The sequence below is a fragment of the Xanthobacter pseudotagetidis genome, from assembly GCF_043194795.2.
Taxonomy (GTDB): domain Bacteria; phylum Pseudomonadota; class Alphaproteobacteria; order Rhizobiales; family Xanthobacteraceae; genus Xanthobacter; species Xanthobacter tagetidis_A.
The window spans coordinates 57,672-111,662 of the sequence record NZ_CM195534.1 but is presented as its reverse complement, the minus strand read 5'-3'; the positions used below and the strand labels follow the sequence as shown (position 1 = coordinate 111,662).

The 53,991-nt window shown below is 70.7% G+C and carries 56 protein-coding genes (1 of these 56 cut by a window edge); 31 read left to right on the top strand and 25 right to left on the bottom strand.

Annotated elements, in window-relative coordinates; all coding sequences use genetic code 11:
* The first annotated feature begins 86 nt into the window (after positions 1-86).
* From V5F67_RS00560 to V5F67_RS00545, 4 genes are all read left to right on the top strand, one after another.
* The gene (locus tag V5F67_RS00560; protein ID WP_394020939.1) at positions 87-527 is read left to right on the top strand and encodes a MarR family winged helix-turn-helix transcriptional regulator; all 441 of its coding nucleotides are present in this window, start codon (positions 87-89) and stop codon (positions 525-527) included.
* Entirely contained in the window at positions 524-1,882 is a 1,359-nt protein-coding gene (locus V5F67_RS00555) for a multidrug effflux MFS transporter (RefSeq protein WP_394020940.1), read from the top strand. The genes V5F67_RS00560 and V5F67_RS00555 overlap by 4 nt, the downstream gene beginning before the upstream one ends.
* Before the next feature lie 216 nt (positions 1,883-2,098).
* Positions 2,099-2,530, top strand: coding sequence for a hypothetical protein (locus V5F67_RS00550; RefSeq protein WP_394020941.1), 432 nt, complete (start codon positions 2,099-2,101; stop codon positions 2,528-2,530).
* Complete coding sequence (locus tag V5F67_RS00545; protein WP_394020942.1) at positions 2,530-3,123, top strand: OmpA family protein; 594 nt, start codon at positions 2,530-2,532, stop codon at positions 3,121-3,123. The genes V5F67_RS00550 and V5F67_RS00545 overlap by 1 nt, the downstream gene beginning before the upstream one ends.
* A gap of 262 nt (positions 3,124-3,385) precedes the next feature.
* On the opposite strand, the gene V5F67_RS00540 is transcribed toward V5F67_RS00545, so the two are convergent.
* The gene (locus V5F67_RS00540) at positions 3,386-3,934 is read right to left on the bottom strand and encodes a hypothetical protein (protein WP_394020943.1); all 549 of its coding nucleotides are present in this window, start codon (positions 3,932-3,934) and stop codon (positions 3,386-3,388) included.
* A gap of 357 nt (positions 3,935-4,291) precedes the next feature.
* Here V5F67_RS00540 and V5F67_RS00535 point away from each other — a divergent pair, with 357 nt between their 5' ends.
* Positions 4,292-4,747 carry an arsenate-mycothiol transferase ArsC gene (locus V5F67_RS00535; RefSeq protein WP_394020944.1) on the top strand — a complete coding sequence of 152 codons (456 nt, stop codon included), beginning with the start codon at positions 4,292-4,294 and terminating at the stop codon, positions 4,745-4,747.
* A gap of 11 nt (positions 4,748-4,758) precedes the next feature.
* Here V5F67_RS00535 and denD read toward each other — a convergent pair whose 3' ends face one another.
* From denD to V5F67_RS00510, 5 genes are all read right to left on the bottom strand, one after another.
* Positions 4,759-5,736: a D-erythronate dehydrogenase gene (denD, locus tag V5F67_RS00530; protein ID WP_394020945.1), complete on the bottom strand. Its 978-nt coding sequence runs from the start codon at positions 5,734-5,736 to the stop codon at positions 4,759-4,761.
* Positions 5,737-5,752: 16 nt separating this feature from the next.
* Positions 5,753-6,499, bottom strand: coding sequence for an SDR family oxidoreductase (locus V5F67_RS00525; protein WP_394020946.1), 747 nt, complete (start codon positions 6,497-6,499; stop codon positions 5,753-5,755).
* A gap of 40 nt (positions 6,500-6,539) precedes the next feature.
* Entirely contained in the window at positions 6,540-7,241 is a 702-nt protein-coding gene (locus tag V5F67_RS00520) for a GNAT family N-acetyltransferase (protein WP_394020947.1), read from the bottom strand.
* On the bottom strand, positions 7,238-8,077 hold the full coding sequence (locus V5F67_RS00515; RefSeq protein WP_394020948.1) for an isocitrate lyase/PEP mutase family protein: 840 nt from the start codon (positions 8,075-8,077) through the stop codon (positions 7,238-7,240). The genes V5F67_RS00520 and V5F67_RS00515 overlap by 4 nt, the downstream gene beginning before the upstream one ends.
* A 177-nt stretch (positions 8,078-8,254) precedes the next feature.
* The gene (locus V5F67_RS00510; RefSeq protein WP_509210591.1) at positions 8,255-10,081 is read right to left on the bottom strand and encodes a dihydroxy-acid dehydratase; all 1,827 of its coding nucleotides are present in this window, start codon (positions 10,079-10,081) and stop codon (positions 8,255-8,257) included.
* Positions 10,082-10,307: 226 nt separating this feature from the next.
* On the opposite strand from V5F67_RS00510, the gene V5F67_RS00505 reads away from it, so the two are divergent.
* The 3 genes from V5F67_RS00505 to V5F67_RS00495 are packed head-to-tail and all read left to right on the top strand — an operon-like array spanning position 10,308 to position 12,226.
* Positions 10,308-11,063: an energy-coupling factor ABC transporter ATP-binding protein gene (locus tag V5F67_RS00505; protein ID WP_394020950.1), complete on the top strand. Its 756-nt coding sequence runs from the start codon at positions 10,308-10,310 to the stop codon at positions 11,061-11,063.
* Complete coding sequence (locus tag V5F67_RS00500) at positions 11,060-11,677, top strand: energy-coupling factor transporter transmembrane component T family protein (protein ID WP_394020951.1); 618 nt, start codon at positions 11,060-11,062, stop codon at positions 11,675-11,677. The genes V5F67_RS00505 and V5F67_RS00500 overlap by 4 nt, the downstream gene beginning before the upstream one ends.
* 3 nt (positions 11,678-11,680) lie before the next feature.
* A complete protein-coding gene (locus V5F67_RS00495) occupies positions 11,681-12,226 on the top strand; it encodes a biotin transporter BioY (protein ID WP_394020952.1) in 546 nt (181 codons plus the stop codon).
* Positions 12,227-12,446: 220 nt separating this feature from the next.
* Here the strand turns inward: V5F67_RS00495 and rnhA are convergent, their stop codons facing one another.
* Genes rnhA through ispH form a run of 3 tightly spaced genes read right to left on the bottom strand, consistent with a single transcriptional unit; the run spans position 12,447 to position 14,853 of the window.
* Positions 12,447-12,908 carry a ribonuclease HI gene (rnhA, locus tag V5F67_RS00490; RefSeq protein ID WP_394020953.1) on the bottom strand — a complete coding sequence of 154 codons (462 nt, stop codon included), beginning with the start codon at positions 12,906-12,908 and terminating at the stop codon, positions 12,447-12,449.
* Positions 12,909-12,921: 13 nt separating this feature from the next.
* Entirely contained in the window at positions 12,922-13,887 is a 966-nt protein-coding gene (locus tag V5F67_RS00485; RefSeq protein WP_394020954.1) for a homoserine kinase, read from the bottom strand.
* 3 nt (positions 13,888-13,890) lie between these two features.
* A complete protein-coding gene (gene ispH, locus V5F67_RS00480) occupies positions 13,891-14,853 on the bottom strand; it encodes a 4-hydroxy-3-methylbut-2-enyl diphosphate reductase (RefSeq protein ID WP_394020955.1) in 963 nt (320 codons plus the stop codon).
* Between the two features lie 297 nt (positions 14,854-15,150).
* Here ispH and V5F67_RS00475 point away from each other — a divergent pair, with 297 nt between their 5' ends.
* Entirely contained in the window at positions 15,151-15,852 is a 702-nt protein-coding gene (locus V5F67_RS00475; protein WP_394020956.1) for a DUF1013 domain-containing protein, read from the top strand.
* 109 nt (positions 15,853-15,961) lie between these two features.
* Here the strand turns inward: V5F67_RS00475 and V5F67_RS00470 are convergent, their stop codons facing one another.
* From V5F67_RS00470 to V5F67_RS00455, 4 genes are read right to left on the bottom strand one after another with little or no spacing between them, the layout of a single operon-like run.
* Positions 15,962-18,028, bottom strand: a complete 2,067-nt coding sequence (locus tag V5F67_RS00470; RefSeq protein ID WP_394020957.1) for a hypothetical protein — start codon at positions 18,026-18,028, stop codon at positions 15,962-15,964.
* 25 nt (positions 18,029-18,053) lie between these two features.
* The gene (locus V5F67_RS00465) at positions 18,054-20,876 is read right to left on the bottom strand and encodes a DUF4159 domain-containing protein (protein ID WP_394020958.1); all 2,823 of its coding nucleotides are present in this window, start codon (positions 20,874-20,876) and stop codon (positions 18,054-18,056) included.
* A gap of 55 nt (positions 20,877-20,931) precedes the next feature.
* Positions 20,932-21,864, bottom strand: coding sequence for a DUF58 domain-containing protein (locus tag V5F67_RS00460; RefSeq protein WP_394020959.1), 933 nt, complete (start codon positions 21,862-21,864; stop codon positions 20,932-20,934).
* A 13-nt stretch (positions 21,865-21,877) separates the two neighbouring features.
* The gene (locus V5F67_RS00455) at positions 21,878-22,879 is read right to left on the bottom strand and encodes an AAA family ATPase (protein WP_394020960.1); all 1,002 of its coding nucleotides are present in this window, start codon (positions 22,877-22,879) and stop codon (positions 21,878-21,880) included.
* A 193-nt stretch (positions 22,880-23,072) separates the two neighbouring features.
* Between V5F67_RS00455 and V5F67_RS00450 the strand changes: the two genes are divergently transcribed.
* Genes V5F67_RS00450 through V5F67_RS00435 form a run of 4 tightly spaced genes read left to right on the top strand, consistent with a single transcriptional unit; the run spans position 23,073 to position 25,887 of the window.
* On the top strand, positions 23,073-23,690 hold the full coding sequence (locus V5F67_RS00450; protein WP_394020961.1) for a DUF1285 domain-containing protein: 618 nt from the start codon (positions 23,073-23,075) through the stop codon (positions 23,688-23,690).
* Positions 23,691-23,696: 6 nt separating this feature from the next.
* The gene (locus tag V5F67_RS00445; RefSeq protein ID WP_394020962.1) at positions 23,697-24,425 is read left to right on the top strand and encodes a CoA pyrophosphatase; all 729 of its coding nucleotides are present in this window, start codon (positions 23,697-23,699) and stop codon (positions 24,423-24,425) included.
* The gene (locus V5F67_RS00440; protein ID WP_394020963.1) at positions 24,422-24,682 is read left to right on the top strand and encodes a DUF6111 family protein; all 261 of its coding nucleotides are present in this window, start codon (positions 24,422-24,424) and stop codon (positions 24,680-24,682) included. The genes V5F67_RS00445 and V5F67_RS00440 overlap by 4 nt, the downstream gene beginning before the upstream one ends.
* The gene (locus tag V5F67_RS00435; protein WP_394020964.1) at positions 24,679-25,887 is read left to right on the top strand and encodes a CCA tRNA nucleotidyltransferase; all 1,209 of its coding nucleotides are present in this window, start codon (positions 24,679-24,681) and stop codon (positions 25,885-25,887) included. Before V5F67_RS00440 ends, V5F67_RS00435 begins: the two co-directional genes overlap by 4 nt.
* A 54-nt stretch (positions 25,888-25,941) precedes the next feature.
* Here V5F67_RS00435 and V5F67_RS00430 read toward each other — a convergent pair whose 3' ends face one another.
* From V5F67_RS00430 to V5F67_RS00420, 3 genes are all read right to left on the bottom strand, one after another.
* Positions 25,942-26,172, bottom strand: a complete 231-nt coding sequence (locus tag V5F67_RS00430; protein ID WP_394020965.1) for a YodC family protein — start codon at positions 26,170-26,172, stop codon at positions 25,942-25,944.
* 79 nt (positions 26,173-26,251) lie between these two features.
* A complete protein-coding gene (gene hemF / locus V5F67_RS00425) occupies positions 26,252-27,181 on the bottom strand; it encodes an oxygen-dependent coproporphyrinogen oxidase (RefSeq protein ID WP_394020966.1) in 930 nt (309 codons plus the stop codon).
* Between the two features lie 33 nt (positions 27,182-27,214).
* The gene (locus V5F67_RS00420) at positions 27,215-27,688 is read right to left on the bottom strand and encodes a tRNA (cytidine(34)-2'-O)-methyltransferase (protein ID WP_394020967.1); all 474 of its coding nucleotides are present in this window, start codon (positions 27,686-27,688) and stop codon (positions 27,215-27,217) included.
* Between the two features lie 236 nt (positions 27,689-27,924).
* On the opposite strand from V5F67_RS00420, the gene petA reads away from it, so the two are divergent.
* The 6 genes from petA to V5F67_RS00390 all read left to right on the top strand — a co-directional run bounded on the left by petA (position 27,925) and on the right by V5F67_RS00390 (position 33,856).
* On the top strand, positions 27,925-28,452 hold the full coding sequence (gene petA, locus V5F67_RS00415) for a ubiquinol-cytochrome c reductase iron-sulfur subunit (protein WP_394020968.1): 528 nt from the start codon (positions 27,925-27,927) through the stop codon (positions 28,450-28,452).
* 48 nt (positions 28,453-28,500) lie between these two features.
* Positions 28,501-29,781: a cytochrome b gene (locus V5F67_RS00410; protein ID WP_394020969.1), complete on the top strand. Its 1,281-nt coding sequence runs from the start codon at positions 28,501-28,503 to the stop codon at positions 29,779-29,781.
* Between the two features lie 20 nt (positions 29,782-29,801).
* Positions 29,802-30,635 carry a cytochrome c1 gene (locus V5F67_RS00405; RefSeq protein WP_394020970.1) on the top strand — a complete coding sequence of 278 codons (834 nt, stop codon included), beginning with the start codon at positions 29,802-29,804 and terminating at the stop codon, positions 30,633-30,635.
* A gap of 224 nt (positions 30,636-30,859) precedes the next feature.
* Positions 30,860-31,396, top strand: a complete 537-nt coding sequence (locus V5F67_RS00400; RefSeq protein ID WP_394020971.1) for an adenine phosphoribosyltransferase — start codon at positions 30,860-30,862, stop codon at positions 31,394-31,396.
* Between the two features lie 285 nt (positions 31,397-31,681).
* A complete protein-coding gene (locus V5F67_RS00395; RefSeq protein WP_394020972.1) occupies positions 31,682-32,677 on the top strand; it encodes a Gfo/Idh/MocA family oxidoreductase in 996 nt (331 codons plus the stop codon).
* A gap of 27 nt (positions 32,678-32,704) precedes the next feature.
* Complete coding sequence (locus V5F67_RS00390; protein ID WP_394020973.1) at positions 32,705-33,856, top strand: DegT/DnrJ/EryC1/StrS family aminotransferase; 1,152 nt, start codon at positions 32,705-32,707, stop codon at positions 33,854-33,856.
* A 24-nt stretch (positions 33,857-33,880) separates the two neighbouring features.
* Here V5F67_RS00390 and V5F67_RS00385 read toward each other — a convergent pair whose 3' ends face one another.
* Positions 33,881-34,363 (bottom strand): thermonuclease family protein, encoded by a 483-nt coding sequence (locus V5F67_RS00385; RefSeq protein WP_394020974.1) that lies wholly within the window; start codon positions 34,361-34,363, stop codon positions 33,881-33,883.
* A gap of 215 nt (positions 34,364-34,578) precedes the next feature.
* On the opposite strand from V5F67_RS00385, the gene V5F67_RS00380 reads away from it, so the two are divergent.
* Entirely contained in the window at positions 34,579-35,628 is a 1,050-nt protein-coding gene (locus tag V5F67_RS00380; protein WP_394020975.1) for a sensor histidine kinase, read from the top strand.
* A gap of 43 nt (positions 35,629-35,671) precedes the next feature.
* Positions 35,672-36,106, top strand: coding sequence for a hypothetical protein (locus V5F67_RS00375; RefSeq protein WP_394020976.1), 435 nt, complete (start codon positions 35,672-35,674; stop codon positions 36,104-36,106).
* 70 nt (positions 36,107-36,176) lie between these two features.
* On the opposite strand, the gene cobT is transcribed toward V5F67_RS00375, so the two are convergent.
* On the bottom strand, positions 36,177-37,208 hold the full coding sequence (cobT, locus tag V5F67_RS00370) for a nicotinate-nucleotide--dimethylbenzimidazole phosphoribosyltransferase (RefSeq protein WP_394020977.1): 1,032 nt from the start codon (positions 37,206-37,208) through the stop codon (positions 36,177-36,179).
* Positions 37,209-37,439: 231 nt separating this feature from the next.
* On the opposite strand from cobT, the gene V5F67_RS00365 reads away from it, so the two are divergent.
* Positions 37,440-38,225: a phytanoyl-CoA dioxygenase family protein gene (locus V5F67_RS00365; RefSeq protein ID WP_394020978.1), complete on the top strand. Its 786-nt coding sequence runs from the start codon at positions 37,440-37,442 to the stop codon at positions 38,223-38,225.
* 37 nt (positions 38,226-38,262) lie between these two features.
* Here the strand turns inward: V5F67_RS00365 and V5F67_RS00360 are convergent, their stop codons facing one another.
* From V5F67_RS00360 to V5F67_RS00330, 7 genes are all read right to left on the bottom strand, one after another.
* Positions 38,263-39,159 carry an alpha/beta fold hydrolase gene (locus V5F67_RS00360; protein ID WP_394020979.1) on the bottom strand — a complete coding sequence of 299 codons (897 nt, stop codon included), beginning with the start codon at positions 39,157-39,159 and terminating at the stop codon, positions 38,263-38,265.
* A gap of 174 nt (positions 39,160-39,333) precedes the next feature.
* Positions 39,334-40,125, bottom strand: coding sequence for an alpha/beta fold hydrolase (locus V5F67_RS00355; RefSeq protein ID WP_394020980.1), 792 nt, complete (start codon positions 40,123-40,125; stop codon positions 39,334-39,336).
* A gap of 161 nt (positions 40,126-40,286) precedes the next feature.
* The gene (locus tag V5F67_RS00350) at positions 40,287-40,754 is read right to left on the bottom strand and encodes a cupin domain-containing protein (RefSeq protein WP_394020981.1); all 468 of its coding nucleotides are present in this window, start codon (positions 40,752-40,754) and stop codon (positions 40,287-40,289) included.
* Positions 40,755-40,789: 35 nt separating this feature from the next.
* On the bottom strand, positions 40,790-41,866 hold the full coding sequence (locus V5F67_RS00345; RefSeq protein ID WP_394020982.1) for an MBL fold metallo-hydrolase: 1,077 nt from the start codon (positions 41,864-41,866) through the stop codon (positions 40,790-40,792).
* Complete coding sequence (locus V5F67_RS00340; RefSeq protein ID WP_394020983.1) at positions 41,863-42,378, bottom strand: (2Fe-2S)-binding protein; 516 nt, start codon at positions 42,376-42,378, stop codon at positions 41,863-41,865. The genes V5F67_RS00345 and V5F67_RS00340 overlap by 4 nt, the downstream gene beginning before the upstream one ends.
* On the bottom strand, positions 42,366-43,193 hold the full coding sequence (locus V5F67_RS00335) for an FAD binding domain-containing protein (protein ID WP_394020984.1): 828 nt from the start codon (positions 43,191-43,193) through the stop codon (positions 42,366-42,368). Before V5F67_RS00335 ends, V5F67_RS00340 begins: the two co-directional genes overlap by 13 nt.
* A complete protein-coding gene (locus tag V5F67_RS00330) occupies positions 43,190-46,168 on the bottom strand; it encodes a xanthine dehydrogenase family protein molybdopterin-binding subunit (RefSeq protein ID WP_394020985.1) in 2,979 nt (992 codons plus the stop codon). The genes V5F67_RS00335 and V5F67_RS00330 overlap by 4 nt, the downstream gene beginning before the upstream one ends.
* Positions 46,169-46,363: 195 nt before the next feature.
* Here V5F67_RS00330 and V5F67_RS00325 point away from each other — a divergent pair, with 195 nt between their 5' ends.
* The 9 genes from V5F67_RS00325 to V5F67_RS00285 all read left to right on the top strand — a co-directional run.
* On the top strand, positions 46,364-46,849 hold the full coding sequence (locus tag V5F67_RS00325) for a GNAT family N-acetyltransferase (RefSeq protein WP_394020986.1): 486 nt from the start codon (positions 46,364-46,366) through the stop codon (positions 46,847-46,849).
* 3 nt (positions 46,850-46,852) lie between these two features.
* Positions 46,853-47,311 (top strand): Rrf2 family transcriptional regulator, encoded by a 459-nt coding sequence (locus V5F67_RS00320; protein ID WP_394020987.1) that lies wholly within the window; start codon positions 46,853-46,855, stop codon positions 47,309-47,311.
* Between the two features lie 150 nt (positions 47,312-47,461).
* Positions 47,462-47,983, top strand: coding sequence for an Rrf2 family transcriptional regulator (locus V5F67_RS00315; RefSeq protein ID WP_394020988.1), 522 nt, complete (start codon positions 47,462-47,464; stop codon positions 47,981-47,983).
* Positions 47,984-48,134: 151 nt separating this feature from the next.
* Positions 48,135-49,211 (top strand): ABC transporter substrate-binding protein, encoded by a 1,077-nt coding sequence (locus V5F67_RS00310; RefSeq protein ID WP_394020989.1) that lies wholly within the window; start codon positions 48,135-48,137, stop codon positions 49,209-49,211.
* A gap of 29 nt (positions 49,212-49,240) precedes the next feature.
* On the top strand, positions 49,241-50,077 hold the full coding sequence (locus tag V5F67_RS00305; RefSeq protein ID WP_394020990.1) for an ABC transporter ATP-binding protein: 837 nt from the start codon (positions 49,241-49,243) through the stop codon (positions 50,075-50,077).
* Positions 50,074-50,841: an ABC transporter permease gene (locus tag V5F67_RS00300; RefSeq protein WP_394020991.1), complete on the top strand. Its 768-nt coding sequence runs from the start codon at positions 50,074-50,076 to the stop codon at positions 50,839-50,841. Before V5F67_RS00305 ends, V5F67_RS00300 begins: the two co-directional genes overlap by 4 nt.
* A 97-nt stretch (positions 50,842-50,938) precedes the next feature.
* The gene (locus V5F67_RS00295; protein WP_394020992.1) at positions 50,939-52,420 is read left to right on the top strand and encodes a UbiD family decarboxylase; all 1,482 of its coding nucleotides are present in this window, start codon (positions 50,939-50,941) and stop codon (positions 52,418-52,420) included.
* 128 nt (positions 52,421-52,548) lie between these two features.
* Complete coding sequence (locus V5F67_RS00290; RefSeq protein WP_394020993.1) at positions 52,549-53,157, top strand: UbiX family flavin prenyltransferase; 609 nt, start codon at positions 52,549-52,551, stop codon at positions 53,155-53,157.
* A gap of 66 nt (positions 53,158-53,223) precedes the next feature.
* Positions 53,224-53,991, top strand: the 5' portion of a protein-coding gene (locus V5F67_RS00285; protein ID WP_394020994.1) for a benzoate-CoA ligase family protein. The gene runs 864 nt beyond the window's last position; 768 of the gene's 1,632 nt are visible here — the first part of the coding sequence; its start codon is at positions 53,224-53,226; its stop codon lies beyond the right edge, outside the window.

Here is a 53,991-nt window from a genome sequence, read left to right as displayed (position 1 = left end):
TTCGGCTGCGCCCGGCGGGGGTCACGTCTTTCTTGCGGTGCACGGCGAAATATTATATGGCAGTCTTATTATATGGTCGACTTTCGATGAATGAACCTCCTCTCGGCTTTCTCCTCGTGGATACGGCGCGGCTCTACCGCGCGCGCATCGACAGCGCCTTCGAGCAGTCCGGCGTCGGGCTGACCGCGGGCGAGGCGCGCACGCTCGCCTACGTCAATCTCTACCCCGCCCACCGGCAGTCGGCGCTGGCGGTGAAGATGAACGTCGAGCCCATGACCCTGGTGGGCTTCCTCGACCGGCTGGAGGCGCTTGGCATCGTCGCGCGGGAGACCGACCCCGCCGACCGCCGGGCCAAGATCGTCCGCCTCACCGAGGCCGCCGCGCCCTATCTCGAACGGATCAGCTCCGCCGCGGCCGCTGCGCGGATCGAGGCGCTGGCCGGCTTCAGCGCCAAGGAACAGGCTCTTTTCCGCACCCTTCTCGACCGCATGCGCGCCAATCTGGCGCGCTGCAAGGAGGGGGCATGAGCAAGGCCGATCCCCTCACCATGACCACGCCCGGCGCCGGAACCACGCCGCGCCCGCTCATGTCCGAGACGCGCGTCGCGGTCGTGGGCGGGCTCATGGTCACCATCGGCCCGGTGAGCCTGACCATGTACACGCCGGCCATGCCGCAGCTGGTGGCCGCGTTCGCGACCGACATCTCGATGGTGAAGCTCACCATCACCGTCTTCTTCCTGGGCTTTGCGGTGTCGCAGCTGGTCTGCGGGCCGCTCTCCGACGCCTATGGGCGCCGGCCGGTGGCGCTTTCCTTCTTCGGCATCTACCTGGTGGGCGCCTTCGTCGCCATGCTGGCCCAGGACATGAGCTGGCTGCTGGCGGGGCGGGCGCTGCAGGGGGTGGGCTGCGCCGCCGGCATCGCCATTTCCCGCGCCATCGTGCGCGACCAGTTCACCGGCCAAGCCTCGGCGCGGGTGATGAACCACATCGGCACCATGCTCGCCATCGGTCCGGCGCTCTCGCCCACCATCGGCGGGCTGCTGCTCGGGGTGTCCAGCTGGCACGTGCTGTTCGTCGCCATGTCGGTGTTCGGCGTGCTGCTCATGGGCCTCCTCGTGCTCGGCGTGCCGGAGACCAACCGCTATCCCGACCGCGCCCTCGCGGAGCCGCGCCGCATCCTCAGGAGCTATGGCGAGCTGCTGCGCAGCCGGGTGTTCCTGCGGGCGAGCCTGGTGCTCGCCTTCGCTCTCGGCGGGGTCTACACCCTGGCGACGCTGGTGCCCTTCATCCTCATCGACAGGGTGGGGCTGACCCCGCCGCAGTTCGGGCTGGCGATGATGATCCAGAGCGGCTCGTTCATCCTCGGCACGCTGGTGGCCGGCCGGCTGCTGAAGCGCACCAACGCGCTGAAGCTGGTGCCGTTCGGCCTCGTGCTCGCCATGTGCGGGGCGACCGGGCTGAGCCTCGGCCCGCAGTTCCTGCCGCTGACCACCGCCACCATCATGGTGCCGATCGGCTTCTGGACCTTCGGCATCGCCTTCATCGTGCCCGGCTGCACCACCACCGCGCTCGCCGGCTTCGCGCACATCGCCGGCGCCGCCTCGGCGCTCATGGGCTTCATGCAGATCGGCGGCGGCTCGTTCGGATCGGCGCTCTCGGTGCTGTTCCCGACGCCGCTCGCCGCCCTGGCGACGCTCCTGCCCGCCATGGCGTTCTCGGCCATGGCCACCCATTTCCTGTTGCGCCCGCCTGCCGGGACCCCGGTTCGCGCGCCCGAGCCCGCCGTGGAGGCCACCGACCTGGAGCTTGCCGCCGATCCGCTGGGCGTGATCGGCGCCGCCGGCGACGAGATCGAAGCCGACACCTACGCCAAGCGCGGCTAGGTCACGCGCCGCTCAGCTTGCGGAGCAATCCGCGCGGCGCGCGCCCCGGGTGTCCGGGCGGCGGTGCGCTGTCACCCATCTGCCTCGTATTCCGCCATCTGGCCCGCGCGCGAATTTGCCTTCCCAGGCCGTCTCGCGCCGGGAGACGGCGACCCATTGACGTTGGGGTTGGGCCGTGGCCACTCTCCCGCCCATCTGCTTGGGGGGACGAATACCATGACGTGTTGGAGACGATCCGGGCGGGCGCTCGCGCTCGTCCTGGCGATGCTTCTCGGCGCCGGTGCGGCGCGGGCGCAGACGGTCAGCTACGCCGAAGCGGCGGGTCTTCTGGCGCAGCATTGCGGCGCCGACATCATGACGCACTGCCGGGGGCTCAATCTCGGCAACGGGGCCATCCATCAGTGCCTTGCGAGCAAAGCGGCCCAGCTTTCGCCGGCCTGCGCCGCCAATCACGAGGGCGTCAAGCAGATGACCGAGGCGCGCGCCGCCGCCCAGGCCGCGGTCTTCAAGGTGTGCGACCGTGACCGCGCTGAATACTGCCCCGGCGTCGAGGCGGGCGACGGCAACATCGTCTCCTGCCTCCTGAAGGCATCCAGGGTGGTCAGCCAGTCCTGCACCGCCGCCATCGTGAATGCGGGATATCGCTGATGCGCGCGCCAGCTTCCACCCTCGCCCTCGCCGCCGCCCTCGCCGCGGCAGCCCCTGCCGGCGCGCAGCAGTTCACGCCCAATGCGGAGATCGTCCAGGGCCTTCAGGGCGCCGTCGACGATGTGCCGAACGTGAGCGCGCAGGCGCTGCGCGGCCTCGCCGAGGCGCACATGCAATATTCCGGGCCGCCGCAGGGCCGTCCGCCGCTGGCGATCCAGCTGGACCAGCTGGCCCAGATCAATGTCGAGATCGAATTCGACCTGAACTCGGCGATGGTGAAGCCGTCGTCCTACCGCACCCTCGGCGCCATCGCCGACGCGATGCACAATCCGGAGCTGCTCGGCTACAAGTTCCTGGTGGTGGGCAATACCGACACCACCGGCACCCGCGCCGGCAACATGAAGCTCTCGCAGGAGCGGGCCGACGCGGTGGCCGGCGCGCTCGCCACCACCTTCCGGGTGGACCCGCGCCGCCTTCAGGCGGTCGGCCTGGGCGAGGAGAACCTCCAGGACGCGAAGAACCCGACTGCGGCCATCAACCGCCGGGTTCAGATCTTCAATGTGGGGCGGGCTGGCGTGCTGACGCCGCAGTAGCGTCCGCCAAATCCGCGTGGCCGGCGCGGGCCGGCGCATCCATGCGCCGGATCGCGGCCGGACGGCAGAGGCGGACGCATCCGGCGTCCGCCCGTGGCCGATCTCGGGACCTGGGGATTTCGGGCCACCCGCGGCGCGTCGGCCCGGGGGGCATCGTCCGAACGCAGTCAGGTGGGGCCTTGCGTCCGGCCGATGGCCGGGCGCGGCGCCGGGACGCGGGACGTTAAGCCCGCATCCAGGCGTGCCGGTCCTGGGTGTGCGATCAGGCCTTGCCGGACTTGGCCGGAGCCTTCGCCACCGCCTTGGGCGCGGCCGGCTTCGCCGGGGTCTTGGCCTTGGCCGGAGCCTTGGGAGCGGCGGCCTTCGCCGGGGCCTTGGCGGCCGGCTTGGCGGCAGCGGTCTTCGCCGGCGCAGCCTTGGCGGCGGCAGGCTTCGCCGCGCTCTTGGCAGCCTTCGCCGGCGCGGCGGCCTTCGGGGCGGCGGCCTTGGCGGTGGTCTTGACGGCGGCTGCCTTCGGCGCCTTCTCCGTCTTGGCCGCCGGAGCCTTGGCCTTCGCCGCAGCCTTCGCCGCGGGCTTCGTCGCAGGCTTGGCGGCCGGCTTCGCGGCGGTCTTCGCTGCCGGCTTGGCGGCGGCCGTCGCGGGCGCCTTGGCCTTCGCCGGCGCCTTGGCCGCCTTCGGCTTGTCAGCCACCTGGGTGAGGCACGAGGCCGCGAGCTTCTTGATCTCCTCGTGGGAGATGCCGGCCGGGTCCTTGAGCGCCTTCGCGGCGATCTTGCTCACCTCGGCGCCGGTCGTTTCGGTCTTCGCCATACTTGCCTCCAAAATCAGCCAGCCGGCGAAGAATCAAACCACCGCAACGCGATGCCCGCCAGCATCACATAAATCTCGCGGAATAGCTTCGAAATGGTTAATGCGGTAATTAACATTATTAATCAATAATTTAACGCTATTTTGGCGGCTTCCGGAGCCGATTCCGGAAGGCGTTCCCGCCCCTGCGGGACATGAAATGGACCGCAGGATATGGCAGGGCCCGCGCCCGCAAGACGTCGCCGCGCGCCGAGGTCCGGTCGCGGCCCGCCTGTCATCTTCGCGTCGGCGGTTCGATCTAGCGTCTCGCCGTCGCGATTCGGGCGAAGGAGGGCGCCCGGCTGGCCGGCAGGAGGCTCCATGACGCTCACCGGACGTCCATCCATCCTCTTCGTGTGCCGGGACAATTCCGGCCTCAGCCTGATGGCGGAGGCGATCGCCATCGCGGCCGAGGCGCCCGTGCGCGCCTTCAGCGCAGCGGGGACCGAGACCGCGCCGGTGGACATCGCCGCCGTGGAATGCCTGCATCATGCGCGCATCCCCGCCGACGGCCTGTCGTCCAAGCCGGTGGAACTGTTCGGCCTCTCGGGCGCGCCGCGCATCGACTTCGTGGTGGCGATGGTGGACGAGGCCCACCACGCGCTTGCCCGCCTCACCTGGCACCAGGTGGCCCGCATCGAGCGCTGGACCTTCGACGACATCTCGCGCCTCGCCGACGTGAACCAGCGCCGGCTCGCCTATCGCCGGCTTCTGCCGCGCCTGAAGGCGGCGGTGCGCGCCGTGGTCGATCGCGCCGCCCTTCCCGCCGCCGCCTGAGCGGCTCGCGTTCAGTCGGTGATGCGCCCGCCCAGCTCGTCCTCGATATGGATGCGGATGATCTCCTCGAACGAGGTCTCCGCGACGAAGCCGAGCGCCGACGCGCGCCTGGCGTCGAACTTGTGCGGCCAGCCGGCGACGATGGTCTCGATCACCGGGTCGGGCACGCGCCTGATGCGCGCCACGGCCTTGTCGCCTGCCACCCTGCGCAGCGCCTCGATCTGCTCGCCGACGGTGACCGCGAGGCCGGGCATGGTGAGGTTGCGCCGCGTGCCGACCTGCCGCCCGTCGAGCGTGGCGGCATGCAGCAGGAAGCCCACCGCCGCGCGCGGCGAGGCGTGCCAGTGCATCACGTCGTCCGATACCGGCAGGATCGCCTCCTGGCCGGCGAGCGGCTCGCGGATGATGCCGGAGAAGAAGCCCGACGCCGCCTTGTTCGGCGCGCCGGGGCGCACGCAGACGGTCGGCAGGCGGATGCCGATGCCGTCGAGGAAGCCGCGCCGCGTATAGTCGGACAGCAGCAGCTCGCCGATCGCCTTCTGCGTGCCGTAGGAGGTGAGCGGCGTGTGGAAGAACTCGTCCGGGATCGCCTCCGGGAACGGCGCGCCGAACACGGCGATGGACGAGGTGAAGACGAGGCGCGGCACGTAGCCCTCGATCAGCCGCACGGCGTCGTAGAGGTGGCGCGTGCCGTCGAGATTGATGCGGCTGCCCTTCTCGAAATCGGCTTCCGCCTCGCCCGAGACGATGGCGGCGAGGTGGAAGATCACGTCCGGCATTTCCGCCACCAGCGCCGCCGCCGCGCCCGGCACCGAGATGTCGGAGACCCGGGCGTCGGTGGCGAACGGCGCCTGCGGCAGCCTCGGCGGCACCACGTCGTGGGCGGTGAGGCGGGAGATGGGCGCATCGCCGAGCCGGCCGTCGCGGGCGAGGCGCTCGATCAGCTTGCGGCCCACCATGCCGGCGCCGCCGATGACCAGGATGTGCATGCGTTCAGATCCCTTTTCAGAGCACCCAGCCGCCATCGATGATGTGCGCCTGGCCGGTGGTGAACGCGCTCTCGTCGCTGGCGAGGTAGAGCGCGAGGTTGGCGATTTCCGCGGCGGTGCCGAGCCGGCCCATGGGCTGGCGGGCGACGAAGTCCGCGCGCACCTGATCGACCGTGCGCCCGGTCTGCGCCGCCACGGCGGCGATGCGCTCGTCGAGCGAGGGCGACTGCACGGTGCCGGGGCAGATGACGTTGGCGCGGATGCTCTTGAGGATGAAGTCCGCCGCCACCGCCTTGGTGAGGCCGATCACCGCTGCCTTGGTGGTGCCGTAGGCATAGCGGTTCGGCACCCCGCGGATGGAGGAGGCGGCGGAGGAGATGTTGACGATGGAGCCGCCGCCGTTCGCCAGCATGCCGGGAAGGAAGGCCGAGATCGTGCGGTGCATGGACTTCACGTTGAGGTCGAACGAGAAGTCCCAATCCTTCTCCGTGGTCTCGAAGATGGTGCCCTGGTGGACATAGCCGGCGCAGTTGGCGAGCACGTCGAGCGGGCCGGTCTCGGCGGCGAGCGCGTTCACGGCCTCGGTGGAGAGCACGTTCAGCGCCCGCGCCTCGGCGCCCGAAAGGTCCGCCACCTTGCCGGCGTCGAGGTCGGTGGCGATCACGCGCGCGCCTTCCCGCACGAACGCCTCGGCGATGGCGCGCCCGATGCCCTGTCCCGCCGCCGTCACCAGCGCCGTCTTCCCCTCAAGCCGTCCTGCCATGGCGTTTCCCCGTCTTTTGTCGTTGCGGGCGCCGCCCCCTTCAGAGCGCGGCGCGGATGTCCTCGAGCCTGCGGCGCTGGCGGCCTTCGGCGTCGAGATTGCCGGGATCGAGGAAGGCCTCGAACGCCGCCTTCGCCTTCGGCCATTCGGTGTCCAGCATGGCGAACCAGGCGGTGTCGCGATTGCGCCCCTTGACGACCATGTGCTGGCGGAAGAGGCCCTCGAAGGTGAAGCCGAGCCGCTCCGCCGCCCGCCGGGAGGGCACGTTCAGCGCGTTGCACTTCCATTCGTAGCGGCGGTAGCCGAGGTCCTCGAAGGCATGGCGGGCCATGAGATACATGGCTTCGCTTGCTCCCGCCGTGCGCTGGAGCGGTGGCGTGTAGAGGATGTTGCCCACCTCGATCACCCGGTGCGCCGGCTCGATGCGCATGTAGGTGGCGTGGCCGACGGCGCGCCCGCCCGCCGTCTCCTCGATGGCGAACAGCAGCGGGTCGGCCTTGGTGGCGGCTTCCGCGTAATAGCGCGCGAAGGCTTCGGCATCGGCGAAGGGGGCGGGCGAGAGATAGGCCCAGAGCGCCTCCTTCTCCGGGCCATGGGACAGAGCGAAGAGCGAGGCGGCGTGACGCTCGGCCTCGAACGGCACGAGCCGCACGTGCCGGCCCTCCAGGACCGTCGGCGCGGGCCGGCGGGCGGGCGCCGTGTCGACCGGCGCGCCGAGGGGCGGGACGGATGCGCCGGTCACAGGGCGGCCCTCCGGTCGGCGTCGTCACGGAAGAAGCCGTTGATCTCGGCGAAGGGCATCGCGGCGGCGAACGGGGCGAAGCTGCCCGCCCGCATCTCCTCCGCCGCGGCCCTGACGGCGCCCCACGCGACCCGGCTCAGCGTGCTGCCGGTGCTGATCCGGCGCACGCCGAGGGCGGCGACGTCGTCCACGGTGAAGCCGAGCGCGCCGGGCATGAGCAGGTTCACCGGCACCGGCGCCACCGCCGCGACGACCGCGGATATGTCCTCGCGGGTGCGCAGGCCGGGGGCGTAGACGCAGTCCGCGCCGGCGCCGGCATAGGCGGTGAGGCGCGCGATCACCTCGGCGATGTCCGGCCGGCCGACGAGATAGCATTCGGCCCGCGCGGTGAGGACGACGTCGCCGCCGGCCGCGTCGACGGCGCGCCGGGCCGCGCGCACCCGCGCCACCGCCTCGTCGAGGGGATAAAGCGGGGCTGCCGCGTCACCCGTCGCATCCTCGATGGAAAGCCCCGCGACGCCGGTCTCCACGCACAGCCTGACGTTCTCGGCGACGCCGGCGGGATCGGCCGCATAGCCGGCCTCGAAGTCGGCGTTCACGGGCAGGTGGGTGGCGGCGACGAGCTCGGCGACATGCGCCAGCATCTCGTCGCGGGCGACGGTGCCGTCCGCCTTGCCGCGCGAGAAGGCGTAGCCGGCGCTGGTGGTGGCGAGCGCGGCGAAGCCCGCCCGCGTGAGCAGGCGGGTGGTGCCGATGTCCCAGGGATTGGGCAGCACGAAGCAGCCGTCCTCATGCAGCTTGCGGAAGGCCCGGCGCCTGTCGGCCGTCGAGGTCATGATCTTGGCTCCCATCCGCCGCTCCGGAGCATGGCGGCGGCGGGGAGACTAGAGCAGGCCCCGGCCTCGCGGAACGATCTCACGGGCATGCCTGCCGCGGGGCACGCCGGAGCCCGGCGCGCGGGCCGGTCGCACCTGGGGCTGTGCCGCTTCCGTGCCATGGGTTCCGGCGTGCGCTCAGTGGTTGTCGCGCGGAACGCCCATGGTCTGGGCCACGCGCTGGAACTTCACCGCCGGCTTCAGCACCATGCCCTCGTCGAACTGCGCCACCATGGAGCGCTGGATCTCCTGCCAGGGGGTCTGGCTCTTGGGCATGGGGAAGCCGCCATGGGCCTGGAGGTCGGCGCGCCGCTGGGCGAGCTCCTCGGGCGGAATGAGGATGTCGGCGGTGCACTTGTTGAGGTCGATGCGCACCCGGTCGCCGGTCTTCAAGAGCGCGAGGCCGCCGCCGGCTGCGGCTTCCGGCGAGGCGTTGAGGATCGAGGGCGAGCCGGACGTGCCCGACTGGCGGCCGTCGCCGATGCAGGGCAAAGCGGTGACGCCCTTCCTGATGAGGGCGGCGGGCGGCTGCATGTTCACCACCTCGGCGCCGCCGGGATAGCCGAGCGGGCCGGTGCAGCGGATGAACAGGAGCGTGTTCTCGTCGATGCCGAGCGCCGGGTCGTCGATATTGTGGTGGTAGTCCTCCGGCCCCTCGAACACCACGGCGCGGCCCTCGAACGCCTCGGGGTCCTTGGGGTTCGAGAGGTAGCGGTCGCGGAACTCCTTGGAGATCACCGAGGTCTTCATCACCGCATTGTCGAACAGGTTGCCCTTCAGCACGATGAAGCCGGCATCCGGCTTCATGGGCGCGTCATAGGCCTTGATGACGGAGCGGTCCCAGGTGAGCCTGCCCTTGCAGTTCTCGCCCATGGTGTGGCCGTTCACGGTGGGCGCGCCCTCGTGGATCTTGCCGTTCTCGATCAGCTCCGCCACCACCGCTGGCACGCCGCCCGCGCGGTGGAACTCCTCGCCCAGATATTCGCCCGCCGGCTGCATGTTCACCAGCAGCGGGATCTTGTGGCCCACCTTCTGCCAGTCGTCGACCGTGAGCGGCACGCCCACGTGGCGGGCGATGGCGTTGAGGTGGATCGGCGCGTTGGTGGAGCCGCCGATGGCGGAATTGACGCGGATGGCGTTCTCGAACGCCTCGCGGGTGAGGATGTCGGAGGGCTTCAGGTCCTCCCACACCATCTCGACGATGCGCTTGCCGGTCTCGTAGGCGATCTGGCCGCGCTCGCGATAGGGCGCCGGGATGGCGGCGCAGCCGGGCAGCGACATGCCCAGCGCCTCGGCGAGCGCGTTCATGGTGGAGGCGGTGCCCATGGTGTTGCAGTGGCCGACCGAAGGGGCGGAGGAGGCCACCACGTCCATGAAGGTGTCGTAGTCCATCTTGCCGGCGGCGTGCTCCTCGCGCGCCTTCCACACCACGGTTCCTGAGCCGGTGCGCTCACCCTTCCACCAGCCGTTCAGCATCGGCCCGCCCGAGAGCACGATGGCGGGGATGTTCACGGTGGCGGCGGCCATGATGCAGGCGGGCGTGGTCTTGTCGCAGCCGGTGGTGAGCACCACGCCGTCCAGCGGATAGCCATAGAGCACCTCTACCAGGCCGAGATAGGCGAGGTTGCGGTCGAGCGCGGCGGTGGGGCGCTTGCCGGTCTCCTGGATCGGATGCACCGGGAACTCGAACGGCACGCCGCCGGCCGCTTCGATGCCCGCGCGCACGCGCTTGGCGAGGTCGAGATGGTGGCGGTTGCACGGGGAGAGGTCCGAGCCGGTCTGGGCGATGCCGATGATCGGCTTGCCGGACTGGAGCTCCTCGCGGGTGAGGCCGAAGTTCAGGTAGCGCTCCAGATAGAGCGCGGTCATGCCTGGATTGTCGGGGTTGTCGAACCACAGCTGGCTTCTCAGCTTCAGCCCGTGCTTCTCCGGCTGGTCGCCCTGTCCCGAGCCTCGTCCCGACATGCACCCTCTCCTCGTCGCCCTGACCGGCGTTTTAATCGATTTGATTGGCGGCGATTTATGCGCCGGCCGCCCTGGAAAATCAATGGGATTTCGCGCGGGCGCCACCGTGCCAAGCCTTTGCGTTGCAGCATTCCCGCCCTGCGTGCGCCGCCGGCCGAATGCGTACCGCGCCGCCTCCGCCGGCCCCTTGCCTCGCGCGTCGAACGGTTTATTGCGGAGCAAGAGAATGATCGCCATGACCTTTCCCGTTGCATCCGCGCCAGACATGTCCGCCGCCGGCGCGCGGCTCGACGGCGTGCGCCTGTCACGTGCCGGGCGGGTGGTGTTCGAGGGGCTCGATCTGGTCCTGCCGGAGCGCCGCATCGGCCTCGTGGGCGACAACGGCTCCGGCAAGAGCACGCTGCTGCGGCTGCTGAACGGCCTGCTGCTGCCGGACGCTGGAACGGTGGAGGTCTGCGGCCTGGAGACCCGCGCCCACCGGCGCGCGCTGCCGGGGCTCGCCGGCTTCGTGTTCCAGAACGTGGATCACCAGATCATCTTCCCCACCGTCGGCGAGGAGATCGCCTTCGGCCCCCTGGAACAGGGCATGGGGAAGGCGGGCGCCCACGCCCGCGCCAACCACCTGCTCGCGGCGCACGGCTGCGCCGGCTGGGAAGGCCGCGCGGTGGAAGAGCTCTCCGAGGGGCAAAAGCAGCTCGTCTGCATCCTCGCCGCGCTCGCCGGCGGCCCACGCCTGCTGCTGCTGGACGAGCCGTTCGCGAGTCTTGATCTTCCGACCCGCCTGTTTCTATCGGAGCGGCTGGCGGGGCTCGACCTCCAGGTCGTCATGGCGACCCACGATCTGCACCTGCTGGAAGGCTTCGACCGGGTGATCTGGCTCGACCGGGGCCGGATCGCCGCCGACGGCGCGCCGGGCGCCGTTCTCGCCGCCTATGCCGATCACGCCCGCGCCAAGGCGGCGGCGCAGGGGAGCCTGCCGTGAGGGGCGGCTACCTTGCCGCCGACACGCTGCTCCACCGCCTGCCGGCGGGGGTGAAGCTGGCCGCTCTCGCGCTCGGCTCCATCGCCCTGCTGCCGCTCCACGACCCGCGCTGGCTCGCTCTCGCCTTGGTCCTGGTGCTCGCGCCCTATGCCGCGATGGGACGGCGGGGCCTCGCCCGGCTCGGCCAATGGGCGCCGCTGGTGCCGCTGCTCGTCATCATCGGCGTCATCCAGGCGCTGGCGGAGACGCCGGCCGCCGCGCTCGCCAGCGTCATGCGCATCCTCGCCATGGTGCTGATGGCGGACCTCGTGACCCTCTCCACGCGGCTGGAAGACATGATGGACGCCCTCGGCGTGGTGCTGCGCCCGCTCGGCGCGGTCGGGCTGGACCCGCGCCGGCTGGCGCTGGCGGTGGCGCTGGTGCTGCGCTTCGTGCCGGTGCTGGCGGCGAGCTGGCGCGCGCGGGAGGAGGCCTGGCGCGCCAGGAGCCCGCGGCGGCCGCGCCTTCCCGTGTTCGCCGCCTTCTTCGCCGGCGCGCTCCGGGGCGCCGACCAGGTGGCCGAGGCGCTGGACGCGCGCGGCTTCTCGTTCACCCGCAACCGCCGGAGGCCGTGAGCCATGGAGACCAGGACCCTCGTGCGCATGGCGCTCATGGCCGCGCTCATCGGCGCGCTCGGGCTCGTGCCGCCGCTGTTCCTGCCGCTGGCGGCGGGCGCGCCGATCACCGCCCAGAGCCTCGGCGTGATGCTGGCGGGCCTGCTGCTCGGCGCCCGCGCCGGGGCCGGCGCGGTGGCGCTGTTCTGCTTCGTGGTGCTGCTCGGCGCGCCGCTGCTCGCCGGCGGGCGCGGCGGGCTCGGCATCCTGTTCGGGCCGACGGCGGGCTATTTCCTCGGCTACATCGCCGGCGCCTACGTGACCGGGCTCCTGGCGCCGCGCCTGCCGTTCGGGGCGCTGGTCTCTGCGTTCCTGGCGGCGGTGATCGGCGGCATCGGCGTGGTCTATCTCGGCGGCATCCCGGTTCTGGCGGCGGTGGCCGGCATCGGCCTTGAGAAGGCGGCGCTCGCCTCCGCCGTCTTCATCCCCGGCGATCTCCTGAAGGCGATGGCCGCCGCGCTGCTGGCGACCACCGTGCTGAAGGGCTGGCGCGCGGCGCCGCCGGCGTGAGGCGGCCCGAGGGCACGGCGCCCACCGGGCTTCAGGCGCGCTTCACGCCGTCATGGCCGGGTTCGTCCCGGCCATCCACGCCGGGCCGATTTCCCCTGATCTGCGATGATGCGCCTGGCCGCGAGCCGCGGATGCCCGGGCCAAGCCCGGGCATGTCGGCGGAGGGGATCGTCGGCGGCTGGCCAGAAGGCGCCAAGGCAGTCCGGCCCGCCACCGATCCCTATTCCGGCGCGATCGCCCGGCGCAGCTTGAACGGCGCCATGCCCTCGCGCGCCAGTTCGTCGGCGCGCTCGTTCTCCGGGTGGCCGGCATGGCCCTTCACCCAGTGCCAGCGGATCTCATGGCGCTTGAGCGCGCCGTCGAGCCGCTCCCACAGGTCCTGGTTCTTCACCGGCTTCCGGTCGGCGGTGCGCCAGCCGTTGCGCTTCCAGCCGTGCATCCACTTGGTGACGCCGTTCTTCAGGTATTCGCTGTCGGTGTGAAGGTCGACCGTGCAGGCCTCCTTCAGCGCCTCCAGCGCCGAGATGGCGCCCATCAGCTCCATGCGGTTGTTGGTGGTGAGCGCCTCGCCGCCCGACAGCGCCTTCTCGTGGGCGCCGAAGCGCAGGAGCGCGCCCCAGCCGCCGGGGCCGGGATTGCCGGAGCACGCGCCGTCGGTGAAGACCTCGACTTCCTTCTTCATCTGAATACCGGGCTCACGGGGCGAGGCCATAGTCGCGGGCGCTGTCCACCGCACGGTGGAAGCGCAGCTTGCGCAGGTATTCCAGCGGGTCCTTGGGCCGCACCAGCGCGCCTTCCGGCACGTTCAGCCAGTCCACGAGGCGGGTCAGCAGGAAGCGCAGCGCCGCCCCGCGGGCAAGGCGCGGCAGCGCCGCGGCCTCTTCCGCCGTCAGCGGGCGCAGGCTCTCGTAGCCGGCGAGCAGGGCGCGCCCCTTGGTGACGTTGTAGGAGGCATCCGGCTCGAAGCACCAGGAGTTCAGGCACACCGCCACGTCGTAGGCGAGGAAGTCTGTGCAGGCGAAGTAGAAGTCGATGATGCCGGAGAGCGCGTCGTCCAGGAAGAAGGCATTGTCCGGAAACAGGTCGGCGTGGATCACGCCCGCCGGCAGGCCGGTGGGCCAGTCGCTCTCCAGGTCGCCGAGCTCCTCCTCGATGGTGGCCGAAAGGCGCGGCGCCACCTCGTCCGACCGCCCGCGCGCGCCGCGATAGAGCGGGCGCCAGCCGGAGACCGAGAGCGCGTTCGCCCGCCGCATGGGGAAATCGCGGCCGGCAAGGTGCAGCTGCGCCAGCCCGCGCCCCAGCTCGGCGCAGTGCACGGCGGTGGGCCGCCGCACCGAGACGCCCGGCAGGAAGGTGACGATGGCCGCCGGCCGCCCGGCCAGCTCGCCCAGCATCGCTCCCGAGCGCGCCGCCACCGGCAGCGGGCAGGACAGCCCGCGCTTGGCGAGATGCTGCATCAGGCCGATGAAGAACGGCAGGTCCTCGCGCGCCACGCGCTTCTCGTAGAGCGTGAGGATGTAGCTCCCGGCCGTGGTCTGGACCAGGAAGTTCGAGTTCTCGACCCCCTCGGCAATGCCGTGGAAGGAGGTGAGCGTGCCGATGTCGTAGAGGCTCAGGAACTCGGCGATCTGGCCCGCCGAGACGTCGGTGTAGACCGCCACGTCCTACTCCGCGGCGCTGGGGCGCAAGGCGCGGGGCAGCGGGAAGAACATGTCCTCCTGCGCCGAGGTCACGCTTTCCACCTCCACCGCGAAGCGCTCGGCGAAGGCGTCGATGATCTCCTCCACCAGCACCTCGGGCGCCGAGGCGCCGGCGGTGATGCCGAGGCTGGTGATGGCGCCGAACACCGACCAGTCGATGTCCGCGCCGCGCTGCACCAGGGCCGAGCGGGCGCAGCCCGCGCGCTCGGCCGCCTCGCGCAGGCGCTGGGAGTTGGAGGAATTGGGCGCGCCCACCACGATCATGGCATCCACCTTGGGCGCCACCTTCTTCACCGCCTCCTGGCGGTTGGTGGTGGCGTAGCAGATGTCCTCCTTGTGCGGCTCCGCCATGGCCGGGAAGCGCGCGCGCAGGATGGCGACGATCTCCGCCGTGTCGTCGAGGGCGAGCGTGGTCTGGGTGGCGTAGGCGAGGTTCTCGGGGTCCGCCGGCGTGATGGCGCGCGCGTCCTCGGCGGTCTCCACCAGCGTGATCGCGCCCTCGGGCAGCTGGCCCATGGTGCCGACCACCTCCGGATGGCCCCGGTGGCCGATCAGCAGGATGTGCCGGCCGCGCTTGAAGTGCACCTGCGCCTCGCGGTGCACCTTCGTCACCAGCGGACAGGTGGCGTCGATGGCGAAGAAGTTGCGGTCCGCCGCCTCGGCCGGCACCGATTTCGGCACGCCGTGGGCGGAGAAGATCACCGGCGCCTGGGTGTCCGGCACCTCGCTCAGCTCCTCGACGAAGATCGCGCCCTTCTTCCTCAGGCCCTCCACCACGTATTTGTTGTGGACGATCTCGTGCCGCACATACACCGGGGCGCCGTAGAGCTTCAGCGCCTGCTCCACCGCGTCGATGGCGCGCACGACGCCGGCGCAGAAGCCGCGCGGGGCGCACAGGAGGATGCGGAGGGGCGGCTTGGCGTCCATAGGAGGTTCCGTCGGCGGCTGGATCGGGCTCGGCCCGCGCAACGCCTCGGAGATGGGATGTTCCCGCGCGGCGTGTCAAGCGCTGCCGCGCAGCGGCTGGAGCAATTTACCATCGACAGACGTTCGCGCCGGCCCGGGATGCATAGGAATTGCAACTGGCGTGCCGTCCGCCTATGTTATGGGCATCCCGGACATCGCGATTGGTGCCGTGGTCCGCCCCAGGGGAGGGCGTGCCAGCGAGCCCGCGCATCACGAACCCGAACACCGCGCTGAGCGCAAAGACATCCGAGGGCCGACATGTCGACCAACATTCCGCTGATGCCCAAGGCCACCGCCGTCTGGCTGGTGGACAATACCGCGCTCTCCTTCGAGCAGATCGGCGACTTCTGCAAGCTCCACCCGCTGGAGGTGAAGGGCATCGCCGATGGAGAGGTGGCCCAGGGCATCAAGGGCCTCGACCCCATCTCCACCGGCCAGCTCTCGCGCGAGGAGATCGCGCTCGCCGAGAAGGACCCGAACCGCCGGCTGAAGCTGCTGGAATCGAAGGTGCGCCTGCCGGAGCAGAAGAAGCGCCGTGGCCCGCGCTACACCCCGGTCTCGCGCCGCCACGACCGGCCGAACGCCATCCTCTGGCTGCTGCGCAACCACGCCGAACTGAAGGATGCGCAGATCATCCGCCTGGTGGGCACCACCAAGGCGACGATCCAGTCCATCAAGGAGCGCACCCACTGGAACTCGGCGCAGCTCCAGCCCATGGACCCGGTGACGCTCGGCCTGTGCAGCCAGATCGACCTCGACATGGAGGTGCAGAAGGCCGCCAAGGACCGTCCCGCCGTCCCCGCCGAGGAGCGCGGCGCGACCCTGCTGCCCGCCGACGTCACCACCGCCCACGAGGAGGCGGAGGAGCCGCGCGGCAAGGGCCGCGAGTCGCTCGACCTGGAGACCGTGTTCGCCAAGCTCGGCGGCTCCAGGAAGGGCGAGGAGGAAGAGGAGGAGTGAGGCCGCGCTGCCATTGTGCCGCACTCCGAAAAAAGAAAGGCGCCCTGCGGGGCGCCTTTTTTGTTTAGGCCGCATTGTCTCTGGCGGTTGCCTGCGGCGGATGGCGTCCCTAGCGCCCCTCCCTCACCCACGTTGCGGCCAGCGCGCCGAGGATGAGCAGCAGGCCGGAGAGGCCCGCGAACAGCGGGAACAGGCCGATGCCGCGCACCACCGACACGTCGCGGGTGCGCAGGCCCATCCAGTCCTCCCCCGCAAGGCGCTCGCCCGAGGAGACGCGCACCACCCGAGGCACCGTGCCCGAGAGGTCGGCGAGCCGCCAGACACCGCCGCCGGTGGCGGCGGCGACGGGGGCCACCACGTCGCGGGTGCTGGTGACCTCGGCGAACTCCTTCGGGTTCAGCGGGCCGATATTGGCGAGCGCGGTGAAGCGCCCGTTGGCCGCGCGCCACAGGCCGAGCTCGTCGGCGGGCGTGGTGGCGCGCCACAAGCCGGGCTCGGCCTGGGCGAGGGTCAGATTGCGCACCGCGCCGGACGGCGTGGTGACGGCGGCGGCGGGCACGCTGTCGCCCATGGTCTGGCGCTCCACCACCAGGTCGCGGCCCTGGACGGTGAGCTTGAGGCGCTCCTCCTCCAGGTCCGGCTCCTTCATGAGCCAGTGGGAGAGGCGCCGCAGCAGGTCGATGTGCGGGCCGCCGCCCTCATAGCCGCGCGCCCACAGCCAGATGTGGTCGGACAGCAGCAGCGCCACGCGCCCCTCGCCCACGCGGTCGATCTGCAGCACCGACTTGTCGCCCGGCGCGCCGAGCAGGCTGGTGCCGGAGCGGGCCTTGGTGTCGATCACCCGGAAGAAGCGGCTCCAGTGGGGCGGGTCGCTCTCCGAGCCGGGCAAGGCGCGCGTCACCGGATGGCGCTTGCCGGGGTCGGTGAGGCGGGCGTGGTAAGGCTGGAGCGTCTGGTCGCCCGAGGGGATGCTGGGCAGGATCTCGTCCAGGGGCGTGTTGGCGAGCGAGCCGGTGTCGATGAAGTCGGTTCCCGCCGCCACCAGCACCGCGCCGCCGGCGCGCACGTAGCGCACGATGTTGTCGAAATAGACCTGCGGCAGCACGCCCTGCTGGGCGTAGCGGTCGAAGATGATGAGGTCGAAGTCCTTGATCTTGGTCTGGAACAGCTCGCGCGTCGGGAAGGCGATGAGCGACAGCTCGTTGATCGGCGTGCCGTCCTGCTTCTCCGGCGGGCGCAGGATGGTGAAGTGGACGAGGTCGACGTTGGCGTCGCTCTTCAAGAGGTTGCGCCAGGTGCGCTCGCCGGCGTTCGGCTCGCCCGAGACCAGCAGCACCTTGAGCTTGTCGCGCACGCCGTCGATGGAGACGGCGGTGCGGTTGTTGACCAGGGTCAGCTCGCCGTCGAGCGGGGGCACCTCGAACTCGACGATGTTGGCGCCCGCATGGGTGACCGCCACGTCGATGCTCGTGCTCTGGCCGGCGGTAACGATGGGCCGGGCGATCACCTCGCCGTCGCGCCGCACGGTGACGCCGACCCGGGCGCCGGCCGGCGCGCCTTCGTCGGTGACGCGGAAGGTGATGGACTGGTTCTGGCCGACGATGCCGAAGCGCGGCGTCTTTTCCAGCGCGATGCGCCGGTCGCGCTCGCCCGGCCGGCCCGAGATCAGCGCATGGACCGGGGCGTTGAAGCCGAGCTGCGGGGCGCTGTCCGGCACGTCGTGAACGCGCCCGTCGGTGATCAGCACGGCGCCCGCCACCCGTTCGGGCGGCACGTCCGCGAGGCCGGCGGAGAGCGCGGAGAACAGGCGCGTGCCGTCCTGGTCGCCGTCGCCGGCGTCGGCGACGATGGTGCGCACCTCCAGGCCCGGCACCCGGTCGAGGCGCTCCTTCAGCGCCGCGCGGGCGGCCTCGGTCTGGGCGGCGCGGTCGCCGAAGGACTGGCTCGCGCTCTCGTCCACCACCACCGCCACCACGGAGGTGAGCGGCTCGCGCTCCTCGCGGGTGAGGGAGGGGTTGGCGAGGGCGAGCAGGCCCACCGCCAGAGCAAGGGCACGCAGCACGCTGCCACGGGTGCGGGAGAACAGGAGCAGCCCGGCGAGCAGCGCGGCGGCGACGGCAAGGCCGATCAGCAGCGGCAGCGGCACCAGGGGGGAGAAGGCGAGGCCGTAGCTCATGGGGCGGAAACCGGGATGCGCGTGCTCATTGGCCGAGGCGCTCCAGCAAGGCGGGCACGTGCACCTGGTCGGCCTTGTAGTTGCCGGTGAGCACGTACATCACCATGTTGGCGCCGGCCCGGAACGCGAACTCGCGCTGGCGTGGCTCGCCGGGGGTCAGCGGCAGCAATGCTTCGCCGCCCTTGCCCACGGCCCAGGCGCCGGCGAGATCGTTCGAGGTGATGATGACCGGGGAGACGCCGTCTCCCGCCCGCGCCGGGCGGTCGCTCTCGTCGCCCTGGGGCAGCGCCTCCACCCAGGTGGTGCCGCCGGTGAAGCGGCCGGGGAAGTCCTTCAGCAGATAGAAGGCCTTGGTGAGCACGTGCTCGCGCGGCACCGGCGCCAGCTCGGGAATGTCCAGGCCGGACAGGATGGCGCGCAGCTTGGCCGCGGCGGGCGTCAGCGGCGAGCCGGGTCCGCCGGTGCTCTCGATGGCGTCGCGGGTGTCGAAGATCACCGTGCCGCCCTGCTTCATGTAGGCATCCACCTTGGCGAGCGTCGCCGGCGGCGGCACCGGCGCGTCGGCGAGCACCGGCCAGTAGATCAGCGGGAAAAAGGACAGCTCGTCCTTGGCGAGGTCGATGCCCATGGCCGCGCCGGGCTGGAGCGCGGTGCGCTGGCCGAGATAGGCGGACAGCCCGTCGAGCCCGGCGCGCGAGATGTCGTCCACGTCGCTCTGGCCGGTGGTGACATAGGCAAGGTGGGTCTGGCGCGTGGCGGTGACGGCGAAGGTGTCGTCCGCTTGCGCCGTCCGGGGCGCGAGCGAGGTCCCGAGCGCCGCCAGGCCGAGCAGCATCGCAAGCCCCGCGGCCGCCGCGGGCCTGCGGCCGCCCAGCCGCGACAGCCCGCCGGAGAGGTAGAGCACCGCCAGGGCATCGAGTAGCAGCAGCACCATGGCGGCGAGCAGGACCGCGCCGCGCAGGTCGCGCGGCTCGCTCTCCTTGAGCTGCTCCATGCGGCCGCCCAGCGCCGAGAGGTCGAGCGCCTTCGGCCGGTCGTCGGGCCTGAGCGCGTTCACCGCCAGCAGGCCGTCCGGAGGGCCGTAGAAGCCCGGCGGGTGCTCGGCGCTGGCGATCCCTGAGAAGTTGGCGGGGATCGCCCGCGCGGTCGGCCCCGCAGGGTGGAAGGCGCCGAACCCGTCCAGGAGCCGCGCCGGGGCGAGGGTGGACGCCTCGGTGCGCAGGCCGGCGCGGCCGATCTCGGCCGGCGCGCCGTCGGCGGCCGGGGGCGGGGTGTCGGAGAGCGCGATGACCTGGCGCAGCATGTCGACGAAGGTGCCCGAAAGCGGCAGGTTCGACCAGGAGGTGTCGGCGGTGACGTGGAACAAAGCGAGCGTGCCCTTGCCGATGCGGGTGCCGGTGACGAGCGGCGTCCCGTCCGCCAGCGTCGCCCAGGTGCGTTCGCCGAGCAGCCCGTCCGGCTCGGCCAGCACCTGGCGGCTGACGGTCACGTCGGCGGGGATCCTGAGGTCGCGGAACGGGCCCTCCTGCGTCACCGCGCCCAGCGGCTGGGGCGTGTCCCAGGAGAGCGAGCCGCCGAGCACCCGGCCGCCGCGCCGCAGCTTCACCGGCAGCAGGTCGTCCTGCGCGTTGTTGGCGAGCCGCGCCCCGGCGAAGCGCACCAGCACGCCGCCGTCCTCCACGAAGCGCGTGAGGCGGGCGCGGGTGGCGGCGGGGATGGTGCCCACGTCGGTGAGGATCAGCACCGGCAGGCGCTGGTCGAGGAAGGCGTTGATGTTGTCGGTGGCCGAGCCGGTCTCCGCCACCTTGAGGTCGGCATAGGGGCCGAGCGCGCGCGAAAGGTAATAGGTGGGCGCGAGCAAAGGCTGGCCGGTGTCGGTGGTGGTGCCGGAGACGATGCCCACCGTGCGCCGGCGCCAGCGCTTGTCCACCAGCTGCACCGCGCCGGCCGAGCGCTCGGCGACGATCTCCAGCCGGGCGACCTCGTTGCGCATCTCCACCGGCAAGGTGAAGCGCGCCTCGGTCTCGCTGGCGCCGTCGGGCAGCGTGAACGGCGCCTCGCCGAGCGACAGGCCGCGCATGTCCTTCGCCTCCACGCGTCCGGCGCGCGGCGGACCGCCGGCGGGGCGCAGCACCTTCACGGTGAGCGCGTCGGCGGCGTTCTCGGTGGCGGCGAGCGCCAGCGGCGCGGCAACGCCGCCGCTCACCACCAGCGGCGCGCGCTCCCTCAGGGGCGAGAAGACCGCGGTGAGATCGCCGTCCGCGCCGAGGTCGACGCCATCGGAGATGAAGACGAGCCCGGCCTCGCGGTCGGCGTCGAGCACCTTGCCGGCGAGCGCGAAGGCCTCGGCGCGTGACGGCGCGTAGGGCACCGGATCGAGCGAGCGCAGGCGGTCCCGGGCGGCGGCGGGGGCGAGCAGCGTCGCCTCCTTCGGCACGTCGCCCGTGGGGATGAGGGCGACGCCGCGCCCGTCACGCTCCGCGTCGTCGACGAAGGCGTCGGCGGCGTCCTTGCGCTGCGCCCAGCTCTGGGCGGCGGGCCAGCCCTGGTCGATCACCATCACCAGCGGGCCGCTGCGGGCAGGGTCGGTGGCGGGCGGGTTCCAGATCGGGCCGGCGGCGGCGAGGATCACCAGCGCCGCCAGCAGCAGCCGCAGGAGCGTGAGCCACCACGGCGTCTTGGCCGCGCTCTCCTCCTTCGGCTTGATGTCGAACAGCAGCGCGGTGGGCGGAAACGCCACCTTGTGCGGGCGCGGCGGCACCACGCGCAGCAGGTACCACAGCAGCGGCAGCCCGATGAGGGCGGCGAGCAGCAGCGGCGAGGAGAAGGCGAGCGGCAGGCCGAGCATCAGGCGCGCCCTCCGGTCACAAAGGGCGCGTCACGGCGCGCGGGGCGGGCGGAGCTCATTCGGCCGCCTCCGTCCGCGCCGCATGCGCGAAGCCGGGCGCGGCGCCCGCGCCGCCGGTGCCCATGCGCATGTGGAGCGCCAGCAGCAGGTCGCTCGCCGGCCGGTCGGTGCGGTGGACCATGAAGGTCCAGCCGGCCCGCTGGGCGGCGGCGCGGATGCGCGCGCGGTGCTCCACCAGCTTCAGGTCGTATTCGGCGCGCCAGCTCTCGGCGCGGCCCACGGTGAGGCGTCCGCCGCCTTCCGGCTCCTCGAACTCGATGCGGCCGGAAAAGGGGAAGGTCTCCTCGGACGGGTCGACGATCTGCACCACATGGCCGTGGGCGCCGGAGGCGGCGAGGTCGTGGATGCGTGCGGCGATCTCGTTCGCCGGGCTCCAGAAGTCGCCGAGCAGCACGATCTCCGACATGGGCGAGGGGCCGAAGGCAGGCGGCAGGCTCGCCGGCAATTCTGGCGCGAGGATCACCGCCTCGGCCATGCGCTCGACGATGCGGCGGTTGGCGGAGGGGCGCATCAGCTCGGGCACGCCCACCCGCTCGCCGCCCTTCACCAGCAGGTCGGCGAGGGCGAAGGCGATGACGAGCGCCCGCTCGCGCTTGGGCGGCAGCTTGTGGGTGGCGTAGCTCATGGAGGCGGAGAGGTCGGGCCAGATCCACACCGTGTGGGCGGCCTCCCACTCGCGCTCGCGCACATACAGATGGTCGTCCCGCGCCGAGCGGCGCCAGTCGACGCGGGCCGCCGGCTCGCCGTCGACGAAGCGCCGGTACTGCCAGAAGTTCTCGCCCATGCCCGAGCGCCGGCGCCCGTGCAGGCCGTGCTGCACGTTGGAGGCGATGCGGCGCGCCTCCAGCACGAGGCGGGGCATGGCCGCGACCAGCTCGGACGCGGAATGGGCGGCCTTCTCGATGGAGGAACGGGCTTGGTCCGTCACGATGCGTGCGTCCTCACCCCAGCCGCTCGGTGAGGCGCTTGACGATGCGCGCCACGCTCTCGCCCTCGGCACGGGCGGCGAAGGTGAGCGCCATGCGGTGCTTCAGGACCGGCTCGGCGAGCGCCACCACGTCGTCGAGGGAGGGCGCGAAGCGCCCGTCCAGCAGCGCGCGGGCGCGCACCGCCAGCATCAGCGCCTGCGAGGCGCGCGGGCCGGGGCCCCAGGCGATGAAGCGCTGCTCCGGCCCTTCGGCGGCGGGGCGCGCCGAGCGCACCAGGGTGAGGATCGCCTCCACCACGCTCTCGCCCACCGGCAGGCGGCGCACCAGGCGCTGGGCGGCGAGCAGGTCCTCGACGCTCATGGCGGCGCGGGGCTTCTGCTCCTCGGCGCCGGTGGTCTCGAACAGGATGCGCCGCTCGGCGTCCCGGTCGGGATAGTCGACGCCGATCTCCATCAGGAAGCGGTCGAGCTGGGCCTCGGGAAGCGGATAGGTGCCTTCCTGCTCCAGCGGGTTCTGGGTCGCGAGCACGTGGAAGGGCTTGGGAAGGTCATGGCGCTCGCCGGCCACCGTGACGTGGTATTCCTGCATCGCCTGGAGCAGCGCCGACTGGGTGCGCGGCGAGGCGCGGTTGATCTCGTCCGCCATCAGCAATTGCGCGAAGATCGGGCCGCGGATGAAGCGGAAGGCGCGCTTGCCGCCGGCGCTCTCCTCCAGCACCTCGGCGCCGAGGATGTCGGAGGGCATGAGGTCGGGGGTGAACTGCACGCGCCGGGCGTCGAGCCCGAGCACCGTGCCCATGGTCTCCACCAGCTTGGTCTTGGCGAGGCCGGGCACGCCCACCAGCAGCGCGTGGCCGCCGGCGAGGATGGTGATGAGCGCCTGCTCCACCACCGTCTCCTGGCCGAAGATGACCGAGGAGATGGCGGTCCGCGCCGCCCGCACATGGGCGCCGGCCGCTTCCGCGTTGCGGACGATCATCTGGTCGAGGTCGAAGGTCTCGCTGGCTGACGACATCTACGCTTCTCCGTCTCCCGGACAGGCTTGCCGCCAAAAGCGGCAAGAAAAGGCCCCGGAGGATGACCCCCGCCTTCGAGCCCTGCAAAGGTCGCGCCAGCCGGAATGGGAGCTTACGATAAGATGGCGCCGCGTCGAGGCCCTGCGAAGGCGGCGGCGGGACACTTTTCTCACGTCATCGCGAGGAGCGTTCATGAGTGGTTCGGACCAGGTCGCGCTTCCGCCCCGTCCTGAAGCCGAGGGCGGGCGGCTCGAGGCGCTGCTCGCTGCGGTGCACGCGGCCGGGGGCCGGGGGCCCGCTCCCGTCGAGCTGTGGAATCCCCCCGATTGCGGCGACATGGACATGCGCATCGCCGCCGACGGCACCTGGTTCTATGGCGGTACGCCGATCGGGAGGCCGGCTTTGGTGCGGCTGTTTGCCTCGGTGCTGACGCGCGAGGGCGCCCGCTTCGTGCTCAAGACCCCTGCCGAGAAGATCGGCATCACGGTGGACGACGCGCCCTTCCTCGCCGTCGACATGGCGCGGGAGGAGGGCGAAGGCGGGCCGGTCCTGGTGTTCCGTACCAATCTCGACGACCTGGTGCGCTGCGGGCCCGGCCACGATCTGCGCTTCGTCCCGGGCGCGCGGGAGGGCGAGGTCATTCCTTATGTCCATGTCCGGCGCGGCCTCGAAGCGCGGCTCACGCGGGCGCTCGCCTTCGACCTCGCCGCGCTGGGAGAGGTGCGCGATCAGGCCGGGACGCCTATGTTCGGCATCGCCTCGGCGGGCGCGTTCTACCCCATGCTGCCCGCGAGCGCGGTCGGCCTTTGAGGAATCATGAGCGAACCTTTCTTGCCTGACGACGGCCGGCCGGCGAGCGAGCCAGGTGAAGCGGCGGTCCCGGCGGCGCCCGCGCCGGCCGGCGGCGCCTTCAGCCTGGCCGATTTCCTCGCCCGGGCCGCGCGCGGGCTGCGGGCGGGCCCGCCCGACTTCTTCACGCTGGACGCCTATCCGGCGGTCAACGGCGACCATGCGCTCTCGCCGGAATGGCATGCCGAGCCGCCCAAGCGCGCGCCGCGCCATGCGGCGGTGCTGGTGCCGGTGATCGCCCGCCCCGAGCCGTCGATCCTGCTCACCCTGCGCTCGGCGCACCTGTCCACCCATGCCGGCCAGATCGCCTTTCCCGGCGGCCGCGTGGACCCGGAGGACCGGGACGAGGTGGACGCCGCCCTGCGCGAGGCGCGCGAGGAGGTGGGGCTCGACAGCGCTTTGGTGCGCCCGCTCGGTTTTCTCGACGGCTACCTCTCGCGCACCGATTTCTGGATCGTGCCGGTGGTCGGGCTGGTGGACCCGTCCTACGTCCTCGCGCTCAATCCGGACGAGGTGGACGAGGCGTTCGAGGTGCCGCTCTCCTTCCTCATGACGCCCGGCAACCACGAGCGCCAGGCCCGCGAATGGCGCGGCACGCTGCGCCATTTCTATGCCATGCCCTATGAGGGCCGCTTCATCTGGGGCGCCACCGCCGGCATGCTGCGCAACCTCTATGAGCGGGTCTACGGCCCATGATCCGGTCGGTCCTGATCGAGCTCGCGCTCTTCCTCACCCCGTTCATCCTCTATGGCGTCCTGCTTCTGGCGACCCGCGGCTCGCTGGTGCCGGAGCACTGGTCGGCGCGCACGCTGGCGCTGCTCTCGGCGGCGGCGATCGCGCTCATGGTCGTCGGGCTGTTCGTGTTCGAGCACGGCCGCAGCACCGAGCCGGGCCGGCGCTATATTCCGGCCGAGATGCGCGACGGGCAGTTCGTGCCGGGCCATTTCGAATGAGCGGGCGGCCACTCGCCGATGCCGCCTTCTGGGGCCGCGCCGGCCTCGTCGACCTCCTCGCGCTCCTGAACCGGGACGGCGAGGAGGCGCGCGTGGTCGGCGGCGCGGTGCGCAACACCTTGCTGGGGCTTGAGGTTTCCGACGTCGACATCGCCACGACCGCGCGACCGGACGTGGTGGTGGCGCGGGTCGCTGCGGCGGGGCTCAAGGCGGTTCCCACCGGGATCGAGCACGGCACCGTGACGGTGGTCGTCGCCCATCACACCTTCGAGGTCACGACCCTGCGCGAGGACACCGAGACCGATGGCCGGCGAGCGGTGGTGCGCTTCGGCCGGTCCTGGCTCCATGATGCCGAGCGGCGCGACTTCACCATCAACGCGCTCTACGCCACGGCTGCCGGGGAGGTGGTCGACCTCGTGGGCGGCCTCGCCGATCTCGCCTGCCGCCGGGTGCGCTTCATCGGCGATGCGGATGCGCGGATTCGGGAGGATTATCTGAGGGTTCTGCGGCTTTTCCGGTTCCATGCCTTCTACGGCGCCGGTGGCGTGGATGGCGCGGCGCTCGCGGCCGCCGTTCGCGGGCGGGTCGGGCTTCTGGGCCTTTCGCGCGAACGGGTGCGGGCGGAGCTGCTGAAGCTGCTGCTGGCGCCGGGGGCGGCGCCGACGCTCGCCGTCATGAGCGATTGCGGGCTGATCCAGCCGCTCCTGGCGGGCATCGCCGATGCCGGCCTCTTCGCCCGGCTCGCCGCCGCCGAGGCGCGGCACGGCGTGGCGGCCGACGCGGTGCGCCGGCTCGGTGCGCTGGCGCTGCGGGTCCCGGACGATGCCGAGCGGCTGCGGGAAAAGCTGAGGCTTTCCAACGCGGAAGCCCGCCGCCTGGCGGCCCTGGCGCCGCCCCTTTCCGGCCCCGCCGATGCAGCGGCCGTACGGCGGCTGATCTATGGGGCGGGCGCCGGTGCGGCGGTGGATCGGGCGCTCCTTGCGGAGGCGCGGCGCGGCTTCGATGCCGGGCCGGTGGTCGCGATGGCGCGCCACTGGACGCCGCCGCGCCTGCCGGTGAAGGCGGCCGACCTGACGGCCCGGGGCCTCACGGGCCGCGCGCTCGGCGCGGCGCTGGCGCGGGTGGAGGAGGCCTGGATCAGGGCCGATTTCCCGGAAAATCCCGCGCAGATCCAGGCTTTGGTCGTCCGCGCGCTCGGCGGTTGAGACGCCGCCGGAGCCAGCCGCGGCAACGGTTCCAGGTCCGCGCGGCGCGGGACGTCAGTCCTTCTCGTCCTCGTCGTCCTCTTCGTCGTCCTCGTCCTCCTCGCCGTCCGCGAAGTCGTCGAGGTCCAGCGGCTCGAGCGCGACCGAAGGCAGGGTCTGGGCGCGGAACTCGCCCACCTCGTCAGCGTACCAGAACACCTTTACCTCGTCGCCGTCGACGCCGACCACGGTCAGGGCCGGGCTTCCGGACTTCAGCTGCACGATGTCTCCCGGTCCAAACGCCATGGCTTCCTCCCCGGATCGCGCGGTGCGCGGTCCGCGAGACTTAGCCGGGCTTCGTGACGGCGGGATCACAGCGGCGCGGTCACGGCCATTTCACCACCGGCGGCATGGAGGAAAGGATGGAGTCCACGTTCCCCCCGGTCTTCAGCCCGAAGATGGTGCCGCGGTCGTAGAGCAGATTGAACTCCACGTAGCGCCCGCGGCGGACCAACTGCTCCTCGCGCTCGGCCTCGCCCCAGGGGGTCGCCATGTTGGCGCGCACGATGGCGGGGTAGATGCCGAGGAAGGCCTCGCCCACCTGCCGGGTGAAGGCGAAGTCCTCGTCCCAGCTGCCGGCGCCGGCCGAGGCGCTGTCCAGATAGTCGTAGAAGATGCCGCCGATGCCGCGCGCCTCGCCGCGGTGCTTCAGGAAGAAATACTCGTCGCACCAGGCCTTGAAGCGCGGATAGTCGGCCACCCTGTGGCCGGCGCAGGCGTCCGCCATCGCCCGGTGGAAGGCGAGCGTGTCGGGGTCCTCCTGGGTGCGGCGCTCCATCAGGGTGGGGGTGAGGTCCGCGCCGCCGCCGAACCACGCCTTGGTGGTGACGACGAAGCGGGTGTTCATGTGCACCGTCGGCACGTGCGGGTTCGCCATGTGGGCGATCAGCGAGATGCCGGAGGCCCAGAAGCGCGGGTCCTCCGCCGCGCCGGGGATCTGGCCGCGGAACTCGGGCGCGAACTCGCCGAACACGGTGGAGGTATGCACCCCCACCTTCTCGAACAGGCGCCCGCGCATGAGCGCCATGGTGCCGCCGCCGCCCGGCGCGCCGGAATGGTCGGTGCGCGCCCAGGGCTGCTTCTCGAACCGGCCGGCCGCGCCCGCATAGAGGCTGGCCGGGGCGGCATCCTCCAGCGCCTCGAAGGCGGCGATGATGCGGCCCTGCAAGGCCTCGAACCAGGCGCGCGCCAGGGCCTGGCGCGCGCCGAGCGTGGCCGCGTCCCCGGCGGGCAGCGGATCGGGTGACGTGCTCATGGGCCGGGCCTCCTTCTGGTTCCCGCCCCGCTTCTATCGGGCGGGGGCGGGGGAAGGAAAGCCGCCGGTCTGCCGCAGCGCCTCGCCGAGCCCCATGGCGGCGCTCACCGCCACGTTCAGCGCGCGCAGGCCGGGCCGCATGGGAATGGTCACGCGCGCGTCCGCCGCCTCGTGCACGGCTTCCGGCACGCCGGCCGACTCGCGGCCGAACAGCAGCGCGTCGGTGGGCGCGAACGCGAAGTCGGTATAGGCCGCCGCGCCCGTGGTGGTGAACAGGACCAGACGCCGCCCCTCGGCCCGCCGGGCGGCGTCGAACGCGTCGAAGGAGGCGTGGCGCACGAAGCCGGCGGCGTCGAGATAGTCCATGCCCGCCCGGCGGAACGCGGCCGCCGCCACGGGAAAGCCCGCCGGCTCGATGATGTGCACCGGTACGCCGAGGCAGGCGCCGGTGCGGATGGTGGTGCCGGCGTTCTGGGCGATGTCCGGGCAGTAGAGGGCGAGGATCATGGGCGCGGTTCCTCAGCGGAATGGGCAGGCTGCGACGGCGCGACGGTAGCCCGAGGTTTTCCCGGGCAGGACGGCGTGCCGCACGGCCATGATCTGGACAAGATCGGAGGAGGGTGCAATTAGAGGCGCTCGAAGGTGGCGACAGGTGTCTTCAGCCGCCTCTCATGTCTGCGCGCGCGGCCCGGCGGGCCGCGGCGGCGCGGACGGAAGCGGATTTCAGGATCGGGGAAAGCGCCGTGGCACATACGGAGACGCAGGACACGACGACGCGTCGGGATTTCCTTTACATCGCGACCGGGGCCGTTGGCGCGGTGGGCGTCGCGGGCATGGTGTGGCCCTTCGTCTCCCAGCTCCAGCCGGACGCCTCGGTGCTCGCGCTTTCCACCACCGAGGTCGACCTCTCCCCCATCGCCGAAGGCCAGATCGTCACCGTCCAGTGGCGCGGCAAGCCGATCTTCATCTCCCACCGCACGCCGGCGGAGATCAAGTCGGCGCAGGACACCCCCCTGTCGGCCCTGCCGGACCCGCAGCCCGATTCGGCGCGCGTCAAGGAGGGCAAGGACCAGTGGCTGGTGGTGATCGGCATCTGCACCCATCTCGGCTGCGTGCCGCTGGGCCACCAGGGCCAGTACAACGGCTGGTTCTGCCCCTGCCACGGCTCGGTGTACGACACCTCCGGCCGCATCCGTCAGGGGCCGGCGCCGCTCAACCTCGAGCTCCCGCCCTACGCCTTCACCACCGACACCAAGATCTTGATCGGCTGACGCCTCCCGTCGCCCGGCGCTCGCCGCATCTATAAAGGGTTGGATCCCATGGAAGGACACTCCACCTATCAGCCGAAGGGCAAGCTCGCGCAGTGGTTCGAGAGCCGCTTGCCGATCGTCGGGCTGATTCACTCTTCGGCGGTGGCCTATCCGGTGCCGAAGAACCTGAACTATCTGTGGACCTTCGGCGCGATCCTCTCCTTCATGCTGGTGGTCCAGATCGTCTCGGGCGTGGTGCTCGCCATGCACTACGTGGCCTATGCGCCGGTCGCCTTCGCCCGGGTCGAGCACATCATGCGCGACGTGAGCTATGGCTGGCTGATCCGCTACATCCACGCCAACGGCGCCTCGATGTTCTTCATCGCGGTCTACATCCACATCTTCCGCGGCATGTATTACGGCTCCTACAAGGCGCCGCGCGAGGTGCTGTGGATCCTCGGCGTCATCATCTACCTGCTGATGATGGCCACCGGCTTCATGGGCTACGTCCTGCCCTGGGGGCAGATGTCGTTCTGGGGCGCCACCGTCATCACCAACCTGTTCTCCGCCATTCCGGTGGTGGGGCCGGTGATCGTCGAGTGGCTGTGGGGCGGCTACTCGGTTGGCGATCCGACGCTCAACCGCTTCTTCTCGCTCCACTATCTGCTGCCGTTCATGATCGCCGGCGTGGTCGGCCTCCACATCTGGGCGCTGCACCATGTGGGCCAGAACAACCCCGATGGCATCGATGTGAAGAGCGTGGCCAAGGACACCGTGCCGTTCACGCCCTACGCCACCATCAAGGACATCTTCGGGATGGTGGTGTTCATCATCTTCTTCTCGTGGTTCATCTTCTACATCCCGAACTATCTCGGCCACTCGGACAACTACATCCCGGCCAACCCGCTCTCGACCCCGGCGCACATCGTTCCGGAATGGTACTACCTGCCGTTCTACGCGATCCTGCGCTCGATCCCCGACAAGCTCGGCGGCGTGCTGGCGATGTTCGCGGCCATCGCGATCCTGGCCTTCCTGCCCTGGCTCGACACCTCCAAGGTGCGCTCGGCCAAGTACCGCCCGCTGTTCCGGCAGTTCTTCTGGGTCTTCGTGATCGTCTCGGTCGGCCTCGGCTATCTCGGCTCGCAGCCGGCCGAGGGCGGGTACGTGATCGCCTCGCGCATCCTGACCGCCTACTACTTCATCCATTTCCTCATCATCCTGCCGGTGCTGGGCATCGTCGAGCGGCCGAAGCCGATGCCGGCGTCCATCGCCGACGCGGTTCTCGCAAAGGGCGCCAAGGGGGGCGCGGCCGTGGTCACGGGGGCGTCCGCTCCCGAGACCCGCGGCTGACGGGCGCGGAGAGAAAGCCAATGACCATTCGCAGCATTCTCTTCGGTGCCGCCGCGGCGGTGCTCCTCGCCTCCTCGCCCGTGCTCGCCGCCGGCGGCGAGAGCCCGCGCCCCGAGCGCATGTCCTGGTCCTTCGCCGGCCCGTTCGGCACGTACGACCAGGGCCAGCTCCAGCGAGGCTTCAAGGTGTTCAAGGAGGTGTGCGCCGCGTGCCACTCGGCGAACTTCCTCTATTTCCGCAACCTCGCCCAGGAAGGCGGACCGGGCTTCTCCGAGGCCCAGGCCAAGCAGGTGGCGAGCGAGTACCAGATCACCGACGGGCCGAACGACGCGGGCGACATGTTCCAGCGCCCCGGCCGCCTGTCGGACCACTGGCCGGCGCCGTTCCCGAACGACAACGCCGCCCGCGCCTCCAACGGCGGCGCGCTGCCGCCGGACCTCTCGGTGATCGCCAAGGCCCGCTCCTACCATGTGGGCTTCCCGGGCTTCATCACCGACGCCTTCATCCAGTACCAGGAGCACGGCGTCGACTACATCCACGCGCTGCTCACCGGCTACGTGGACCCGCCGGCGGACGCGCACGTGCAGCCGGGCCTGCACTACAACAAGTACTTCCCCGGCCACCAGATCGCCATGCCGAAGCCCATCAGCGACGGCCAGGTGGAATACACCGACGGCGCGCCGCAGACGGTGGAGCAGTATTCCGAGGACGTGTCGGCCTTCCTGATGTGGCTCGCCGAGCCGCACCTCGACGCGCGCAAGCGCATCGGCTTCCAGGTGATGATCTTCCTGATCGTCTTCGCCGGCCTGCTCTACTTCACCAAGAAGAAGGTGTGGAAGAACGTCGCCCACTGACCGGGCCGGCGCGCGGCACCTGACCGAAGGGCCCCCTTGCGGGGCCCTTTGCCGTTTCCGGGGGAAGACCGGCGGCCGCGCGCCGGCTGCCGGCGTTTCGATTTGCCGGCCGGGCCGGGCTCCCGTTCAGAGCGCGATGCGATCAAATTGAATCAATTCGATCGGCGCGTGCTCTAATCGCCGCACCACGTGCCCGCCCATCCGCGCCGAGGACCGCGCCGCCCATGACGCCAGACGACTTCGCCGCCGCCATCCGCACCATCCCGGACTATCCCAAGCCCGGCATCCTGTTCCGCGACATCACCACCCTGCTCGGCGACCCGCGCGCCTTCCGCGCGGCGGTGGACGAGCTGGTGCAGCCCTGGGCCGGCGCCAAGATCGACAAGGTGGCGGGCATCGAGGCGCGCGGCTTCATCCTCGGCGGCGCGGTGGCGCACCAGCTCTCCGCCGGCTTCGTGCCGATCCGCAAGAAGGGCAAGCTGCCGCACCAGACCGTGCGCATGGCCTATGTGCTGGAGTACGGCCAGGACGAGATGGAGATGCACGTGGACGCCGTCGCCCCCGGCGAGCGGGTGCTGCTGGTGGACGACCTCGTCGCCACCGGCGGCACGGCGGTGGGCGCCGTGAAGCTGCTGCGCGCCATGGGCGCCAGGGTGGAGGCGGCCTGCTTCATCGTCGACCTGCCGGACCTCGGCGGCGCCGACAAGATCCGGGCCATGGACGTCCCGGTGCGCACCCTGGTCGCCTTTTCGGGGCACTGACGGGGCGCGCGCCCCCGCCGGCCGCGCGCGGGCGGTAACACGGGGACGCAATTCTTGAATGGATGAGGCCCGCGGAAGGCTTGGGGCGCCTCGCTTCCGCCCCGATGGCCGTGCTAGGGAGGCGCGAGCGGCGGTTTTCCGCCGCCTGCACCGGCAGTGGGCCGCGGGCGCCGGAGCGGGGCGCCTCCCCTGCCGCCGGCGGCAACACCGTGCGCCTGGCGGCGCCTTTCAGACCCGCCGACGCGGCAAGGCTTTAAGAGGGCTGACATTTCTAAGAGGCCTGACATGGCTCACACGGCAGCGCCCGACCGGGCGCGCCCCCTTCGCGTCGGTGTCACCGGCATCGGCATCATGGGCTCCAACCACGCCCGCGTGCTCAGCGCCATCGGCGGCGCCGAACTGGTCGCGGTGGCCGACCCCGACCAGGCCCAGGCCCAGCGGGTGGCGAGCTTCCTCGGCTGCCAGGCGGTGGGGGACCATCGCGATCTCCTGGCCCTCAGCCTCGACGCGGTGATCGTCGCCGCGCCCACCCACCTGCACCACCCCATCGCCCTCGACGTCATCGGCGCCGGCTGCGCGGTGCTGGTGGAGAAGCCCATCGCCTCCACCGCCGAGGAGGGCCGCGAGATCGTCGCCGCCGCCAAGGCCAAGGGCGTGACCCTCATGGTCGGCCATGTGGAGCGCTTCAATCCCGCCGTGCGCGCGGTCAAGGACGCGATCGCCGGCGAGAACATCCTCTCGGTCGCCTTCACCCGCGTCGGCCCGTTCCCGCCGCGCATGTCCAACGTGGGCGTGGTCATCGACCTCGCGGTGCACGACATCGACCTGATCCGCTGGCTCACCGACAGCGAGATCGTCGAGGTGCAGCCGCAGACCTCCGCCGCGCTCGCCGAGCGCGAGGACATCGCGCTGCTGCAGTTCCGCACCGCCTCCGGCGTGCTCGCCCACATCAACACCAACTGGCTCACCCCCTTCAAGGCGCGCACGGTGCACGTGGCGACCGCCCGCAAGTACGTGATCGGCGACCTGCTCACGCGCCAGGTGACCGAGCATTTCGACTACCGCCCGGACGGCTCCTACTCCACCCGGCATTTGCCGGTGGCCTATGCCGAGCCGCTGCGCGCCGAGCTCGAGAACTTCCTTGCCGCCGTGCGCGCGGGCACCGCGCCCGAGGTCACCGGCGAGCAGGGCGTCGCCAGCCTCGACATCGCCATCTCCTGCCTCGCCGAGCGCGCCGAGGCGCGCGAGCGCTCCTCCCGCCGCCGCGCCGCGGCGGGCTGAGCCCATCCGTCCCCCCGAGGATCATTCATGACCGCTTCCGCGACGGCGCCCGCGCCCATCGCCTTCATCGACCTTGCCGCCCAGCGCGCGCGCATCGGCGCCCGCATCGATCAGGCGGTGCAGCGCGTGCTCGACTCCTGCCGCTTCGTCAACGGGCCGGAGGTGCTCGCGTTCGAGGAGAAGCTCGCCGCCTTCGCCGGGGCGAAGCACGCCGTCTCCTGCTCCAGCGGCACCGACGCGCTGGCGCTGATCCTCATGGCCTGGGGCGTGAAGGCGGGCGACGCGGTGTTCTGCCCCGCCTTCACCTTCTGCGCCACCGCCGAGGTGGTGCCCTATCTCGGCGCCACCCCGGTGTTCGTGGACGTGAAGGCGGACACCTTCAACATGGACCCGGACAGCCTTGAGCAGGCGATCGCGGTCGCCATCGAGCAGGGCCTGGATCCGAAGGTGGTGATCCCGGTGGACCTGTTCGGCCAGCCGGCGGACTATGACGCGCTGCTGCCGATCGCCGAGCAGCACGGCCTCAAGGTGCTGTGCGACACCGCGCAGGGCTTCGGCGGCACCTGGAACAACAAGCGCACCGGCTCCATCGGCGACGCCACCGCCACCTCGTTCTTCCCGGCCAAGCCGCTCGGCTGCTACGGCGACGGCGGCGCCATCCTCACCGACGACGCCGACCTCGTGGCGGTGCTGAAAAGCCTGCGCGAGCACGGCCAGGGCACCGACAAGTACCAGAACGTGCGCATCGGCATGACGGCGCGCCTCGACACCATCCAGGCCGCCGTGCTGCTGGAGAAGCTCGCCGTGTTCGAGGCGGAGATCGCCGCCCGCGAGCAGGTGGCGCGGCGCTACAACGCGCTCCTGAAGGACGTCTGCCAGGTGCCGGCGGTGGACCGGCGCGCCACCTCGGTGTGGGCGCAGTACACCATCCGCCTCGCCGCCGGCCGGCGCGACGGCCTCGCCGACGCGCTCAAGGCCGAGGGCATTCCCACGGCGGTCTATTACCGCCTGCCCATGCACCTGCAGCCCGCCTACAAGCATTACCCCGCCGCTGGCGCCCTCCTGCCGGTGTGCGAGGCGCTGGCGGAGGAGGTGATCTCGCTGCCCATGCACCCGGACCTCGATGAAGCGACCCAGGACCGCATCGTCGGCGCGGTGCGCCGGGCGCTCGGCGCGTAGGACGGCGTGGCGGGCCAGCGCGCCTCAGCGCCGGTGCCCGGCCCTGTAGGCCGCCGGGCGCTGGAAGGTGCCGGCCCACATTCCGCGCCGGGCGGCGCGCGCCTCCGCCTCCTTCGCGTGGTAGGCGCCAAAGGCCACCGCGAGCCCCTGGCGCACCAGCAGCGCGCCGAGATCGGCGCCCGCCACGGCGCAATGGGCCAGCGGGCGGTCGTAGTCGTCGCGCTCGGAGAAGGTGCAGGCGACCTCGCCCTTCTTCAGCGCCGCGGCGAGCGCGGCCTTCGCCTCGCGCCCGCAGGGCCAGTCCCGGCCGTCGCGGGTGCAGGTCTGGGCCAGCTCGGGCGCGTCCATGCCCTTCAGCCGCACATGCTCGCCGTTCAGCACCAGCGTGTCGCCGTCCGCCGCGCGGGCCGCGCCCGACACGTCCTCCCTGAGCAGCCACTCCGCCAGCACGGCGAGGCCCGCCAGGAGGAGGACGGCGAACACCACGTCGAGGCGGCGCAGGCGCATGGTCTGGAGCGCGCTCCCTTCGCGCGGACGGGACGGCCCCGCGCCGCCGTCATCATGAAGGCGGATTCGCCGCGCCACCGCAAACGGTGGAGGAACGCCTTGTCGCCCGGCGCCGTTAACGCATCGTTAACCCTGCGGGCGGACGGTGATCGCGGATATGCGCGCTCCCCCGCCGGCCGGCTCCGGCCCGCGCGGGCCGCGGAGGGCTCCGCCCCATGAGAGGCACGCAGCAACGCCCCGACGGCGGCCCGGCGAGAGCGCCGGGCGCGCCCACGCGCCGCTCCCCGGCTGGAACCGCGTTCCTGGCCATCGCCGGGACCTTCCTTTTTCTGACGCTGCTGATCGCCGCCGGCACGGTGCTCGGCACCGCCGGCCTCGGCGTGCTGGCGCTTGTTGCCGCCGGCATCGCGCTCGGCGCCTATGGCGCCCGCCGCCTCGGCGGCGGCGCGGCCGGGCGCCGCGAGGCGGAGCTTGCCGCAAGGCTCGCCGAGGCGGAGGCGGCATGCCGCCGCGCCGAGGCGGAAAGCGCGGCGAAATCCCGCTTCCTCGCCGAGATGAGTCACGAGCTGCGCACGCCGCTCAACACCGTCATGGGCTTTTCCGAGATGATGGCCCAGGAGGTGCTCGGCCCGCACCGCATCCCGGCCTATGGCGGCTATGCGCGCGACATCCTCGCCTCGGCGCGCCACCTGCTGGCGCTGGCCGACGACCTGCTCGACCTCGCGCGCATCGAGAGCGGCCACCGGGTGCTGCTGGAGACGGCGGTGCGGCTCGACCTCCTCGCCCGCGAGACCCTCGCCATGATGGCGCCGGAGGCGAAGCGGCGCGGCCTCGCGCTCCACGCGGAAGGGGCGCCGCTGCGTCTGTGGGCGGACGAGCGGGCGCTCCGGCAGATGCTGCTCAACCTCATGGGCAATGCGGTGAAGTTCACGCCCGCCGGCGGCGAGGTGCGCCTCTTGTGGGAGCTTCGGGACGGCGCGCCGGCGATCCGCGTCGAGGACACCGGGCGCGGGCTCGCCGAGTGCGAGCTGCCCTTGGAGGACGCGCGCCACCGCGAGAGCCGGGTGGACCTTTCCTCCGGGCGGGGCGCGGGGCTCGGGCTCGCCATCGTCGAGGGCCTCGCCGCGCTCCATGGCGGCAGCCTCGCTCTGACGCGGCGCGCCGGCGGCGGCACGCGGGCGAGCCTCGTTCTGCCGGCGGGCCGGGTGCTGGCGCCGGAGCCGCCGGCCGTTGGGTCCACGGGGCTCACAGGCGCGGCAGCTTGAGGAGCATGACCGCAAATTTCTCGAATGTTGTTCAGAGGCCGTGATGCATCAAGCGGCGTTCTTTCTATTTTTCTTATTGATTGGGCTCTTTTGGGCCGGCCCTGCAATGACACCAGGGCTGATGAATATTAATATTGCAGGTTCAATTCTTGCTGCTCGCCCAACAGTTTGTTCGACAGATTGGGGGAAATATTATATCGATGTAACAGAATTTTTCAGGTCAACGGTGAATGGAATGCATTTTTCTAATTTTATTTCAGAATTACAATATTTAAATAATCTTAATAAATCAAAATTTGATGAACAAAGTTATAATATCGGAGAAATTTATGTATTTGGAATAATAGGAGGATCTTTTTTATGCGGTATAAATATATTTAGCTTGAATTGGGACGTGGCGATCAAAGTAAAATATTTAGGGCATGACCAGATCGAATTAATTGAAGCCCGGGTTATCGACAAGACGGTGTGGCCATAATTCCGAGATCTGACCGGTGTTCCGACAGTCAAGCCGCGCCCCCGCCGTGCCTGTCCCTCCGTGCGTCGCCTCACCCCCCCGAAACCCCCGCCTCGGCGAAGGTCGCCATGCCGGAATGGCACGCCAACGCCGCCTTGATGACGCCCACCGCCAGCGCCGCGCCCGAGCCCTCGCCGAGCCGCATGCCGAGGTCGAGGATGGGCCGCAGCTTGAGCCGCTCCAGCAGCGCGCGGTGCGCCTTCTCGGCGGAGACGTGGCCGGCGATGCAATGGTCGAGGGCGGACGGGTCCATGGCGTGGAGCACGGCGGCGGCCGCCGTCACCACGTAGCCGTCGAGCACCACCGGCACCTTCTCGTGCCGCGCGGCGAGGATGGCGCCGGCGATCGCCGCCAGCTCCCGCCCGCCGAGCCGGCGCAGCACCTCCAGCGGGTCGGTAAGCTGGCCCGCGTTGAGGGCGACGGCGTCGCGCACCGCCGCGATCTTGCGCGCCATCACGGCATCGTCGGCGCCGGTGCCGGCGCCCACCCAGTCCTCGGCCGTCCCGCCATAGAGGCCATGGCAGACGGCGGCGGCCACCGTGGTGTTGCCGATGCCCATCTCGCCGAGGCACAGAAGGTCCGCCCCGCCGGAGATGGCCTGCATGCCGAAGGCGATGGTGCCGGCGCAGGTGCGCTCGTCGAAGGCCGGGCCCTCGACGATGTCGGGGGTGGGATGGTCCACCGCCAGCTCGAACACACGAAGGCCAGCCTCGAAGGTGGCGCAGATCTGGTTCACCGCCGCCTTGCCGGCGGTGAAGGTGTCCATCATCTGCCGCGTCACGGCGCTGGGGTAGGGCGAGACGCCGCGTTCGGCGACGCCGTGGGTGCCGGCGAACACCACCACCATGGGCCGCAGCACCTGCGGCATCGGCTTGCCCTGCCAGGCGGCGAGGTGGGCGGCGATCTCCTCCAGGCGCCCCAGCGCGCCCGGCGGCTTCACCAGCCCCGCCTGCCGCTCCCAGGCGGCGGCGCGCGCGCCTTCGTCCGGCCCCGGCATGGAGGCGACCAGCGCGCGGATGTCGTCGAAGGGAAGGCCGGTGGCGGGCGGCATCGATGTGGACATGAACACGGCGGCTCCAGTGGCCTGCGGGTTCTAGAGCGCATCGGTCGTGGCGGCAAACATCCGTGCCGGCGCGGCAGGCTTGGCATGCCGCGAGGAGGGCGCTAGGTTCGCCCGATGATGTTCATGTCCACCTTCTTCCCCCTCGTCTGAGCCGCCGGCGCCGGCACGGCGCATGCGCAGCCAACGGGAATGACGGCCCCGCCTCGCGGCGGCCGCAGGGAGATATGGGACATGGGAAATCTTTCCTCGGGTCTGAGCGCGGCTCAGATCGAGCATTTCATTGACCAGGGGTATGTGCGTCTCGACGGAGCCTTTGATGCCGCGCTCGCGCGGCAGGGGCGCGAGGCGCTGTGGGCGCAGATCGGCCTTACGCCGGACGCGCCCGAAGGCTGGACGCGCCCGGTGGTGCGCGTCGGCTTCATGGCAGGCGCCCCCTTCGCCGCTGCGGCGAACACCAAACGGCTGCACATCGCCTATGACGCGCTCGCGGGCGCGGGCCGGTGGGTGAAGCCGTCCGGGCTAGGGTCGTTCGCGATCCGCTTTCCCTCGCCGGACGATCCGGGTGACACCGGCTGGCACGTGGACATGAGCTTCGGCACCGAGAGCCCCGACTTCATGCAGTGGCGCGCCAACATCTTGAGCTGCGGGCGGGCGCTGCTGATGCTGTTCCTGTTCTCGGACGTGGGGCTGGACGACGCCCCCACCCGGCTGCGGGCGGGCTCTCACGCCCACATCGCCCGGCAGCTGCTGCCGTGGGGCGAGGAGGGGCTGAGCCTCGCGGAGCTTGCGGCGGACGGATTCGCCTCGAGCGCCCATTGCCCGGAGGCGCTCGCCACCGGTGCCGCGGGAACGGTCTATCTGTGCCACCCGTTCCTGGTGCACGCGGCCCAGCCGCATCGGGGAACGCGGCCGCGCTTGCTGGCCCAGCCGGCGCTCCTGCCCGCCGGGTCGTTCGACCCGGCGCTGGCGGCCTCGCCGGTCCAGCGCGCCATCCGCGGCGCCTGCGGCCTCGGCTGAGGCCGCCTGATCTGGCCCGGCTTCGCGCCGGGCCGGATCAGGCGATGATGCCCTTCTCCTTCAGGAAGGCGAGCATGATGGCGCGGGAGGTCTCGGGCTGCTCGATCTGGAGCAGGTGGCCGCCGCCCTGCACGGCGGCGTAGTCGAAGCCGTTCTCGGTGCCCAGCGCGCGGTTCGAGAAGGCGGTGGGCGGCGTGCCTTTCATGTCCGGGTCGGCGGCGATCAGCTTGGTGGGGCCACGGAACTCGGACGCCATCGGCCACAGATCGAGGGTCAGCGCCTGGAGGTAGATCGCCGCCTCCAGCTCGCGCGGCAGCACGGTGGCGAAGCCGCCCTTGCCGTCGGGCCGCAGCGTCGCGTTGGCCATGTCGACGCGCGCCTCGTCCACCCAGCGGGCCTGGGCGCGGCCCTCGCGGAAGCTGGCGATCAGCTCGTCGACGCTGGCATAGGTCTCCTGCCGCTCCATGGCCCACTGCACCAGCTTGACCTCGAACTGGCGCATGGGCTCGAACAGCTTGTGTCCCTCCGGCGGCACGCTCGGCGGGTCGAACAGCACCAAAGCGTCCCACACCCAGCCCTGCTCCACCGCATGCTTCATGGCGGCGCGCGAGGAGAAGGAGTGGAACACGCCCACCGTGGTCTTGTGCCCGTAGCGGCGCGCGATCTCGGCGCGGATCTCGCCCACGTCGAGCGCGAGGCGCCCGTAATGGTGCGCCGAGCGCCGGCCCACGGGGCTCTTTCCGTGGTTGCGCATGTCGTAGAGGAACACGTCGAAATCGGCCAGCAGGGGCTCGAAGAACACCCGGTAGCCGTCGATGGCGAAGCCGTTGCCATGGGTGATCAGCATCCGCACGCCGTCGGGGTTGCCGACGCGGCGGCCGACCACCTCGGCCCCGTCGCTCATGGTGAGGGTGAACGGCTCTTGGGTCGTCATCTGGGGCGTGTCCTTCGGGAAATTCCATGTGGCCTCGGCCGGGCGCGCCCGGCTCCCCTCCCCCTTGTGGGGAGGGGTGAGGGGGCGGGGGTCTCGCTCCCTTGAGGGCGCGCGTTGCGGCACCCCCACCCCTGCCCCTCCCCGCAAGGGGGAGGGGGTCTTGCGTGTCGTCGATCAATGCCGGGCGAGATAGTCCTTCACCGTGGCGATGAAGGCCGGCGGGTTCTCGGCCGGGGTGATGTGGCCGGCGTCCGGGATCACGGCGTGCTCGGCGCCGGGGATCTTGGCCACCGCCTCGGCGAGGATCTGCGGCGGGGCGCCCTTGTCCTTGGCGCCGCCGAGGATCAGCACCGGCACGCGGATCTCGTGGAGGCGCGGGCCATAGGAGAGCGTCTTCAGCGCCTCGCAGCAGCCCGCATGGCCGATCGTGGTGGCCTTGCGGATCATGGCGCGCACCTTGTCCAGCTCCGGCGGGTTCTTGGCCCGCGTCTCCGGCGTGAACCAGCGCTCGATCGAGGGCTCCACCACCGCCTCCATGCCGCCCTCGGCGGCGAGGTCGATGCGGTGCTGGAAGTAGGCGGCATAGTCCGGCGGCGCGTCGGGACGCGAGTCGCAGGCGATGAGCGAGATGATCCGGTCCGGATGGTTCATGGCGAGGCCGTAGCCCAGCATGCCGCCGATGGAGAGGCCCACCCAGTGGGTCTTCTCGATGCCGAGCGCATCGAGCAGGCCGATGGCGTCGGCCTCCAGCTCCGGGAAGGTGTAGGGGCCGGGCACCGCCGGGCTTTCGCCGTGGCCGCGCTGGTCGTAGCGCAGCACCCGGTAGCGGTCCTTGAGGCTCGCCGCCACGTCGTCCCACAGGTGCAGGTTGTTGGCGAGCGCATGGGAGAAGGTCACCCACGGCGCGCCCTCGGGACCGTCGATCTCGACGTTCAGCTCGGTCCCGTTCTTGGTCTTCACAAGCATTGCGGCCTCTTCATCTCGAACAATGCGTCTCGCCTGACGTCATCCTCCGGCGTGTCCGGGGATCCACCCTGAGGCCCAGCTGGCGCCTCCCGCGGTGCGCGGCGCCAACGGCCCCGTGGATGCCCCGGACAAGCCGGGGCATGACGGCTCCTGAAATCAGATCAGCTGTTGTCGCCCACATAGGTGAGGTCGTCGGAGATCTTCAGCTCGATGAGCACGTTCTCCGGGGCGCTCTCGGGGGCGAGCATGGAGCGGTGGGCGATGCCCTTGGGGATGAAGAGCATGTCGCCCTCCTTCATGATGCGGGTGCCCATCTCGGTCTCCCACTTCAGCGCGCCCTTGACGCAGAAGATGATCTCGTGGGCGTCGATGTTGCGGTGCCAGAAGCCCATGTCCTCCTTGGACCGCTTGGACAGGTCCACCTTCACCTTGTCGGAGGTGTAGAGGCGCAGCGGCGTGCCGTCCGCCTTGTTGCGGTTGGACGGCTGGAAGTGCTCGGAGAAGATGTTGAACATGCGGAAGATGTCCGCGTTCTCCAGCACGCCCTCGTTGGCGATCGGGCTGTCCTTGTGGGCGAGCACCACGTTCTTGCCGAAGATGGTGACGACCTCGCGCTTGATATCGCTCATGAAATTTTCCTCCAGAAAAGACGTTGCCCGCCGGATCAGCGGTCGAGAAGGCGGAAGCGGGTGATGCCGTCATTGCCGACGAGGCGCTCGGCCTCCCCCAGCACGACGAGATGGTTGAGATGGGCGATGGCCTCGCCCATGGCGAAGCCGAGCTGGTGCCCGTCCAGCGGGCGCGAGAACATGGCGGCGAGGCAGTCGCCGGCCGAGGCGGTGCCGCCATGGGCCCGGATCGCGTCGCGCACGGTGTCGAGGCGGGCGTGGTGGTGCTCGCGCAGCACGGCGATGCGGTCGTTCGGGCCCTGGAACGGGTCGCCGTGGGAGGGCAGCACCAGGAAGTCGGCGCCGACGCGCTCCTCCATGCGCTCCAGCGAGGCCATGAACTCGCCCAGCGGGTCGGCCTCCGGCTCCACCTGCCAGACGCTGACATTGGTGGTGATCTTCGGCAGCAGCTGGTCGCCGGAGATGTAGACCTTGCGCTTCGGGCACCAGAGGCCGGCGAGGTCCGGCGAGTGGCCGCCGCCGGTGAGCACGTGCCAGTCGTCGCCGCCGATCTGGAGCGTGCCGCGGTCGGAGATCCGCCGCGCCGCCTCCGGCAGCTGCACGCCGTCGGAATAGGGCAGCACCTCGGCGTCGAACTGCGCCACCTTCTCCGGCGCCGCGCCGTTGCGCTCGTAGAAGCGCGAGCGCGAGCGGATGTCGTCGGTGAAGCTGTCCTTCACCGCGAGGTTGGCGCACATCCATTCGAGCTGGGTCATGTGCGGGCGCACGTTCCAGCGCTCGGAGATGTAGCGGCAGTTGCCGGAGTGGTCCGGGTGGAAGTGGGTGACGATCAGGCGCGTCACGCTCTTGCCGCCGAGCACCGTGCGCCACGCCTCCTCCAGCGCCTCCTGCACGCGCGGCTCGCCATAGCCGCAATCCACCTGGGTCCAGCCGTCGCCGTCGCGGATCATCCAGACATTGACCTGCCTCAGGCCCCGGAACGGCACCGGCGTGTCGAAGCGGATGATGCCGTCCGCCACCTCGGTGATGCGGGCGAACGGGCGGTCGATCTCCGCGAAGGCGGGGGATGCGTGGACCTGGGCGCTGGTCTGGGCGCTGGTCTGGGTGCTCATGCGGCGTCCTCCGTGGCCTCGCCGCGCAGCGTGCGGGCGGCATCCATCACCGCCGCGACGATGGGCGCGTAGCCGGTACAGCGGCAGATGTGGCCGGAGAGGGTATCGCGGACCTCCTCCTCGGTGGGAGAGGGATTGCGGGCGAGGAAATCGGTGAACGACATCAGCACGCCCGGGGTGCAGAAGCCGCACTGCAGGGCGTGGTGCTTGCGGAAGGCGGCCTGGAGCGCGTTCAGCGCCTGCTCGCCGGGGGCGAGGCCCTCCACCGTTCCCACCGCGCGGCCGTGCGCCTGCACCGCCAGGGTGAGGCAGGAGCGCGAGGCGGCGCCGTCGAGCAGCACCGTGCAGCAGCCGCACACCCCGTGCTCGCAGCCCACATGGGTGCCGGTGGCGCCCGCCACCTGGCGCAGGAAGTCGCTCAGCAGCATGCGCGGCTCCACATAGCCGGAGACCGGGCGGCCATCGAGCTCGAAGGTGACGAGCGTGCGCTCGCCGGGGGCTACGCGGAGCATGACAAAGCCTCATCGATCACGGGCCGGGCGAGCCGGCGCACCAAATCGCGCCGGTAGCGCGCGGTGGCGTGGATATCCTCGAAGCCGCCCAGCTCGGCGGCGAGCGCATCGACGATGTCGTCGAGGCGGGAGAGGTCGGCGCGGGGGATGGCGCGCACCGCGGGCCGGTCGGCGACGCCGCCGATGCCGAGGTCGATGGCGTCCGCCCGGGCGCGGGCGGCGAGCGAGACGATGGCGAAGTCGCCGTGGCGCCGCGCCACCTCGCGGAAGCCCGTGCCCTCGCCCTTGGCGCCGAGCGGGAAGCGCACGGCGGTCACCAGCTCGTCCGCCTCACGGGCGGTGGCGAGCAGGCCGCGCTGGAACTCGGACGCCTTGAGCACGCGGGTGCCGCGCCTGGAGCGCAGCACCACCTCGCCGCCCAGCACCGCGAGCGAGAGCGGCAGCTCGGAGGCCGGATCGGCATGGGCGATGGAGCCGCAGACCGTGCCCTTGTTGCGGGTCTGGAAATGGCCGACCCACGGCAGCGCCTTCGCCAGAAGCGGCACCTCCTGCGCCAGCTCGGGGCGCGAGAGCAGCCGGTTCTGCGTCACCGCCGCGCCGACCTCCAGATGGGTCTTGGTGCGGGTGATGGCGGACAGCTCCGGCACGCGCGAGATGTCGACGATGGCCTCGCAGTCCACGAGGCGCAGGTTCAGCATGGCGATCAGCGTCTGCCCGCCCGCCATGACGCGGGCCGCCTCCTTCCATTCGGAAAGGGCCTCGGTCGCCTCGGCCACCGTCTCGGGGCGGATATAGGTGAAGGGACGGGGCTTCATTGGGGCTTCCGGAACGCGGAGGTGAGGCGGCTCCACCAGGACGCGGAGGTGGCGCCCGAAGACGCGCCGAGGCGCGATGCGAACCGCTCGAAGAACTGGCGGATGACGAGGTCGGAGGCGCCGTCCAGCAGGCGCCCGCCGATGGCGGCGGCGCGCCCGCCCACGGCCACCTCGTAGTCGTAGGCGATGCGGGTGCCGCCCTCGATGGCCTCGAGGCGCAGCATGCCGGCGCCCGAGGCGTCGCCCAGGGGGCCGGTGATGCCGCCCGAGAGGCGGCCCGAGCGCTCGGGGTCGAGGTCGGTGAGGCGCACCTCGGCGCGGAAGCGGCCCTTCACCGGGCCGACGCCCAGCGAGACCTCGGCGCGGTAGTCGTTCTCGCCCACCACTTCCAGGGAATGGCATCCGGGGATGGTGGCCTTGAGGTTCTCCGGATCGAGCAGCGCGCGCCACACCTCGGCGACCGGCGCGCCGATGGTGACTGAACCCGCGCCGGTGAGCTCGCGCGCGCCCTCGCGCTTGGCCGCGGCCGTGGCCGCCGTGGCCGGCTTGGCCTGGCGCGGCGGGGTCTTTTCCGGTCCCGCCATGATGGCGTGGAGGCGCATGGGCGTGACCGGCAGCGGCACGTGCTCGATGCCGAGCGCGTCCGCCACCGCGTTGGCGACGCACACCGGCGTCGACATGCAGTTGCCTTCCGCCAGCCCCTTGGCGCCGAGCGCGGTGAACGGGCTCGGGCTCTCGATGTGCAGAAGCTCGATCTCCGGCACCTCGGTGACGGTGGGAATCAGGTAGTCGGCGAGCGTGCCGGTGAGGAAGCCGCCCTTGTCGTCGTAGCGGAACTCCTCGTAGAGCGCGGTGGCGAGGCCCTGCACGAAGGCGCCGCGGATCTGCCCCTCGGCGATCAGCGGGTTCAGCAGCCGGCCGGCGTCGTGCATGGAGACGTAGCGGTCGACCCGCACCTCCCAGGTGTCGGGGTCGATCTCGACGCCGCACATGTCGAACACGAAGCCATAAGCGAGCGAGGTGTTGATGCGGTCGTCGCCCGAGGGCGGCTCCAGCTCCGGCGGCGCCCAGGTGGCGGTCTCGCGCAGGCCCGGCGCCATGCCGTCGGGGAGCATCACCGGCGACCAGTGGGCGGTGCCGGCGACGCGGGCGAAGGCGAGGCCGTTGTCCGGGTTGGTCTTCGAGCGGATCATGCCGTCGACGAACTCGATGTCCTCCGGCAGCACGTTGAGCTGGTTGGCGGCGATGCGGGCGAGCTTGTCGCGGATGGCGCCGGCGGCGTGGTGCACCGCCACCGCGGTGCCGGGGGAGAAGCGGCAGGAATAGGTGCCGGCGGCGATGGACCACTGGTCCTTCACCGTGTCCATCTCCAGGTTGACCACCACCTCGTCCATCTTCAGGCCGAGCTGGTCGCAGACGATCTGCGAGATCACGGTCTCGTGGCCCTGGCCCTGCACCGTGAGGTCGGCGGTGACCGAGACCGTGCCGAGCGGGTCGACGTTCACGGTGGCGAGCGAGACCGCGCCGTTCTTCGGCCCGGCGCGCTCGCGCGCGCTCGCGGGGATCATGGTGGAGAGGTAGCCCATGTTCGACATGGAGGGCTCGACCACGGCGGCGAAGCCGATGCCGTAGTGCTTGCCCCTGGCGCGGGCCTCGTCGCGCCGGCGCCTGAGGTCTTCGAGCCGCCCCTCGCCGGTGGCGATGTCGACGCACAGCGGGTAGTCGCCGGAATCGTAGAGCGCGCCCGCCGCCGCCCGGTAGGGGAAGGCGCCGGAGGGGACGAGATTCTTGCGGATCACGTCCAGCACGTCCATGTCGAGCGCCAGCGCGATGCGCTGCACCAGGCGCTCCAGGCCGAGATAGAGCTGCGGGCCGCCGAAGCCGCGGATCAGCGCGGCGGGGGCCTTGTTGGTGAGCACCACGCGGTTGACCACGTGCAGGTTCTGGACGTCGTAGGCGCCGGTGGTGGCGCCGTGCATGCGGTAGAGCGGGCCGGGCATGGGCGCGCGCAGGAAGGCGCCGTAGTCCTCCATCTGGTCCATGCGCAGGGCGGTGATGCGCCCGTCGGCCTTCACCGCCGCCTCGATATGGGTGATGCGGTTGGGGCCGGAGCTGGCGGCGAGCAGGTGCTCGTAGCGGTCCTCCACCCACTTCACCGGCCGCCCGGCGATGCGGGCGGCGAGGCCCATCAGCACCACGAACGGGAACACAGACAGCTTGATGCCGAACGAGCCGCCGGAATCGGCCGGCGTGCGCAGCCGCAGCTTGGCGCCGGGCACGCGCAGCGCCCGCGCCATCACCGGATGGGCGCTGAACGGGCCCTGGAAGTTGGCGAGCACGTCATAGCTGCCGTCGGAGGGGCGGAACTGCGCCACCACCACGAAGCATTCCATGGGCATGAAGGAGTTGCGCGGATAGTCGACGCGCAGCTTCACCACCTTGTCGGCCTCGGCGAAGGCCTTGTCCGGATCGCCATAGGTGAAGTCGCGGCGCGAGACCTCGTTGGACTTGCAGTCCGGATGCACCAGCGGCGCGCCCTCGACGACCGCGTCCTCCGGGTCGACGATGGCGGGCAGGGGCTCGTATTCGATGTCCACCAGCTCGCCCGCGTCCTCGGCGATGTAGCGGTCCTCGGCCAGCACCAGCGCCACCGGCTCGCCGACGAAGCGCACGCGCTCCACCGCCAGCGTCCATTGCGGGATCGGCTGCTTGAGCGCCACCAGGAACGGGTCGGACAGGCGCGCCACGTCCTCGCCGGTGAGCACGGCATGCACGCCCGGCAGCGCCAGCGCACGGGCGGTGTCGATGCGGCGGATCAGGCCGTGGGGCAGGGGAGAGCGGACCACGAAAGCGTGGAGCGTGCCGGCCGGGGCGGGCACGTCGTCGGCATAGCGCCCGCGTCCGCGCAGCAGGGCCTCGTCCTCCTTGCGCGGGATCGGCTGGCCCAGGGGAGAGGAGGATGGTCGGTCCCTCATGTGCGGCGCGGGTGATGGCGCTTCAGCCTGCGCGCTGCGAATGGCTGGGGCGGACAATGCAAACCTCCGGAACGTCGACCGAAAACAGCGCGTAACATGGCGAATGAGATTGTGTAAAGCAATTTCGTATCATAATACGAATATGCTACGGAACATAAACTCGCCGTCGCCACGGGAAAGGTCTATGGGAAATCGATGATCGAAGCGAATCTCCTGCGCACGCTGGAGGAGAAGGTGACGATCGAGGAGGCGCAGTTCGACGATCTGCCCGCCATCATCGCCATCGACTCCGACCTCACCGGCATCCAGAAGCCGGAAATCTGGTACGGTTATTACGCGCCGGTGATGTCCGGCGCGCAGCGCACCTTCATGGTCGCGCGCCATGACGGCGCGGTGGTCGGCTACGTGGTGGGCGAGGTGCGCGCCTGGGAGTTCGGCTCCCCGCCCTGCGGCTGGCTGTTCGCCATCGGCGTCCGCAAGGACGTGCGGCTCGCCGGCATCGGCACCTTGCTTTTCAATGCCTTGCAGGCGCGCTTCCGGCGCCTCGGCGTGCACACCATGCGCACCATGCTGCACATCGACGACCATCTCCTGATCTCGTTCTTCCGCAGCCACGGCATGACCGCGGGACCGTTCATCGAGCTTGAGATGGGCATCTCCCCCGCGCCGAGCGGCACCTGAGCCATGAAGCTGCATCAGGCGACCCGCTATGCCATCTGGTCCATCGTCGAGCTCGCCTCGCGCCCCGGCGAGCAGATCGCGGCCAGCGAGCTCGCCGCCAAGTACCGCATCTCCCAGCATCACCTCGCCAAGGTGCTGCGCATGCTCTCGCGCGCCCGCATCGTCTCCTCGACCCGCGGTCCGGCCGGCGGCTGCACCTTCATCGGCAACGCCAACCGCCTGACGCTGCACGACATCATCGCCATGTTCGAGGAGGACGGGCCGAACGACGGCCAGGGCGCCGACACGCCGGTGGCGAGCGAGGTGGCACGGGTGCTGGGCGAGATCGACCGCATCACCTCCGCCACCCTGCGCTCGGTGACGATCCAGACCATCATCAACAATGCCCGCCGCGCCGAGGCCCGCGTCGGCGCCGCGGCCGCCGCCGCGCCCAAGGGGCGGGACCTCACGGACGCCGGCTGAGCGTCCGCGTCGTCCTGCCGCAGTCTCCTGGGCGGGGCCATCCAATTATCTGAAAATACGTGAGAAACGGTGCTCGCCTGCGTCCCGGCTTGTCTCTTGCCTTTTTATAAAGTTATTCAATAGAAATAATAGAAATTAGAGGAGAGCGACATGCCGGTCGAACCCGTGGTCGCAGACGGCCGGGGCAGCGCGGGCGCGGGAGCCGATACGGACACCTGGCCCCGCGCGGACATGCGCGTCCTGGCGCAGGCGGCCGTCTGCGTGGTGGCGGAGCTTGCCCTCCATCCCGGGGCGGCGGTGCCGATGGCGCAGGTGGGCGAGCGCCACGGCCTTTCGCGGCGCGAGCTGGCGCGCATCGCCGCGGTGCTCGAGCAGGCGGCGATCCTGCGTCCGGTGCGCGGCGCCTCCGGAGGCTGGACCCTGTGCGCGAACCCGCGCCGCCTGTCGCTGCAGGACGTGATGCGCCTGTTCCCGTCAGGGCCGGAGGCTGAGCCGGCCGGGCCGCCGAGCGCGGTGGGGCGGGAAGTGAAGACGCGGATGGCCCAGGCGCGCCGCCTCGCCGAGGCCGCGCTGGAGAGCGTCACCATCGAGGCGCTGGTGGCGCGCATCGGCCCCGAGGACCGTCCTGCCCCAGCCGCCGGAATCGCCGCGGCTGACCTCCCGCGATCCTGAACGGGTCGCGCGGGCAGAGAGGGGCGCCGATGGCGAATTCAAATATGCGCATTTCGGCACTTGACTACCAAATTTGATAGTGAAACCTTATCGCGCAATGGCAGGGCACACCCTGCTTGGCGCGATAGACGCCGCACGGGAGGAATGTCAGATGGCCTCGTACAGCTCCATCTCACGCCGTCAATACCTCAAGTCCATGGCCGCGGCAGGTGTCGGGGCGCTCGCCGCGCCCGCCATCCTCAGCCCTGCCGCCGCCCAGGGACTGACCACCATCAAGGTGGGCCGCGCCGGCGGCGTGGTGTCCGACGCCGTATTCTTCATCGCCGACGAGAAGGGCTATTTCAAAGACCAGGGCATCGCCATCGAGTTCGTCACCTTCGACGGCGGCCCCAAGATCATCGCCCCCCTGGGCGCGGGCCAGCTCGACATCGGCGTCGGCGCCTCCTCGGCCGGCCTGTTCAACGCGGTCAAGCGCGGCATCAACATCAAGATCACCGCCGACAAGGGCTCCTCGCCCCCCGGCTACGGCTACATGCCGCTCCTGGTCCGCAAGGACCTGATCGACAGCGGCCAGGTGAAGTCCTACGCCGACCTCAAGGGCCTCAAGATCGCCGAGGCCGCGCCCGGCGGCTCGCCGGGGGCGACGCTCAACGCGGCGCTCCAGAAGGGCGGGCTCACCTACAAGGACGTGAACCACGTCTATATGGGCTATCCCCAGCACGTGCCGGCGCTCGCCAACAAGGCGATCGACGGCTGCATCCTGCCCGAGCCCGGCGCCACCATGGCGGTGGAGCGCGGCTATGCGGTGCGCTACTGGGACGACACCATCTATCCCAACCAGCAGATCGCCGTGCTGCTCTACGGCGACGACTTCATCAACAAGAAGGCCGAGCTCGGCCGCCGCTTCATGCTCGCTTACGTGAAGGCGGCGCACTTCTACAACGACGCGCTGAAGGACAGCCGCTTCGCCGGCCCGAACGGCCCCGAGGTGGTGCGCATCCTCGGCGAGGACATGAAGGTGGACGACAAGGGCATCTTCTCCCGCATCGTGCCCACCGGCATCAATCCCAACGGCGGCGTCAACGTCGCGAGCCTGAAGAAGGACGCCGCCTTCTACCGCGAGCAGGGCTTCCTCGACTTCGACCCGAACGTCGATTCCGTGATCGACGGCTCGTTCGTCGAGTACGCGCTCAAGCAGGTCGGTCCCTACAAGGGCCAACGCACCTGACGCCGGCGCCGGCCAAGGGAGGCGAGCCGATGCACGCTGCCGAACTGCGGGTCGCCATGTCGGTCGACGTGGAGATGCCGCCGCCGCCGCCGAAGATCCGCGTCGACAGGCTGGTCAAGACCTTCGGCTCCTTCACCGCCGTCGACGGCATCTCCGTCGACATCGCGCCCGGCGAGTTCTTCGTCATCGTCGGGCCGAGCGGCTGCGGGAAGACCACGCTCCTGCGCATCCTCGCCGGGCTGGAGGCGCCGACGGCGGGCACCATCTCGGTCTCCCCCAACGATGCCGGGCGGCCCACCAATTCCATGGTGTTCCAGGGCGACAGCATCTTTCCCTGGATGAGCGTCTACGACAACGCCGCCTACGGCCTCGCCATGCGCCGTCGCCCGAAGGCTGAGATCGCCGAGCGGGTGCGCCCGCTCCTGGAGACCACCGGCCTGTGGCGCTTCCGCGACCGCTACCCGCACCAGCTCTCCGGCGGCATGCGCCAGCGCGTCTCCATCTGCCGCGCGTTCGCCAACGATCCCGACATCCTGCTCATGGACGAGCCGTTCTCGGCCCTCGACGAGCAGAACAAGATGCTGCTGCACCAGGAATTGCTGCGCATCTGGGAGGAGACCAAGAAGACCGTGGTCTTCATCACCCACTCGGTGGACGAGGCGGTCACGCTCTCCGACCGCATCATGGTGATGACCGCCCATCCGGGGCGCTCCAAGGCGATCCTCGACAACCCCTTCGGCCGGCCGCGCGACGTGGTCGCCCTGCGCGGCGACCCGGTCTACGGCGCGTTCGTGTTCCGCATCTGGGAATATCTGCGCGAGGAGGTGCGGGCCGCCAAGCTCCAGGAACAGGGAGGCGAGGCATGAACCGCGCGGCGCTGAACGACCGCCTGCTGGCCTTCGGCTCGCCGCTGGCCCTGTTCCTCCTCTGGGAGCTTGCCGCGAAGGCGGGGTGGATCGACACCCGCTTCTTCCCGGCGCCCTCCGCCATCCTGGTACGCATGTGGGCGCTCTCGGCCTCGGGCGAGCTGTGGGTGAACCTCCAGGCGAGCCTGTGGCGCCTGTTCGCCGGGTTCATCGTCGGCGGCATCCCGGCGCTGCTGCTCGGCATCGCGGCGGGGCTCTCGCGCCCGGTGCGCATCGCCATCGATCCGCTGGTGTCGGCCACCTATCCCATCCCCAAGAGCGCCGTGTTCCCGCTCATCCTCCTGATCTTCGGCCTCGGCGAGGCGTCGAAGATCGTCATGGTGGCCATGGGCGTGTTCTATCCCGTGCTCATCAACGCCCAGGCCGGCGTCGCCAACATCGACCGCATCTACATGGACGTGGCGCACAATTTCCGCGCCAGCCGCTGGCAGCTGTTCCGCACCGTCGCCGTCCCCGGCGCCCTGCCGCCGATCCTCGCCGGCGTGAAGCTCGGCCTCGGCATGGGCCTGATCCTGATCGCCATCGCCGAGATGATCGGCGCCGATTCCGGCATCGGCTACATGATCTGGAACGCGTGGCAGATCCTTTCCGTCGAGACCATGTATGTGGGCCTCGTCGTCATCGCCCTCATCGGCTTCGCTTTGTCGCTCGCCACCGACGAGTTGGAGAAGCTCCTGGTTCCCTGGAAGCGCGCACGCGGCTGACGTCACGCCCGCCATCGGCACGCCACGGGATGCATGATGCCGGGAGCGCGCCGGCACCAGCGAACCATAAACGCGCATGGTCCCAAGGAGTATCAAGATGCAGTTCGGTGATTTGCGGGGTTGGATCGATCACCTGCGCCAGGCCGGCGAGCTGAAGGAGATCGACAGCGAGGTGGACTGGGATTGCGAGCTCGGCACCATCACGCGGCGGGCGTTCGGCAACGGCGACGGGCCGGCGCTGCTGTTCAAGAACATCAAGGACTACAAGAGCGGGCGCTGCACCCAGCTGTTTACCGGCGGCCTGTCGAAGTATTCGCGCGTCGCCATGATGTTCGGCCTGCCGCCGGACGCGCCCATCACCGACCTCGTGAAGGCCGCCCGCAAGGCCTATGCGAGCCGCGTCCCCCCCGTCACGGTGGCGACCGGTCCGGTGAAGGAGAACATCCTCAAGGGAGACGACATCAACCTGTTCGAGTTCCCCGTGCCGCGCTGGCACCGGCTCGACGGCGGACGCTATATCAACACCATGCAGGGCACGGTGACCGCCGATCCGGAGACCGGCCGGCTGAACGTCGGCATGTACCGCGGCATGATCGGCAAGAAGAACACCTTGCCGGTGCTGCTGTGGCGGCCGCAGAACTGGGGCCAGGACTTCGCCAAGTATAACGGCCAGGGCAAGGAGATGCCGGTGGCCTTCATCTACGGCTGGGAGCCCTGCCTGCCGTTCTGCGCCTCCTCGCCGATCCCGCCGGACGTGTCCGAGTACGACGTCATGGGCGCCATCCGCGGCGCGCCGGTGGAACTGGTGGACTGCGAGACCGTGCCGCTGAAGGTGCCGGCCAGCGCCGAGATCGTCATCGAGGGCTGGATCTCCAACGATCCGTCCACCTTCGAGATGGAAGGCCCGTTCGGCGAGTACACGGGCTATTTCGGCGGCGACCAGTGCCTGAAGCACACGGTGCGGGTGACTGCCATCACCCACCGCAACAACCCCATCTTCCGCGGCACCCTGGAAGGGACCATGCCGAAGATGCTGAACGAGAACTCCATCATGAGCTCGGTGCAGCGCGCCGCGCTCGCCTGGAACATCCTGGAGCGCTCGGGCGTGCCGGGCGTGACCGACGTGCACTGCCCGCCGGCCAACAACGGCACCACCCTCATCATCCAGCTGCGCCAGACCTATCGCGGCCAGGCCAAGCAGGCGGCCTGCGCCATCTGGGGCTCGAACGCCGCGCATCTGCGCTACAAGCACATCTGGGCGGTGGACGAGGACATCGACATCCACGACTACGGCGCGCTCGACTGGGCGTTCGCCTACCGCGTGAACGCGGCGGAGGACGACATCGTCTTCTTCCCCGGCACGTTCGGCTCGGCGCTCGACCCCTCGACCCGCCTCAAGTACCGCGACACCAACATGTACGGCACCGGCAAGTGGTGCCGCGTGCTCATCGATGCCACCATCAACCTCGACTTCGAGCCTGAGGCCAATTATCAGGGCGACCGCTATCCGCGCTCGGTGATGCCTGAGCCGCAGGATTGGGAGCTCGTGGACAGCCGCTGGAAAGAGTACGGCTTCTGACGACACCGTCCGCGCCGCCGCCGGCGGCGCGGATGCCATCATCGCCCGTCCCGCCGGAGCCGCACGGGCTCGCGGCGGGGCGGGCCTCGTCGTCGAGGCGACGGCACCCCCGGCATGGGAGTTGAAGTATGAAGCGTCTCATCATCGCCATGTCGGGCGCCTCCGGCGCCATCTACGGCGTGCGCGCGCTCCAGGTGCTGCGCGCCATCCCCGACGTGGAGACCCACCTCGTGGTCTCGCCCTCCGCCCAGCGCACGCTGATGGAGGAGACGGACGTCACCTGGGACCAGCTCAAGGCGCTCGCCGACGTGCTGCACAACTACAAGGACATCGGCGCCTCCATCGCCTCGGGCTCGTTCCGCACCGAGGGCATGCTGGTGGCGCCCTGCTCGGTGAAGACGCTCTCCGCCATCGCCCATTGCGATTCCGGCGACCTGATCTCGCGCGCCGCCGACGTGGTGCTGAAGGAGCGCCGCCGCCTCGTGGTCATGTTCCGCGAGACGCCGCTGCACGCCGGCCACATTGCGATCATGGACCAGGCGACGCGCAACGGCGCGATCATCATGCCGCCCGTGCCGGGCTTCTACCACCGCCCCAAGACGCTCGACGACATCATCAACCAGAGCGTCGGCCGGGCGCTGGACCTGTTCGGCTTCGACGCCGGCATCGTCAAGCGCTGGACCGAGGCCGACACCAGCCTGGATCTCTCCGCCCTCACCCCCACCGACCGCGACTGAGCGCCGCCGCGCCGGCCGGCGCCACACAGGACGAAGGCATCGGCACCGCGCCGATGGAGACATGAGATGCTCGACCACCCGACGGCGTCCGCGAAGGACCGCCTCTATTGCGCCGACTGGCGCGCGTTCCGCGATCCCGACGTTCCCGACTGGCTCGACCCGATCGACACGCTCTTCGGCCGCCACATCGCCGATCCCGGCCGCGCGGCCAAGACCGCGCTCGTCATCGACGGCGCGCGCATCTCCTACCGCGCCCTCGACGCGAAGGTGCGTGCCACCGCGGGCGGCCTCCTCGACTTCGGCCTCGAGCCCGAGCAGCGGGTGCTGCTGTTCGGCACCGACAGCCTCGAATACGTGGCCATGTGGCTCGGCGCCATCCATGCCGGCCTGATCCCGGCGGTGGTGTCGGACCTCTACAAGGCCAAGGACCTGCTCTATTTCCTCATCGACACCGGGGCGCGGGCGCTGTTCATCGACGCCGAGCAGCTGGGCAAGCTGGAGGAGATCGCCGAGCGCCTGCCCGCCTCGCTGGAGCGCATCCTGGTGCGCGGGCCGGCGGGCGCGATCGCCGGCAGGCTGGGTGGCCGCGAGGTGCGCGCGTTCGCGGAGCTCAAGCAGGACAAGCCCTTCCCCGGCACCACGCGGCACGCCAACGACGTGTGCTACATGTTCTATTCCGGCGGCACCACGGGACCGGCGAAGGGCATCACCCACCTCACCCACGACTTCCTGGTGGTGCCGGAGCGGCACGGGCCGTTCTGGGAGTATGCCAGCGACGACGTGGTCTTCGCCTCGTCCAAGAAGTACTTCACCCACGGCCTGTGGCCCGGCGTG

Bases quoted from the DNA above. Each gene is read 5' to 3' on its own strand.
- V5F67_RS00320 (WP_394020987.1), top strand. From the start codon at position 46,853: ATGAAGCTGCATCAGGCGACCCGCTATGCCATCTGGTCCATCGTCGAG.
- V5F67_RS00445 (WP_394020962.1), top strand. From the start codon at position 23,697: ATGAGCGAACCTTTCTTGCCTGACGACGGCCGGCCGGCGAGCGAGCCA.
- V5F67_RS00325 (WP_394020986.1), top strand. From the start codon at position 46,364: ATGATCGAAGCGAATCTCCTGCGCACGCTGGAGGAGAAGGTGACGATC.
- V5F67_RS00450 (WP_394020961.1), top strand. From the start codon at position 23,073: ATGAGTGGTTCGGACCAGGTCGCGCTTCCGCCCCGTCCTGAAGCCGAG.
- V5F67_RS00330 (WP_394020985.1), bottom strand. From the start codon at position 46,168: ATGAGGGACCGACCATCCTCCTCTCCCCTGGGCCAGCCGATCCCGCGC.
- V5F67_RS00305 (WP_394020990.1), top strand. From the start codon at position 49,241: ATGCACGCTGCCGAACTGCGGGTCGCCATGTCGGTCGACGTGGAGATG.
- V5F67_RS00470 (WP_394020957.1), bottom strand. From the start codon at position 18,028: ATGAGCTACGGCCTCGCCTTCTCCCCCCTGGTGCCGCTGCCGCTGCTG.
- V5F67_RS00510 (WP_509210591.1), bottom strand. From the start codon at position 10,081: ATGTCGGGACGAGGCTCGGGACAGGGCGACCAGCCGGAGAAGCACGGG.
- V5F67_RS00515 (WP_394020948.1), bottom strand. From the start codon at position 8,077: ATGACCTCGACGGCCGACAGGCGCCGGGCCTTCCGCAAGCTGCATGAG.
- V5F67_RS00385 (WP_394020974.1), bottom strand. From the start codon at position 34,363: ATGCGCCTGCGCCGCCTCGACGTGGTGTTCGCCGTCCTCCTCCTGGCG.
- V5F67_RS00350 (WP_394020981.1), bottom strand. From the start codon at position 40,754: ATGAGCGATATCAAGCGCGAGGTCGTCACCATCTTCGGCAAGAACGTG.
- V5F67_RS00440 (WP_394020963.1), top strand. From the start codon at position 24,422: ATGATCCGGTCGGTCCTGATCGAGCTCGCGCTCTTCCTCACCCCGTTC.
- denD (WP_394020945.1), bottom strand. From the start codon at position 5,736: ATGCACATCCTGGTCATCGGCGGCGCCGGCATGGTGGGCCGCAAGCTG.
- V5F67_RS00555 (WP_394020940.1), top strand. From the start codon at position 524: ATGAGCAAGGCCGATCCCCTCACCATGACCACGCCCGGCGCCGGAACC.
- ispH (WP_394020955.1), bottom strand. From the start codon at position 14,853: ATGGACGCCAAGCCGCCCCTCCGCATCCTCCTGTGCGCCCCGCGCGGC.
- V5F67_RS00395 (WP_394020972.1), top strand. From the start codon at position 31,682: ATGGCTCACACGGCAGCGCCCGACCGGGCGCGCCCCCTTCGCGTCGGT.
- V5F67_RS00455 (WP_394020960.1), bottom strand. From the start codon at position 22,879: ATGTCGTCAGCCAGCGAGACCTTCGACCTCGACCAGATGATCGTCCGC.
- V5F67_RS00435 (WP_394020964.1), top strand. From the start codon at position 24,679: ATGAGCGGGCGGCCACTCGCCGATGCCGCCTTCTGGGGCCGCGCCGGC.
- V5F67_RS00315 (WP_394020988.1), top strand. From the start codon at position 47,462: ATGCCGGTCGAACCCGTGGTCGCAGACGGCCGGGGCAGCGCGGGCGCG.
- V5F67_RS00405 (WP_394020970.1), top strand. From the start codon at position 29,802: ATGACCATTCGCAGCATTCTCTTCGGTGCCGCCGCGGCGGTGCTCCTC.
- V5F67_RS00545 (WP_394020942.1), top strand. From the start codon at position 2,530: ATGCGCGCGCCAGCTTCCACCCTCGCCCTCGCCGCCGCCCTCGCCGCG.
- V5F67_RS00475 (WP_394020956.1), top strand. From the start codon at position 15,151: ATGTCGACCAACATTCCGCTGATGCCCAAGGCCACCGCCGTCTGGCTG.
- V5F67_RS00335 (WP_394020984.1), bottom strand. From the start codon at position 43,193: ATGAAGCCCCGTCCCTTCACCTATATCCGCCCCGAGACGGTGGCCGAG.
- cobT (WP_394020977.1), bottom strand. From the start codon at position 37,208: ATGTCCACATCGATGCCGCCCGCCACCGGCCTTCCCTTCGACGACATC.
- V5F67_RS00345 (WP_394020982.1), bottom strand. From the start codon at position 41,866: ATGAGCACCCAGACCAGCGCCCAGACCAGCGCCCAGGTCCACGCATCC.
- V5F67_RS00340 (WP_394020983.1), bottom strand. From the start codon at position 42,378: ATGCTCCGCGTAGCCCCCGGCGAGCGCACGCTCGTCACCTTCGAGCTC.
- V5F67_RS00505 (WP_394020950.1), top strand. From the start codon at position 10,308: ATGATCGCCATGACCTTTCCCGTTGCATCCGCGCCAGACATGTCCGCC.
- V5F67_RS00560 (WP_394020939.1), top strand. From the start codon at position 87: ATGAATGAACCTCCTCTCGGCTTTCTCCTCGTGGATACGGCGCGGCTC.
- V5F67_RS00360 (WP_394020979.1), bottom strand. From the start codon at position 39,159: ATGACGACCCAAGAGCCGTTCACCCTCACCATGAGCGACGGGGCCGAG.
- V5F67_RS00380 (WP_394020975.1), top strand. From the start codon at position 34,579: ATGAGAGGCACGCAGCAACGCCCCGACGGCGGCCCGGCGAGAGCGCCG.
- V5F67_RS00300 (WP_394020991.1), top strand. From the start codon at position 50,074: ATGAACCGCGCGGCGCTGAACGACCGCCTGCTGGCCTTCGGCTCGCCG.
- V5F67_RS00310 (WP_394020989.1), top strand. From the start codon at position 48,135: ATGGCCTCGTACAGCTCCATCTCACGCCGTCAATACCTCAAGTCCATG.
- V5F67_RS00495 (WP_394020952.1), top strand. From the start codon at position 11,681: ATGGAGACCAGGACCCTCGTGCGCATGGCGCTCATGGCCGCGCTCATC.
- V5F67_RS00540 (WP_394020943.1), bottom strand. From the start codon at position 3,934: ATGGCGAAGACCGAAACGACCGGCGCCGAGGTGAGCAAGATCGCCGCG.
- V5F67_RS00420 (WP_394020967.1), bottom strand. From the start codon at position 27,688: ATGATCCTCGCCCTCTACTGCCCGGACATCGCCCAGAACGCCGGCACC.
- V5F67_RS00290 (WP_394020993.1), top strand. From the start codon at position 52,549: ATGAAGCGTCTCATCATCGCCATGTCGGGCGCCTCCGGCGCCATCTAC.
- V5F67_RS00295 (WP_394020992.1), top strand. From the start codon at position 50,939: ATGCAGTTCGGTGATTTGCGGGGTTGGATCGATCACCTGCGCCAGGCC.
- V5F67_RS00400 (WP_394020971.1), top strand. From the start codon at position 30,860: ATGACGCCAGACGACTTCGCCGCCGCCATCCGCACCATCCCGGACTAT.
- hemF (WP_394020966.1), bottom strand. From the start codon at position 27,181: ATGAGCACGTCACCCGATCCGCTGCCCGCCGGGGACGCGGCCACGCTC.
- V5F67_RS00525 (WP_394020946.1), bottom strand. From the start codon at position 6,499: ATGGCAGGACGGCTTGAGGGGAAGACGGCGCTGGTGACGGCGGCGGGA.
- V5F67_RS00355 (WP_394020980.1), bottom strand. From the start codon at position 40,125: ATGCTTGTGAAGACCAAGAACGGGACCGAGCTGAACGTCGAGATCGAC.
- V5F67_RS00390 (WP_394020973.1), top strand. From the start codon at position 32,705: ATGACCGCTTCCGCGACGGCGCCCGCGCCCATCGCCTTCATCGACCTT.
- V5F67_RS00375 (WP_394020976.1), top strand. From the start codon at position 35,672: ATGCATCAAGCGGCGTTCTTTCTATTTTTCTTATTGATTGGGCTCTTT.
- V5F67_RS00430 (WP_394020965.1), bottom strand. From the start codon at position 26,172: ATGGCGTTTGGACCGGGAGACATCGTGCAGCTGAAGTCCGGAAGCCCG.
- V5F67_RS00365 (WP_394020978.1), top strand. From the start codon at position 37,440: ATGGGAAATCTTTCCTCGGGTCTGAGCGCGGCTCAGATCGAGCATTTC.
- rnhA (WP_394020953.1), bottom strand. From the start codon at position 12,908: ATGAAGAAGGAAGTCGAGGTCTTCACCGACGGCGCGTGCTCCGGCAAT.
- V5F67_RS00535 (WP_394020944.1), top strand. From the start codon at position 4,292: ATGACGCTCACCGGACGTCCATCCATCCTCTTCGTGTGCCGGGACAAT.
- V5F67_RS00465 (WP_394020958.1), bottom strand. From the start codon at position 20,876: ATGCTCGGCCTGCCGCTCGCCTTCTCCTCGCCGCTGCTGCTCGCCGCC.
- V5F67_RS00550 (WP_394020941.1), top strand. From the start codon at position 2,099: ATGACGTGTTGGAGACGATCCGGGCGGGCGCTCGCGCTCGTCCTGGCG.
- V5F67_RS00410 (WP_394020969.1), top strand. From the start codon at position 28,501: ATGGAAGGACACTCCACCTATCAGCCGAAGGGCAAGCTCGCGCAGTGG.